Annotated in this window: 54 protein-coding genes (1 of these 54 cut by a window edge); 37 read left to right on the top strand and 17 right to left on the bottom strand. The window is 45.9% G+C overall.

The window, feature by feature from the left end:
• The first annotated feature begins 105 nt into the window (after window positions 1-105).
• Window positions 106-1266 carry a tryptophan synthase subunit beta gene (gene trpB / locus FHS16_RS20280; RefSeq protein ID WP_183566836.1) on the top strand — a complete coding sequence of 387 codons (1161 nt, stop codon included), beginning with the start codon at window positions 106-108 and terminating at the stop codon, window positions 1264-1266.
• Between the two features lie 229 nt (window positions 1267-1495).
• Here trpB and FHS16_RS20275 read toward each other — a convergent pair whose 3' ends face one another.
• The 3 genes from FHS16_RS20275 to FHS16_RS20265 are packed head-to-tail and all read right to left on the bottom strand — an operon-like array spanning window position 1496 to window position 2378.
• Entirely contained in the window at window positions 1496-1684 is a 189-nt protein-coding gene (locus FHS16_RS20275; protein WP_183566833.1) for a hypothetical protein, read from the bottom strand.
• Between the two features lie 59 nt (window positions 1685-1743).
• Entirely contained in the window at window positions 1744-2175 is a 432-nt protein-coding gene (locus tag FHS16_RS20270; RefSeq protein WP_183566830.1) for a hypothetical protein, read from the bottom strand.
• Window positions 2172-2378 (bottom strand): helix-turn-helix transcriptional regulator, encoded by a 207-nt coding sequence (locus FHS16_RS20265; protein WP_183566828.1) that lies wholly within the window; start codon window positions 2376-2378, stop codon window positions 2172-2174. Before FHS16_RS20265 ends, FHS16_RS20270 begins: the two co-directional genes overlap by 4 nt.
• 335 nt (window positions 2379-2713) lie before the next feature.
• Here FHS16_RS20265 and FHS16_RS20260 point away from each other — a divergent pair, with 335 nt between their 5' ends.
• The 17 genes from FHS16_RS20260 (at window position 2714) to FHS16_RS20180 (ending at window position 16803) form a co-directional block, all read left to right on the top strand.
• A complete protein-coding gene (locus tag FHS16_RS20260; protein WP_183566825.1) occupies window positions 2714-3217 on the top strand; it encodes a MerR family transcriptional regulator in 504 nt (167 codons plus the stop codon).
• On the top strand, window positions 3217-3657 hold the full coding sequence (locus tag FHS16_RS20255; protein WP_183566822.1) for an SRPBCC family protein: 441 nt from the start codon (window positions 3217-3219) through the stop codon (window positions 3655-3657). Before FHS16_RS20260 ends, FHS16_RS20255 begins: the two co-directional genes overlap by 1 nt.
• A gap of 4 nt (window positions 3658-3661) precedes the next feature.
• Complete coding sequence (locus FHS16_RS20250) at window positions 3662-4102, top strand: SRPBCC family protein (RefSeq protein ID WP_183566819.1); 441 nt, start codon at window positions 3662-3664, stop codon at window positions 4100-4102.
• A 502-nt stretch (window positions 4103-4604) separates the two neighbouring features.
• Window positions 4605-5114: a MarR family winged helix-turn-helix transcriptional regulator gene (locus FHS16_RS20245; RefSeq protein WP_246431861.1), complete on the top strand. Its 510-nt coding sequence runs from the start codon at window positions 4605-4607 to the stop codon at window positions 5112-5114.
• Between the two features lie 155 nt (window positions 5115-5269).
• Window positions 5270-5635 (top strand): VOC family protein, encoded by a 366-nt coding sequence (locus FHS16_RS20240; RefSeq protein ID WP_183566816.1) that lies wholly within the window; start codon window positions 5270-5272, stop codon window positions 5633-5635.
• 229 nt (window positions 5636-5864) lie between these two features.
• Entirely contained in the window at window positions 5865-6701 is an 837-nt protein-coding gene (locus FHS16_RS20235; protein WP_183566813.1) for a sulfurtransferase, read from the top strand.
• A 599-nt stretch (window positions 6702-7300) separates the two neighbouring features.
• Entirely contained in the window at window positions 7301-7525 is a 225-nt protein-coding gene (locus FHS16_RS20230; protein WP_183566810.1) for a helix-turn-helix transcriptional regulator, read from the top strand.
• Window positions 7526-7566: 41 nt separating this feature from the next.
• On the top strand, window positions 7567-7866 hold the full coding sequence (locus FHS16_RS20225) for a hypothetical protein (protein WP_183566807.1): 300 nt from the start codon (window positions 7567-7569) through the stop codon (window positions 7864-7866).
• A 448-nt stretch (window positions 7867-8314) separates the two neighbouring features.
• Window positions 8315-8824 (top strand): hypothetical protein, encoded by a 510-nt coding sequence (locus FHS16_RS20220; RefSeq protein ID WP_183566803.1) that lies wholly within the window; start codon window positions 8315-8317, stop codon window positions 8822-8824.
• Window positions 8814-10586, top strand: coding sequence for an ABC transporter ATP-binding protein (locus FHS16_RS20215; RefSeq protein ID WP_183566800.1), 1773 nt, complete (start codon window positions 8814-8816; stop codon window positions 10584-10586). Before FHS16_RS20220 ends, FHS16_RS20215 begins: the two co-directional genes overlap by 11 nt.
• A gap of 16 nt (window positions 10587-10602) precedes the next feature.
• Complete coding sequence (locus tag FHS16_RS20210; protein WP_183566797.1) at window positions 10603-11046, top strand: thioredoxin domain-containing protein; 444 nt, start codon at window positions 10603-10605, stop codon at window positions 11044-11046.
• Between the two features lie 2 nt (window positions 11047-11048).
• A complete protein-coding gene (locus FHS16_RS20205; RefSeq protein WP_183566794.1) occupies window positions 11049-12419 on the top strand; it encodes an ABC transporter substrate-binding protein in 1371 nt (456 codons plus the stop codon).
• 33 nt (window positions 12420-12452) lie between these two features.
• A complete protein-coding gene (locus FHS16_RS20200) occupies window positions 12453-12896 on the top strand; it encodes a DUF6941 family protein (protein WP_183566791.1) in 444 nt (147 codons plus the stop codon).
• Between the two features lie 160 nt (window positions 12897-13056).
• On the top strand, window positions 13057-14418 hold the full coding sequence (locus FHS16_RS20195) for an extracellular solute-binding protein (protein WP_183566788.1): 1362 nt from the start codon (window positions 13057-13059) through the stop codon (window positions 14416-14418).
• Between the two features lie 41 nt (window positions 14419-14459).
• Window positions 14460-14990 carry a MauE/DoxX family redox-associated membrane protein gene (locus tag FHS16_RS32690; protein ID WP_183566785.1) on the top strand — a complete coding sequence of 177 codons (531 nt, stop codon included), beginning with the start codon at window positions 14460-14462 and terminating at the stop codon, window positions 14988-14990.
• Complete coding sequence (locus FHS16_RS20185; protein WP_183566782.1) at window positions 14987-15424, top strand: thioredoxin domain-containing protein; 438 nt, start codon at window positions 14987-14989, stop codon at window positions 15422-15424. Before FHS16_RS32690 ends, FHS16_RS20185 begins: the two co-directional genes overlap by 4 nt.
• 44 nt (window positions 15425-15468) lie before the next feature.
• On the top strand, window positions 15469-16803 hold the full coding sequence (locus FHS16_RS20180) for an ABC transporter substrate-binding protein (RefSeq protein WP_183566779.1): 1335 nt from the start codon (window positions 15469-15471) through the stop codon (window positions 16801-16803).
• 146 nt (window positions 16804-16949) lie between these two features.
• Here FHS16_RS20180 and FHS16_RS20175 read toward each other — a convergent pair whose 3' ends face one another.
• Window positions 16950-18041, bottom strand: a complete 1092-nt coding sequence (locus tag FHS16_RS20175; protein WP_183566776.1) for a GntR family transcriptional regulator — start codon at window positions 18039-18041, stop codon at window positions 16950-16952.
• A gap of 414 nt (window positions 18042-18455) precedes the next feature.
• Between FHS16_RS20175 and FHS16_RS20170 the strand changes: the two genes are divergently transcribed.
• The 4 genes from FHS16_RS20170 (at window position 18456) to FHS16_RS20155 (ending at window position 24700) form a co-directional block, all read left to right on the top strand.
• Window positions 18456-20072: a xylulokinase gene (locus FHS16_RS20170; protein ID WP_183566773.1), complete on the top strand. Its 1617-nt coding sequence runs from the start codon at window positions 18456-18458 to the stop codon at window positions 20070-20072.
• A gap of 2 nt (window positions 20073-20074) precedes the next feature.
• The gene (locus FHS16_RS20165) at window positions 20075-20770 is read left to right on the top strand and encodes an L-ribulose-5-phosphate 4-epimerase (protein WP_183566770.1); all 696 of its coding nucleotides are present in this window, start codon (window positions 20075-20077) and stop codon (window positions 20768-20770) included.
• 42 nt (window positions 20771-20812) lie between these two features.
• Window positions 20813-22237, top strand: coding sequence for an L-arabinose isomerase (gene araA / locus FHS16_RS20160; RefSeq protein ID WP_183566766.1), 1425 nt, complete (start codon window positions 20813-20815; stop codon window positions 22235-22237).
• Window positions 22238-22615: 378 nt separating this feature from the next.
• A complete protein-coding gene (locus FHS16_RS20155) occupies window positions 22616-24700 on the top strand; it encodes a YDG domain-containing protein (protein WP_183566763.1) in 2085 nt (694 codons plus the stop codon).
• A gap of 81 nt (window positions 24701-24781) precedes the next feature.
• On the opposite strand, the gene FHS16_RS20150 is transcribed toward FHS16_RS20155, so the two are convergent.
• Together FHS16_RS20150 and FHS16_RS20145 are read right to left on the bottom strand one after the other, a co-directional pair.
• A complete protein-coding gene (locus tag FHS16_RS20150) occupies window positions 24782-25543 on the bottom strand; it encodes an SDR family oxidoreductase (RefSeq protein WP_183566760.1) in 762 nt (253 codons plus the stop codon).
• Window positions 25543-25959, bottom strand: coding sequence for a MerR family transcriptional regulator (locus FHS16_RS20145; protein WP_183566757.1), 417 nt, complete (start codon window positions 25957-25959; stop codon window positions 25543-25545). Before FHS16_RS20145 ends, FHS16_RS20150 begins: the two co-directional genes overlap by 1 nt.
• A 208-nt stretch (window positions 25960-26167) precedes the next feature.
• Here FHS16_RS20145 and FHS16_RS20140 point away from each other — a divergent pair, with 208 nt between their 5' ends.
• The 5 genes from FHS16_RS20140 (at window position 26168) to FHS16_RS20120 (ending at window position 28973) form a co-directional block, all read left to right on the top strand.
• The gene (locus FHS16_RS20140) at window positions 26168-26746 is read left to right on the top strand and encodes a TetR/AcrR family transcriptional regulator (protein WP_183566754.1); all 579 of its coding nucleotides are present in this window, start codon (window positions 26168-26170) and stop codon (window positions 26744-26746) included.
• Complete coding sequence (locus FHS16_RS20135; protein WP_183566751.1) at window positions 26746-26997, top strand: hypothetical protein; 252 nt, start codon at window positions 26746-26748, stop codon at window positions 26995-26997. Before FHS16_RS20140 ends, FHS16_RS20135 begins: the two co-directional genes overlap by 1 nt.
• Window positions 26998-27092: 95 nt before the next feature.
• The gene (locus tag FHS16_RS20130; RefSeq protein WP_183566748.1) at window positions 27093-27482 is read left to right on the top strand and encodes a hypothetical protein; all 390 of its coding nucleotides are present in this window, start codon (window positions 27093-27095) and stop codon (window positions 27480-27482) included.
• A gap of 90 nt (window positions 27483-27572) precedes the next feature.
• Window positions 27573-27992 carry a DUF1801 domain-containing protein gene (locus FHS16_RS20125; RefSeq protein ID WP_183566745.1) on the top strand — a complete coding sequence of 140 codons (420 nt, stop codon included), beginning with the start codon at window positions 27573-27575 and terminating at the stop codon, window positions 27990-27992.
• A 126-nt stretch (window positions 27993-28118) separates the two neighbouring features.
• Window positions 28119-28973, top strand: coding sequence for an alpha/beta fold hydrolase (locus tag FHS16_RS20120; RefSeq protein WP_246431860.1), 855 nt, complete (start codon window positions 28119-28121; stop codon window positions 28971-28973).
• A 78-nt stretch (window positions 28974-29051) separates the two neighbouring features.
• Here FHS16_RS20120 and FHS16_RS20115 read toward each other — a convergent pair whose 3' ends face one another.
• Window positions 29052-29771 carry a DUF8817 family protein gene (locus FHS16_RS20115; protein ID WP_183566730.1) on the bottom strand — a complete coding sequence of 240 codons (720 nt, stop codon included), beginning with the start codon at window positions 29769-29771 and terminating at the stop codon, window positions 29052-29054.
• A gap of 164 nt (window positions 29772-29935) precedes the next feature.
• Here FHS16_RS20115 and FHS16_RS20110 point away from each other — a divergent pair, with 164 nt between their 5' ends.
• The 3 genes from FHS16_RS20110 (at window position 29936) to FHS16_RS20100 (ending at window position 32879) form a co-directional block, all read left to right on the top strand.
• Entirely contained in the window at window positions 29936-30640 is a 705-nt protein-coding gene (locus tag FHS16_RS20110) for a MerR family transcriptional regulator (protein ID WP_183566727.1), read from the top strand.
• A 167-nt stretch (window positions 30641-30807) separates the two neighbouring features.
• On the top strand, window positions 30808-32067 hold the full coding sequence (locus FHS16_RS20105) for an MFS transporter (protein ID WP_183566908.1): 1260 nt from the start codon (window positions 30808-30810) through the stop codon (window positions 32065-32067).
• A gap of 35 nt (window positions 32068-32102) precedes the next feature.
• A complete protein-coding gene (locus FHS16_RS20100; RefSeq protein WP_183566724.1) occupies window positions 32103-32879 on the top strand; it encodes a GNAT family N-acetyltransferase in 777 nt (258 codons plus the stop codon).
• A gap of 417 nt (window positions 32880-33296) precedes the next feature.
• Here FHS16_RS20100 and FHS16_RS20095 read toward each other — a convergent pair whose 3' ends face one another.
• Window positions 33297-34349, bottom strand: coding sequence for a glycoside hydrolase family 43 protein (locus FHS16_RS20095; RefSeq protein WP_312890989.1), 1053 nt, complete (start codon window positions 34347-34349; stop codon window positions 33297-33299).
• Between the two features lie 538 nt (window positions 34350-34887).
• Between FHS16_RS20095 and FHS16_RS20090 the strand changes: the two genes are divergently transcribed.
• Window positions 34888-36705: a family 43 glycosylhydrolase gene (locus FHS16_RS20090; RefSeq protein WP_183566722.1), complete on the top strand. Its 1818-nt coding sequence runs from the start codon at window positions 34888-34890 to the stop codon at window positions 36703-36705.
• 1009 nt (window positions 36706-37714) lie between these two features.
• On the top strand, window positions 37715-38257 hold the full coding sequence (locus FHS16_RS20085; RefSeq protein ID WP_183566720.1) for a DoxX family protein: 543 nt from the start codon (window positions 37715-37717) through the stop codon (window positions 38255-38257).
• A gap of 290 nt (window positions 38258-38547) precedes the next feature.
• On the opposite strand, the gene FHS16_RS20080 is transcribed toward FHS16_RS20085, so the two are convergent.
• Window positions 38548-38988, bottom strand: a complete 441-nt coding sequence (locus tag FHS16_RS20080; protein WP_183566717.1) for a GNAT family N-acetyltransferase — start codon at window positions 38986-38988, stop codon at window positions 38548-38550.
• 37 nt (window positions 38989-39025) lie between these two features.
• A complete protein-coding gene (locus FHS16_RS20075; RefSeq protein WP_183566714.1) occupies window positions 39026-39910 on the bottom strand; it encodes a TetR/AcrR family transcriptional regulator in 885 nt (294 codons plus the stop codon).
• Window positions 39911-40041: 131 nt separating this feature from the next.
• On the opposite strand from FHS16_RS20075, the gene FHS16_RS20070 reads away from it, so the two are divergent.
• The gene (locus FHS16_RS20070) at window positions 40042-40830 is read left to right on the top strand and encodes an MBL fold metallo-hydrolase (RefSeq protein ID WP_246431859.1); all 789 of its coding nucleotides are present in this window, start codon (window positions 40042-40044) and stop codon (window positions 40828-40830) included.
• An 87-nt stretch (window positions 40831-40917) separates the two neighbouring features.
• On the opposite strand, the gene FHS16_RS20065 is transcribed toward FHS16_RS20070, so the two are convergent.
• From FHS16_RS20065 to FHS16_RS20055, 3 genes are all read right to left on the bottom strand, one after another.
• Entirely contained in the window at window positions 40918-41892 is a 975-nt protein-coding gene (locus FHS16_RS20065; protein WP_183566711.1) for an NAD(P)-dependent alcohol dehydrogenase, read from the bottom strand.
• A 70-nt stretch (window positions 41893-41962) separates the two neighbouring features.
• Window positions 41963-42196, bottom strand: a complete 234-nt coding sequence (locus FHS16_RS20060) for a helix-turn-helix transcriptional regulator (RefSeq protein WP_183566706.1) — start codon at window positions 42194-42196, stop codon at window positions 41963-41965.
• A 1-nt stretch (window position 42197) separates the two neighbouring features.
• Window positions 42198-42644 carry a hypothetical protein gene (locus FHS16_RS20055; protein WP_183566703.1) on the bottom strand — a complete coding sequence of 149 codons (447 nt, stop codon included), beginning with the start codon at window positions 42642-42644 and terminating at the stop codon, window positions 42198-42200.
• 528 nt (window positions 42645-43172) lie between these two features.
• Between FHS16_RS20055 and FHS16_RS20050 the strand changes: the two genes are divergently transcribed.
• Entirely contained in the window at window positions 43173-44678 is a 1506-nt protein-coding gene (locus FHS16_RS20050) for a malate:quinone oxidoreductase (RefSeq protein ID WP_183566700.1), read from the top strand.
• Between the two features lie 228 nt (window positions 44679-44906).
• Window positions 44907-45662: a YheC/YheD family protein gene (locus FHS16_RS20045; protein WP_183566697.1), complete on the top strand. Its 756-nt coding sequence runs from the start codon at window positions 44907-44909 to the stop codon at window positions 45660-45662.
• Window positions 45663-45990: 328 nt separating this feature from the next.
• Here the strand turns inward: FHS16_RS20045 and FHS16_RS20040 are convergent, their stop codons facing one another.
• The 4 genes from FHS16_RS20040 to FHS16_RS20025 all read right to left on the bottom strand — a co-directional run bounded on the left by FHS16_RS20040 (window position 45991) and on the right by FHS16_RS20025 (window position 53780).
• Entirely contained in the window at window positions 45991-46548 is a 558-nt protein-coding gene (locus FHS16_RS20040) for a DUF1697 domain-containing protein (protein WP_183566693.1), read from the bottom strand.
• Window positions 46549-46595: 47 nt separating this feature from the next.
• Complete coding sequence (locus tag FHS16_RS20035) at window positions 46596-47735, bottom strand: anti-sigma factor (protein WP_183566689.1); 1140 nt, start codon at window positions 47733-47735, stop codon at window positions 46596-46598.
• A gap of 375 nt (window positions 47736-48110) precedes the next feature.
• Complete coding sequence (locus FHS16_RS20030; protein ID WP_183566686.1) at window positions 48111-49655, bottom strand: right-handed parallel beta-helix repeat-containing protein; 1545 nt, start codon at window positions 49653-49655, stop codon at window positions 48111-48113.
• 246 nt (window positions 49656-49901) lie between these two features.
• Window positions 49902-53780: a discoidin domain-containing protein gene (locus FHS16_RS20025; RefSeq protein WP_183566683.1), complete on the bottom strand. Its 3879-nt coding sequence runs from the start codon at window positions 53778-53780 to the stop codon at window positions 49902-49904.
• 444 nt (window positions 53781-54224) lie between these two features.
• Here FHS16_RS20025 and FHS16_RS20020 point away from each other — a divergent pair, with 444 nt between their 5' ends.
• Both FHS16_RS20020 and FHS16_RS20015 read left to right on the top strand, forming a co-directional pair.
• Window positions 54225-56204 carry an AraC family transcriptional regulator gene (locus FHS16_RS20020; RefSeq protein WP_183566680.1) on the top strand — a complete coding sequence of 660 codons (1980 nt, stop codon included), beginning with the start codon at window positions 54225-54227 and terminating at the stop codon, window positions 56202-56204.
• Between the two features lie 276 nt (window positions 56205-56480).
• Window positions 56481-57671, top strand: partial view of an S-layer homology domain-containing protein gene (locus tag FHS16_RS20015; protein ID WP_183566677.1) — the beginning only. It continues 2109 nt past the right edge of the window; only the first 1191 of its 3300 coding nucleotides appear in the window; it begins with the start codon at window positions 56481-56483; its stop codon lies off the right edge, out of view.

The following is a 57671-nucleotide window of genomic DNA, read 5'->3' as shown; positions in this document are numbered from 1 at the left end:
GTAATCATTCTATCGGTTAGCAAAACTCGTATATAAAATATAGCTAGAATAATGGTAATATAGTTGTGAGAGATTACCATTTTATTATATGGAGGCGCTTACTTTATGGACCAACAGTTGCAGCAAGAGGGATACTTCGGGGAATTCGGAGGCAGCTTCGTTCCGCCGGAATTGCAAGAAGTGCTAAATTATTTGAGCGAGCAATTTTACAGGTTCAAAGAAGATCCGGAATTCCAGGAAGAGCTTAGCTATTACCTGCGTGAATATGTTGGCCGCAAGAGCCCGCTGACGTATGCGGAGCGGCTGTCCAAAGCATGGGGAGGGCCCAAAATTTATTTGAAGCGCGAAGATCTGAATCATACTGGGGCGCATAAGATCAACAACGCCATAGGTCAGATTCTGCTTGCCAAGCGGATGGGCGCGAAGCGGATCATTGCTGAAACGGGTGCTGGCCAGCACGGTGTCGCAACCGCAACGGCCTGCGCCATGTTTAATATGGAATGCGTCATCTATATGGGAGCCGAAGATATGCGCCGCCAGGCGCTTAATGTGTTCCGGATGGAGCTGCTCGGTGCTACCGTCGTAGCGGTTGATAAGGGTCAAGGTCGTCTGAAGGACGCCGTTGATGAAGCACTAGGTGATCTGGTTCGCAATTATAAAAACACATTTTATTTGCTCGGTTCCGCGGTTGGTCCGCATCCTTTTCCGACGATGGTCAAGCATTTTCAAGCGGTCATCAGCGAAGAGTCGAAGCAGCAGATTTTGGAGAAGGAAGGCCGTTTGCCTGATGCAGTGGTAGCTTGTGCGGGCGGAGGCAGCAATGCGATTGGTGCATTCGCTCATTACATCGACGAGCCAAGCGTTCGCCTGATTGGCGTTGAACCCGATCAAGCCCCGACCTTAACGGAAGGCGTTCCGGGCATGATTCACGGTTTCAAGTGCTTGGTACTGCTGGACGAGGAAGGCCAGCCGCGGAAGACGTATTCGATCGCGGCAGGGCTTGATTATCCGGGCATCGGGCCGGAGCATAGCCACTTGAAGGTGACGGGACGCGCCGAATACGCGACGGTTACCAATGATGAAGTGCTGGAAGCGTTCCAGGAGCTGTCACGTACGGAAGGAATTATCCCTGCGTTGGAGAGCGCGCACGCAATTGCCTACGCTAAGAAGCTGGCGCCGACGATGAATCAGGATCAAATCCTGATCGTTAACCTGTCCGGCCGCGGTGACAAAGACGTTGAGCAAGTATTTCAGATGATTAAATAAAAACAGTCGCAGGCTGCATCTATGCGAGATAAGGTGCAGGACGACGAGGACGGTCGCAATTCGCAATTGAAACGAATGGTTTAGAATTAGGAATAGCAGGCCGGGAGTCTTCCTAGTGGAGAGATTCCCGGCTTTTATTTTATAATTGGTTAGCTGAAACGCTCCATTGAAGTGGTTGAGCGCTTTGCGTACAAGCTGAAGCGGGAATCGGTTCCGCCTTGTTTTCTTATTATGAAACAACCTCAAATTTCAAGGAGCTTCGATTAACTATGATATATTGACCTGTTGATTTATTCATTACTTGAGACACTTCCTTAGTATGCATGATTTCGAACCAATCATTTTGTATATCAACCAATAATTTTATTTCCACATCATTTTCTCCATATTTTAAACCACTGTAAAATAATTTCGTCATTGTCACCATTCCTTTTGATTAACAGGGTTAAATATGACTTTTCAAAAAAAAGAAATTAATTACATCTCTTTCTGGTACTTGAATCGGTAATAAGAGTTATATCCAACGATAATCAGATAGGCAAAAACCAATAGCAATACCATGGTTAAATCTATATTCATCAAGGCAATTGCCGTAATTAAGGCTCCAAACATAAAAACCATCATGTCATATGCTTTCGCTTTTGCCCGATTTGCGATTGCCAAATTACGCTCATCTTTCTTGTCAATCTCTAGCTGCTTTGCGGCGGCGGGATTATTCTTCATAGCGCGTTGGACGATTACTTCTCCCATACCGTGACCGAAAATACCACAGCCAAGCCCAAAACAGATATAAGGCAACGCTCGCAGCACACCTTGTGTATCTTCAATTGTTTTGATGAAGTACACACCACCTACTAGTAGTCCTAAGCCTACAACGGTCAGAAAATAAGGTGAGATCGTTTTTTTCATACGTGTTCATCCTCCTCATAAATAAAGATTTCTTCGATACTCATACCGAAAAACCGAGCAATCTTGAACGCTAAAAGAATCGATGGGTTATATCGTCCGTTTTCCAGCGAACCAATCGTTTGCCTTGACACTTCAAGAGCCATCGCTAATTCTTCTTGCTTAATTCCGCGTTGCTTGCGGATTTCTTCTAAACGGTTGTTCAATGCGTTCACCCTCCATATGGAAAGCTAGCTTCCCATAAGGGGAGTATATCGCGCAACGCAAGAAATGTAAAGCGAACTTTCCATTTTGATAATAGCACCATTTCGCTAAGGAAAGCCCTAGAACTTGCCGTAACAAACAGCGCGGTGAACCGTGTCCTCATATTTAGAACCTTTGGGAATTAGTATTCGCTCCCAGACACAATAGCTTGCGGTCAAAATCAGTGGGGCAAAAAAAATTGGTAGAGCGGCACTTTTTTTGGTTGCACCTTACGTAACGTAATGTTTTACAATGGAGCTACCGGTATTTAGCTAGCGTCAAAGAGTGGGGATGGTTCATGAAGAGACATTGGAAGATCGGGGATATTGCCAAGCTAACGGGACTTACGGTTCGAACTTTGCGGTTTTATGATCAGATCGGATTGTTCTCACCGTCGGGACAAACGGAATCCGGCCACAGGCTGTACAATGAATTGGACTTGTCGCGTTTGCACCAGATATTATCGCTTAAGGAGCTGGGCTTATCTCTTGAAGAGATTAAGTCAGTGTTAAACGGCGGGCAGATCAGTCTGCTTGAGATCGTGGGCTTGCAAATAAACCAGATTCAAGAACAGATTAAGCTGCAGCAGAAACTGTTGGAGCAGCTCAGACATGTATCTAAGCTTATACAGGGCAAGGCTGAATTAACGGTTGAAGATTTCACGAGCCTTTTGCAAGCGATGAAGATGGAATTTGAGAAACCGGTCATTGATCGGCAAGCGAGTTGGGGGCGGCATTTGGACCTGCTGGGAGACTTTCTTGCCGAAGAGGACGGAGTTCCGAAACATAAGGAGGAAGATTAATGAACGAACGATTCGTTAAGCATGGAACCTTCGCCGTAGAACGGTTGTATGCCGCTTCGCCGGAGCGGGTATATCACGCATGGGCCGATCCGATTGCCAAAGCCAAGTGGTTTTCGAAGCCAGACATTTTTGATTTCCAGGTCGGAGGGCGCGAGTTCAGCAGCGGCGGGCCGCCGGAAGGACCGGTCTTTACGTTCGACGCCATTTACCAGGAGCTTGTTCCAGAGCAGCGCATTGTCTATACCTACTCTCTGGATGCAGACGGCATACGCATTTCCGTCTCGATCACAACGGTCGAGCTGATCAAGGTAGAGGGCGGCACAAAGCTGATTTTCACGGAGCAAGGTGCGTTCTTTGACGGACACGATACGCTGGAAGTACGGGAACACGGAACAAACGTCATGTTGGATTCGCTGGGTAAGGTAGTAGAAGGGAGTTAGGCTCATGACTATAGGCGAGAATGAGCTTATGGCTGCGCGCGAGTACGATGTCCCTCGGGAGCTTGTGTTTCGGGCCTGGACAACCCCTGATTTGTTAGCTAAGTGGTGGGGGCCGCAAGGCTTCACGAATACGTTTCATGAGTGCGATATGAGGCCGGGAGGCTCGTGGCGATACACCATGCACGGGCCGGATGGCGTAGATTATGCTAACCACAATGTCTTTGTTGAGATCGTGCCGCCGGAGCTGGTCGTGTTTGATCATCTATCCGGCCACGAATTTAAGGTAACGGCTACCTTTGAGGAGTTCGAAGGCCGTACCAAAGTCACCTTCCGTCAGCTTTTTAAGAAAAAAGAGGAGTTTGAACAAGCTAAGCCTTACTGCATGGAGGGCAATGAACAGAACCTTGACCGACTTGGCAAGGTACTGGCGGAATTGGCCTACTAGCATTGCAAAGCAATGCCTGCATTTACCCGAGAAAGGCTGTTATGTCTTGGCTCTAAAATGTCCGTCGTTCAAGATGCCTGGATGGGAGTTCAGGCTCTATAAACGAAGTAGCGGCAGGAAACGAGTAAGTGCTGAAAGGCGTTCAACCGTATATTAGATTTGAATACATCGCCACAGGGGCTATATGCCTTAGGCGATGTATTTTTTAAAATATAGGAAAGTATATCATTTCGCCAACTTTCACTATATTTCTACGCGAAACGTAAGCTTAGCCGCCAGAGGACGGCTTCAGCCGTTTACGCTTGTGCCCCGAGTCAACGCTCCGGTCTTGAATGTTGCTACTTAAAGCTCCAAACCAAGCATGTATTCATAAAAGCGGCGCCATAGGCTTAGATACCGCGAATGATTGAAGTTGATCGTTAGAATGGACAGCTAATGAGGGAGCATTAAAAAACGTATAAATTTTTACAGATAATAGTTGCAATAGCATTCTATATCTCATATGATGATATTAGTTGCAATAACATTCTATTTGGGGGCGAGTAAACTGAGTGAACAATGGAAACCTGCTGACAAGCATGAAACCGGATCTCACGGACAGTACATTTCTGCCATCTACCGTCATATGCAAGTCTTAATCTCTGCTGAGCTGGCTCCCTATCGAATCGGGAGCGGGCAGTATATTTTCCTAATGGCGATAGCCTTTCATCAGCCAATTACGCAAAAAGCATTAAGCGAAAAGCTGCTCATTGACAAGACGACTACCGCCAAGGCAATCGCTAAGCTAGAGGCGGAAGGATATGTGAGAAGGGAAGTGGATACTACCGACAAGCGCTATCAGCAGCTTTATTTGACAGAATCGGGACAGGATGTTGTGCCAAAAGTGCAGGAGGCGCTCGATCGGGTCAAGATTAGAACCAGGAAGGGTATTGCTGACGAGGAATATGATCGGTTAATAAATCTGTTGAACATCGTGCTTCACAATCTAAGCACACAAGATGAATCCGAATAGGATCGCAGAGTTGAAAAAGAGGAGACAAGGCGCAGTGTGTGTATTCTGATGCGGGCAAGGCGTCCGTATAAATGAATATCTAGCCAAATGTCACGCAAGTAATAGAAATTTTACCATTAATGGATGACCAAATGAACGTTAGGGGATGTAAAAAGATGATAGCGTGCCCGTTTATCGTAGTCGATAACTGTAAAGATGAAATGAAATATTATCAAAGCGTTTTTGGCGGCGAGATTGTGATTCTACGCAAGCAAGGGGAAGAGGTGCTGAATGCGGACCTGAATGTGGGGAATGCAGTCCTGAAGTTTGCTGATACCCAAGCAGCGAAACCTGCACTGAAAGGCGACTATGTGAGGATTTTTCTGAAAATAGAGTCGGAGGCAGAATTCCGGAATATTTACGGGGAATTTTCAGCCAGCGGAACAATAAATACGGAAATATACGAAGCTCCGTTTAACGGTCTGCTAGCAATCGTTACCGACAGGAATGGCGTGTGCTGGGTGTTGTCCTTTTACAGGTAATAGTGGCAGAGAAGCAAAGCGTGGAACTGCCTGAACATGACAGATGTGGTGGATCTATTCATTCTCGCATCCCGGAATTATCAACGCAAGTAGGCCGGCTCCTAATGAATATGGTGCTGGCCTGCTTTCTTGCAAGCCAAGGTCTTTGTATCTTATGGAGGGCGAGAAGTTATGGCTTGATTCAGGTATAATAGGAAGCATGAATAGATGCAGGAAGGCGGAATATTAAATGAATAATATGGTTTCTCCAAAATGGTTGCTAGCGCGCATGTACGAGTCGGACATCGTCATTGTCGATTGTCGGTTTTTAATGGGCAAGCCGGATGCCGGCCGTGAATTATATGAGGTATCGCATATACCCGGAGCAGTGTATCTGGATCTGGAGAAGGATCTGTCGGCACCAGTCGGCGAGCATGGCGGACGCCATCCGCTGCCGGATATCTTTGAATGTACTGTCGCGCTGAGCCGCGTAGGCATCCGCAACGAGACACGCGTCGTCGCTTACGACGATCAAGGCGGCGCGATGGCTTCACGTCTGTGGTGGCTGTTGAAGTATCTGGGCCATGAGCAGGTGTTCATGATGGATGAAGGCTTTACGGCTTGGGTAAATGCGGGATTCCCCGTTTCATCGGAGCAGAAGGTGCTTATCCCTGGCAAGTTCTTGGCGACGGTCCAGCATACGATGCTGGTAGAGATGGACGAAGTGAAAGTACTGCTAGGAGACGAAAAAGTAACGCTAATCGATTCACGCGAAGCGCCTCGTTATCGCGGTGAGGTCGAGCCGCTGGACAAGGTAGCTGGCCACATCCCCGGCGCAATCAACCGTTTTTGGAAAGATGGTCTCGCGGAATCTGGCGTTTGGAAGGATGCTGCAGCACAAGCAGAGCGCTTTGCTGACCTGAACCGCGACCATGAGTTCATCGTCTATTGCGGCTCTGGCGTGACCGCGACGCCGAATGTGATTGCTCTGCAGGAAGCAGGCTTTAATAAGGTAAGGCTTTATGCAGGGAGCTGGAGTGACTGGATCTCGTATAGCGAGAATCCGATAGCTACGGGGGATGAGTAAGAGCTGAGAGGTATAGCATACGTTAAAATTCGTATATATTACCACAAGGTTACACACATTGGGCGATCTAAAGTGCTGACATAGAGACCGAGTGCTGAGGGCACTCGGTCTTTGTCCAATTCCTACGGAATCAATGCTTGGTCAGGTCCCCCAACATGAATTAATTCGCTGTATAGGCTGAATTAACCCAGTGATCGGAGGATACATGATGACGCGATTTCTTAACAGCGGACTGTCCTAGGTGATTTAAATCCAGCCCATATTGTAATTGACCCGGAAACCAATTTGGCCGTAATCGAAGGTAAGCGTGAAACGGATTACGTATATAGATCAACAGAACGAACAGGAAGATTTAATCGTTGGCTTGATGAGCGCAGTGAAGGTGAAACTCCGATGTCTTTCCAGCATATCGCGTTATCACCGCTATCCTATATTTATGTGCGTCTATTATTTTGATAAGGAAGCATCCAGTTAAAAGGTCTGTTCCTGAATTTCAAAAAAATGTAATTTATGTTGGACTCTTGCTTTTGACGATGGTATAATTTTCGAAAGTATAAAAACGTTTACGTAAACGTTTTACTGGGAGGCGTAATGCTAATATGTCTACATTTTATGAGAAAATGGAGGAGAAACTAAAAGAACACCGTTTGTCGCTGCGTGAACAGCAAATATTACTGCTATGGATTCAGGACTATAATTATAAACAAATTGCATCTTGTTTAGAAGTCAGTCCGCATACGGTTCGAACGGTGATCAAACGAATTTATGTCAAAATGAAAGCGGATTCAAAAGTGACGCTAATCGCAATGATAATGGATAAGTAAACAACGAAACCAGTTCATGAATACCTGTAGGAGGTATTGCAATGAAAAAACCGGCAACATATCTCGTGGCGGTAATTTCCTTATTTTTATTTTTGCAGGCCTGTTCGAAACAACCTGTTCCTCCCGAACAGGTTACGCTGAAAGTGTGGGCCTGGGAAGGGGATTTTAATGGGTTCGCCAATGATTTCATGGCGAAGCATCCTAATATCCGCCTTGTCAGGGTTCAGCCCTATGAAGAAACGAACCCATATACATACTCAGAGGATTTTGATTTCGATACCTATAATAAACAGGAGATGAAGTCTTTTGATCCAGAAATTGTTTGCCGAGCTTATGAGTGACACTCTGACAGTAGAAGAAGCATTGCAGAAACTAGAGAATGAAGCTCAGGAAAAATTGAATTAATTGCTAAACGAGAATGGGTAAATGGAACGAAAGCGTGCATTGTGCGTTTTTGTACCTCACGTGAGGGATATTGCGAGTTGCGGAGAACCCGTACAATTAAAGACGAAACATACAATTGTTTCCAAAAATGAAGGAGGTGAATGAAATGGCGTGTTCTTGTGGAGGTTCTGTTATTAGTTCCGGTACTAGTTGGTATTGTTCCACTTGTCAAGGATCAAAACCAATCAAGATGTATTACGATTGGGCTTATTGTTCTGACTCTGGTTACACTACCTGTAATTACAGAGGTGATACTTGCGGCGTATGTTAATGATGGTTCTTGCTTAATGAGTTAGAAGGCCGCCTAATTAGGCGGCTTATTCAATCGGGAAAGGAATTGAAAAGATGAACATAGAGACGGTTGATAACGGACATCGTAAATTTTTGAAAGGAAGGGCATTTCTTCATAATGATTTGCTTGGGCAATTTTTCCCGTCTTCCTTGCAACTGAGGTCGGAAACCGATGCAACCGATTTTACTTTTCTAACAAAGAGAACCCAAGGAACTTTTTGCTTCATTATGAGTTCAACTTGCTCTTACTGCAATTATCACCCAATCGAATCGTTTGTTCGCCATTTTCCCGATTTCGATTATATGTTGCTGCTTGAAGGTCATCAGTCGTTCCTTGAAGAGGTAATAGATAAAAACAATTTTAGATTCCCGATTTATTCTTGCAACATTGTAACGATTAATCATTCATTAAGGGGTATTGGTGTCCCATGGGTGCTCGTGCTTAATGGCTGCGGGCAGATCATTGGAACCGGCGCGTTTAACACGACCATGCAAATCCAAATGATAGCTCAACCGCTGATAAGAACATTTTACGCCAGTCGGGAGATTCTCGATGATATCTGAAAAACAGCGGCTACCCCATATCGTCGTTGCCGTTTGGCAGAGGATATGGAAAAATCACCGTATGTATTTGGTATTTTCGATTGTTTTGAGTCTATTGCTGGGATATTTGAGCAGCACGACCGTATGGGTATCCAAGTCGGTCGTTGATTATTTGTCGAGTTCAGCGAGTTCTTATGTATGGGGTTCTTTGTTGATGCTTCTCGTGATTCAAATTTCGATTTACTCGTTACAATTCCTGCGCAGCTTCCAAGATCATAAATTTAATGATCTTTTTTTAATGCATACGGAATTAGATCTAATCGATTCTATCAAGAATAGAGAACTCATAGAGAAAGAGCATCCTGAATTTCAAGGTAAACTAAACGTCTGGCGGGAAGCGGCCAGTAACTATTTGAATCTATTTTCGACATCTTTATCATTATTGCAAAATTTGAGTACGATCGGTTTTAATTTGATATTTCTCATTTCAACAAACTGGATTGCAGCTGCGGTGGTTATCGTTTTTTCAGGCGCCAAAGCTGTTCTTGGTTTTCGAAACATTGAATCAAGATTTGAAACGATTCGAAAGATTCAGGAAAACAACAGGTTGATGGATTATTACTATTATTTATTGACTCATCCAGATCCGCAAAAAGAAGTGATATTATTCGGGGCATCGGGCCGTATCAGGCAATGGTGGATGGATCGAAGAAAAACGGATTATGAGTTTAAGACTAAACTGCAATTAATGACTATGAAACCTTTTTTTAGTGGACAAATTATATCCACGTTCAGTGTTGCTATTGCAACATGTATAATCTGTTACTATATATTGGAAAACAGGCTAACGATAGGCGATTATGTCGCCATTACGATTGCTGTAACACTTGCGGAAGTTACCATTACCTCAATGATTCAACAGATCGCCAAATTAATGGAGTACTCGAAAGTGATCGGATATTTCGAAGCAGATCAACAGAGATTTGAAAAGGAGAAGAGCAAGCAGTCGGCCAAACAGGATTATATATTCAATAGAGATTTAATGATCTCTTCCCTGAGCTTCTCTTATCCGAACCGTGAGGAGCCTGCTCTTAATGGAATCAACCTGACCATTCGAAAAGGAGAAAAGGTCGTTATTTTAGGTCACAACGCGGCTGGAAAGTCGACTCTGGTCAAACTAATTCTTGGACTGTACGAGGCTCCGAAGAATTCGATTTTTTATGACGGTGTTCCGCAAGAGAATATTGACCGGGCTTCCATTTGGCGTAATTCCACCGTACTATTTCAAAACTTTGTGCATTACATGCTTACTATAAAGGACAATGTATCGCTCGGGGTTTCAGATGGCGATGTGAGTGAGGAATCAATCGCAGAAAAGCTTCAATTTACGGGCCTCCCGCTTCATTTGTTTCCAAATGGAGCCGCAACATGGCTTGGTTATCAACAGGATACCTCCGTTAATCTGTCTGGCGGTCAATGGCAAAGGCTTGGTTTGGCGAGGGCCATGATTCGGGATTGTGAAATCGTTGTATTGGACGAGCCCACCTCAGCTTTGGATCCAAACAGTGAATTGGAATTGTTTGAAAGGATTATGGACTATTATCAAGCACAGACTGTGTTAATTATTTCCCATCGAGTCGGCATTGCTGCCAAAGCTGACAAAATTGTTGTCATGGATCAAGGCAAAGTGGTCGAATCCGGTACTCATGACGAATTAATCTTGCAAAAAGGGATTTATGAAGATATGTGGAACAAGCAACGATTATGGTATCAATTAGCTTAAAAAAATGAGGTGCTCTATGGTTAAAATAGGTGAGAAAACAACAAAAAATACAAGGGATACGGGTATTACAGTCGGTACACAGCTGCCTCAGCACGAATTAACCATACCTGTCTTCCAAACAGAAGGTAAAACGGCATTGTTGTTCATTTCTCTGCACTGTATGCATTGTGTCGATTTGCTGCCGTATATTAAAAAGATCCAAAACAACTATCCTTTCACATTTTTTCTTTACAGTAACGGTGATAAGGATGATCATGCTGAAATGGTAGAGTACTTTGGGTGGGATTTTTCGGTAATTACTGCCAGTGTAGAAAAAATGGAAACCATCTTTCATGTTGCGGCACTACCGTTCGGGATACTATGCGATGAAAATAAACGAGTAATAGAAAAATCAGTTGTATACAATGACGCCGGATTCGACTTCTTATTTCAATCAACGAGCCTACAGGACGGAGGATGAGGATGGGAATAAGAAAATTTGGTTGGTTCCTTATTATTTTTGTTTTACTTTTCACACAAGCCTGCACTCAGAAGGCCCCCCCCTCAAATGAGAAAATTACTCTGAATGTATGGGCATGGGATGGCAATTACAATAGATTTGCTGCCGACTTTATGGCGAAGAATCCTAACATTAGGCTTCAATGGATCGAACCGTTTGAGCAGTCCCATAAAGACATTCTACTCAATGAAAACATAGACTTCGAGAGCTACAGGAAGCAATACTTCGAGGCATTGGATAAGGCTCAGCCCGATGTCATTTTATTAACGGAGAGTAGCACTTATCATACACTAGCTTCCACTGGTAAACTTCTGTCACTTGAATCGTATATTGAGAAGGAGGAGTTTCAAAAGGAAACGTATTCTCAACACCTGATTGAAATGCTGCGTTCAACAGGCAATGGGACCTTATTCGCAGTGGCCGTTGGCTTTTACAATGAAGCTTTGTTTTATAACAAAACGTTGTTACAACAATACGGTGTCGAAGTTCCGGAAGCTGGACTTTCGTGGGAGGCTATGCTGGATATTACCAAGTTATTGCCGACCGGTCCGGAAAAAGACGATATTCACGGTTATTTTGTCGGAACGAGAGAGAAACCGAGCACCTCATGGTCTGTAATTAAGAATATTGGCCTGTCGCGCGGCCTTAAATATGCAGATCTGGAACAAAAGAAAGTGACCTTAAATACAGAAAGCTGGCAGAAAATATGGGAGATGGTGCTTGAGGGTTATAAGTCGGGAGCAATGTATGAGCATATTGAAAAAATGCCTATTAATCCGTTATCCGGCTATCCTGATATAATTCCTGAAATCGCCTATGGACCGTTCTTTTCCGGGAAATCGGCTTTTTCTATACGCAGTCCGTACTTTATAGAAGTATTAAAAAAGGGGAATGTTCCCTTCGAGTGGGGAATCGTTCCTGAGCCTATTGATTCCAAAATGGCTGAAGGCGTATCCATGAGCCCCTCTGAACTCTATGCGATTAATGTTGCCTCCGGTCACAAAGAAGAAGCATGGGAATTGCTCAATTATTTGGTTAGCGAGGAGAGAGCGAAACAGTTGGCATCCAGTGAAAATATTATGGATACACTGCCAGCACGCACGAACACTGTTAAATCAAATGATCCGCAATTTGCCCCGTTTTATGCTTTGCCGCCTTCTCAGAATGCATTCTATTTTGAGGGAACGATCCCCCCAAAATTCTCGGAAAAGGTTTCTAGTATCGCCCTAAAGCTGTTTGCTGAACTGATGGAAGATAAGTTGACCGTAGCGGAGGCGCTTGAAAAGCTCCAGAATGAAGCGCAGGTTGAGATGAATGCCTTAAGCGGGTCCTAACGATTAAAATCTCATGATACGTAGGAGGTTAACATGAGCAAGAATAACAATTCGCTTGATTCGGGTGATTCTCACCTGTTGAAAGCAAGCTTGCTGGCATGCGATAGTGTAGAGATTGTACATGAGAAGAAGTGTTATAAATTGGGACATGTCGTTAATGAAATAGAGGTTCCACTATTCCCATATGCTTGTAAAACAAGTTTTTTTATTAAATTTTCTTATTTGCCCAACGATCATACGATTGATTTTTCACTCGAAATCGTGGACCCCGCAGGTGTAATTATTGCCGCTATTCCACCTAACGCGATTCATAATGTAAGAAAGAAGGACCAGGTCGCAGGATGCGACACGGACCGGACCATCATTTATGTTGTTTCTATGCCGGGGATTTTTCAGGCTAGCTTGAAAGTCGACGGAACCTTGATGGACACCTATCCGATTACCATTCGTCAGTTCGACATTATTGCTGATATATGATCGTGATTTGAAGAGGGCGGTTAACAAGATGGGAGTCAAATTGCCCTCTGGGTATCGCATGTGATGAAAATAAACAGGTAATTGAAAAAACTATTGTATACAATGATGCCGGATTCGATTTCTTATTTTAATCAACAAGCGTACATACAGGAGGATGACGATGGGAAGAAAAAAATCAGGTTGGATCTTTATCATTTTTGTTTTACTTTTCACACAAGCCTGTACGCAAATGGAACCCCATTCAATTGAAAAGGTTTCGCTGAAAGTATGGGCATGGGATGGCGTTTACAATAGCTTTGCGGCCGATTTTATGGCGAAGAATCCTAACATTACGCTTCAATGGATCGAACCGTTTGAACAGACCAATCTATTCAATGAAATCGTAGACTTCGAGAGCTACAGGAAGCAGTACTTTGAGGCACTTGAAAAGGCTCAGCCTGATGTCATTTTATTATCGGATAGTAGCACTTATCATACACTAGCATCCTCTGGTAAACTTCTTTCACTTGAATCGTATATTGAGAATGAAGAATTTCATAAGGAAACGTATTCTTCCGACCTACTTGAAATGCTGCGTTTATCAGGCAATGGGACCTTATTCGCATTGGCCGTTGGTTTTTACAATGAAGCTTTGTTTTATAACAAAACGTTGTTACAACAATACGGTGTCGACGTCCCGAACGCTGGATTGTCATGGGAGGCCATGCTGGATATTACTAAGTTATTGCCGACCGGCTCGAAAAAAGACGATATTCACGGTTATTTTGTCAGAACGAGCCAGGAACCGTCTTACCTATGGGGTCTGATTCAGGAAATCGGCCTGTCGTACGGTCTTAAATACGCAGATTTGGAAAAAAAGAAAGCGACCCTGAATACGGAAAGCTGGCAGAAAATATGGAAGATGGTGCTGGAGGGTTATAAATCGGGAGCAATATATGAGCATATTGAAAAAATGCCTATTAATCCATTATCCGGCTATCCCGATATAATTCCCGAAATCTTCTATGGACCATTCTTTTCCGGAAAATCGGCTTTTTTTAAACGCGGTCCGGACTTTATAGAGGAATTAAAGAAGGGGAATGTTCCCTTCGAGTGGGGAATCATTCCTGAGCCTATTGATTCCAAAATTGGTGAAGGCGTTTCGATGCATCCCGCTGAATTCTATGCCATCAATGCTGCCTCCGGTCACAAAGAAGAAGCTTGGGAGTTGCTAAACTATTTGGTTAGCGAGGAGAGAGCAAATCAGCTGGCATCTATTGAAGATACTAGTAGTAAACTGCCGGCCCGCACGAACACCGCTAAATCAAGCGATCCGGAACTGGCCCCGTTTTATGCCTTGTCGCCTTCTCGGAATGGACGTTTTTTTGAGGGACCAATCCCTCCCAAACTTTCGGGAAAGGTTGCGACTACTGCTCAAAAACTGTTTGCCGAGCTGCTGGAAGATAAATTGACTGTAGAGGAGGCGCTTGAAAAACTCCAGAATGAAGCGCAGGTTGAGATGAATGCCTTAAGCGGGTCATAACGATTTTGCACTCAACGCGATGACGAAAGGCGGAGAACAAGATGGAAAACATATTGGCTCTAATAACGGTATTGCTTTCGTTCGTATTTTTGATTTCTTTTTGCGCGAAAGCATTCGCGTTTTTCTCATTTATCGATTCCATCACTCAGTTTGGCATCGTGCCCAAAAGATATGTCCGAGCAGTCGCTTGGTGCGTACTTATCGCTGAGGCTGTCCTTGCGGTCGGCCTGCTGTTTTCTTCTTCCCCACGTTACTTTTTTATGATGGCGGGTTTGATGCTATTCGCTTTAACCGGAGCTCTTGGGCATGCTTACGTAAACAAGAATTCGGTTCATTGCTCCTGTTTTGGTGAAAGCAATGAAAAAACGCATTTACCGTTTGCTATCCTACGGAATATGATTCTGATTACTCTGTGCCTATACGTGTTGCTTATGGATCAGGTGCAGATTCATTTCGAATTCGAAAGGATGCATCTATTTTTGGTGCTTGTCGAGTGTTCCTTAATCATACACTTTTTTTTGTTGTTTCGCCGGATGAGAAAGGGAAGCTATGAAAGGTTCGATATTGAATGAATCATTTGGTTTATGAATATTTTATATGGTCTGTAGGGATAGGGATGACGGTTGTTTCCCTTTTATTATTACGCGAAATCAGGGCGTTGAAGCTGGGAAGAACCGTTCAGCATATGATTTGGGAGCAGACCGGAGCTTGGGAGGGAGAAGGAGCGTCGGCGGCCTTCATTTGTCTTTTTCTGAATATGGGTCCGAACAATTCGGAAATCGTTCTGGCGTTAAAGAAAAAGTATGCGGATCGTCCGCTGACTGTCATCTTGAATGCCCCTGCATGGCAAGCGAATGTATTGAGAAAAAAAATAAATGGCCAAGCGATTATTCTATCGGATGAAACTGGAAAAATGGGCCGCCATTGGGGTCACCTTAGGAACCCGATTTATATCATTATTGACCAATACGGTAAAATAGTGAAGAAAGATCTTGTTATACACTAAAATAACATAATTAATGAGACGAAGCATAAACGGAGGCTAATGAAATGAAGATTCCCCGATATATCACAGTTTTATTCGTCTTCATGTCGGTTGTGATCGCACTTTCCGGGTGCCAAATCGGCGGCAAGACCCGAAATAACGAGACTGGAACGCTAGTTGTGCTCGATCAGAACGAGTCATTATTTAAATCGCACTATTTGCCGCATATCACGAATGCCTACCCGGAGCTGGAAGTCAAACTTGTGCCGTATGAAGCTTATATGAGCGAACAAATGAGCAAAGTTGGCATGGGCGCTCGGGAAGAAGCGCTGCACGAGCTGTTAGAACAATATAATCCGGACATCATCATTGCAAGGGATGATGAAACCTATCGGCAGTTAATTGAGGGTAACCGATTGAAGGTGCTGGATGGTCTCATTCAAGAAGGAAAGTTAGAGTTGGATCTCGCGGCGACGGAGTTGCTGGATCCGATCAAAGACAACGACGGGCTAAAGTACGCGCTGGCCTCTCATTTTTCAGGCTCAGTGCTCTATTACAACAAAAACGTATTCGAAAAGGTTGGTGTTCCGCTGCCTACGGAAGGAATGACGTGGGAACAGGTGTATCAGCTTGCGGCACAAATTCCAGCGAAAGACGAAGGGGAAGATTCGGTCTACGGTTTTGCAAACGCAATTGCCAGCAGTCCTTATTTCTCGATTCTGGGAATCGGAGCGAGCGAAGGGCTTTCCTATTTAGATGAGGCAAGCGAGAAAGTGACGGTCAATACGCCTGAATGGAGACGGATATGGGAGATGGTTCTGGTACCATTGCGCGAAGGTCATATATTCTCAACCCGACAAGGCGAATCGAACGGAAATCCTATGGCGTTGTTCAAGGAAGGGAAAATCGCCATGATGTACGCGAACGAAACGATTCTGTCACAGTTAATCAATGACAATCTTCCTTGGGACACTGTTGCGGCGCCGATAAACCCGAGGTATTCGGATCAAGGCAACGGTCTTCATTATCTCGCATATTTTGGCATTCATACGAAAGGAGGAAGGACCGAGCTCGCTTGGGAAATAATCAAACAACTGAACGGTGAAGAGATAGCCGGAGCGAACTGGGGCCAAGGAATCCCGCTCAGAAAGAAACTAGCGGACCAACAATTCAAAGGAACAGACTTGACGCCTTTTTACCGGCTTGCGGCTTACCCTGCTTCAAGCGGGGCTAAATTGCCGAAAAAAATAACTTCCGATTTCTTGATGAACTTCTTGATGGAAGGGGAAAGGAAGGCGATTGCCGTTATTTCTAGCGAACTGACCATCGATCAAGCTCTGAAGCAATTAGAGGAAATGGGACAGTTGTTGTTAGAACAAGATCGTGCGAAGGTGAAGTAACCGATTAGCTTATATGTCAATATAGCGCCGCTCACATTAAAAATCTCTCTTGGCGTTCTTCCTCTTCTTTGCTTGGCATGAGCCGGGGCCAGTGAGTATGATCACTTCTCTGATTCCGGCTTTTCCTTCGCATGTTTTCTCCGTGATTATTCCACTTCGATTGCTTTTACGGTTTCACCCTCAATTAAGACGGGCTGGTAGTAGGTGCTCACGGGCAGATCTTTTTTGCCTTGTAAATTTTTGATGACCCAGTCAGCTGCGTCTCGCCCCATTTGTTCTTGGGGGTGCGTCAGCGTCGTTAGCTTTATATTTGCGTTTTTGGCGATATAAGAATTGTCCTGTCCAATGATGGATAGGTCGTCCGGAATAGAGATTCCGAGTTCCCGGCATACATTCACAACCTCCAAGCCTACCTCGTCGTTGTAGCACACAAGCGCAGTCAATTCATCTCGATTGTCGTTCAGATACACTTCCAAGTTAGCGGACAGGTCCGACTTGGTCGATGTATCGAATGAAAGCACATGCTCTTGCTGGAACCGCAATTTGGCTTCGCCTAGCGCTTTAATAAATCCTTTCATTCTGAACTTCCCTTGCAGATCATCCATCTTGGCGATGATGCCGATCTGGGTATGCCCTTTGGCAATCAGCTCCCGGGTTGCAAGATAGCTGGACTGCACGTCATCCAGACAGAAGAAAGGAACCTCCAACTCTTCATAATAGGCATTGATCATCGTGAACGGAACATCCTGCTCCTTAAAAGACAGGTAGTAAGCGATATTGGGGTTATACACGTTGCTTCTAGTAGGTTCTATAATCAGGCCATCCACGCCGTAGGACAGCATCATTTCCAAAGCTTTTTTTTCCTGGGAGATATCATTATTGGTGCTGGCTAGCAGCAATGAATAGTTATCTTCATTTAATCGGCTTTCAATGCCGCGGATAATGGAGGGAAAGATGTAATCCGAGATATAGGTTGTGATGACGCCAATCGTTTTATTCATCGTTTTTGTACCCGTTCTTGACCGGTATTGGCTGCTGACGTACGTGCCGGATCCCCTCTCGCTTCGCAGGAACCCCTCGTTCGACAACTCCAGAATGGCCTTTCGAACTGTCTGACGGCTTACGTTGTAGCTCTCCTGCAAAGCAAGCTCCGAAGGGATTTTCTCACCTGTTTTGTACGTTCCCGAGAGGATATAGCTTTTGATATCATCAATAATGAGCTGGTACTTTGGCTTCACGCAATCCACTTCTTTCATCGTTGTTCGAAAAGTTGTACGTACACATTTTAGCATGAATTGCTTGAAATGCAAACGTAACGACATCATTTGTGGTTTTAACCGTACAAGTTCTTTGCTCATTTATATGTAAAGATACTATTGATACTATTGATGAGGAAAGTATGGTGGGGTAGTAACTTATGTTAGTATAACTATTGAAATATATTGACAAATGTACGTACAGAAAATATACTAAGGCTGTCAGAAAGAGAAAGCGCCTTCTTTCTATTGGCATTTTCGGTCGTTTCATGAAGTGACCGATCCGATGGGAAGCAGCTAGTATAGAAATCGATGGGGTTAAATCACGAAATTGGACGCGATATAAGCGATTTGATTTTCGTGCAAACTACGAGCAGAGAGGGGCTATATGTGATCATGAATCAAGTCGATTTGAAAGAAGCGATAACCAAGGGAGAAACCTCGCTGGGTATCGAATTTGGATCCACACGGATCAAAGCGGTGTTGATCGATCGTCGTTTCGAGACCATCGCATCGGGAAGCTTTGAGTGGGAAAATCAGTTGAAAGACGGATATTGGACTTACAATCAGGAAGATATTATAACAGGCCTCCAAACCGCTTATCGTGAAATGAAGCAGGAGGTAGAACGTAATTACGGAGTCGCCCTCCGGACCGTCGGTTCAATCGGATTCTCCGCTATGATGCACGGCTACATGGCATTCGATAGCACGGGCGACCTGCTAGTGCCGTTTCGGACTTGGCGCAATGCAACAACAGGCGCGGCAGCGAGGGAGCTAACGGACTTGTTCCAGTTTAATATTCCAGAACGCTGGAGTATTGCCCATCTGTACCAAGCCATATTAAACCAAGAGGACCATGTGCCTCGCATTGATTTCGTAACGACGTTGGCCGGATATATCCACTGGCTGATGACCGGCAATAAAGTGATCGGCATCGGAGATGCTTCAGGCATCTTCCCTATAGATGAGTCAATCCATAATTACCATCCAACGATGGTCAAGCAATTCAATGAATTAACCGCAGCCAAAGGCTATTCGTGGAAGCTAGGGGAGCTTCTACCTAAAGTGTATGTCGCAGGCGAGCAAGCAGGCGAGCTGACGGTGGCGGGAGCCGCGATTCTAGACCCTGCCGGCGATCTGCAGTCCGGCGTTCCGCTATGTCCTCCGGAAGGCGATGCCGGCACAGGCATGGTTGCGACGAATAGCGTAAAGAAGCGTACGGGCAACATCTCCGTAGGGACATCCGTTTTTGCAATGATTGTATTGGAGAAAGAGTTATCCAAGGTTTATCCGGAGATCGACATGGTCACGACGCCAGACGGCAGTCCGGTCGGCATGGTGCATGCGAACAACTGCTCCAGCGATCTTAACGCTTGGATGGGATTGTTCCGCGAGTTCTCCGAGGCTATGGGGTACGATGCGGATTCCGGCAAATTGTTCAGCGTGCTGTTGAATAAGGCATTGGAAGCCGACCCGGATGGCGGCGGTTTGCTTAGCTACGGTTATCTCTCTGGCGAGAATATTACAGGAATCGACAAGGGCAGGCCGTTGTTCGTCCGCTCGCCTGAAAGCAACTTTACGCTGGCTAATTTCATGAGAACGCACTTGTTCACAGCTTTCGGAGCGTTGAGGCTCGGAATGGACATTTTGACCGAAAACGAACAGGTGGCCATTGACAGCATCTTGGCTCATGGCGGCCTCTTCAAAACCCCTGTCGTTGGACAAAAAGCTTTGGCCGCTGCGCTGAACGTACCGATCTCGGTCATGTCGACAGCCGGCGAAGGCGGGGCATGGGGCATGGCGCTTCTGGCTTCTTACATGACGAACAAGGATCAAGAACTGAGCTTGGACGAGTTCCTCGAGCAGAAAGTGTTCAAGGATGCCGAAGGACAGGAGATTGCTCCGGATAGCTCGGATGTCGAAGGGTTCCAAGTATTCATCAAACGATACTATGCAGGGCTTGCCATCGAACAAGCTGCTGTAGACCATCTGCTAGAGAACGGGAGGAACTAACGTTGTTAGAACAACTGAAAGAAGAGGTATATCAAGCAAATCTGGATTTGCCGAAGCACGGACTTGTGAAATTCACTTGGGGCAATGCGAGCGCCATCGATCGGGAAAGCGGCCTGTTCGTGATCAAACCGAGCGGAGTCAGCTATGAGAAAATGAAACCGAGCGACATGGTTGTTGTGGATCTCGACGGCAATGTGGTCGAGGGAGAGATGAGACCTTCCTCTGATACGGCGACGCACGCCGTGTTGTACAAACACTATTCGCAAATTGGCGGCATCGTGCATACTCACTCGACCTGGGCAACCATCTGGGCGCAAGCGGGACTCGATGTACCTGTAATGGGAACGACGCATGCGGACACCTTTTATGGCGCCGTGCCTTGCGCACGGTTCTTGAACCAAGAGGAGGTTGACCGGGGATACGAAGCGGAGACAGGTCACGTTATTATCGAAACGTTCGAGAAACGTGGATTGGATGTTTTGGCGATCCCAGCTGTCCTGCTCCAGGGACATGCGCCTTTCACTTGGGGGAAAGACGTGAAGTCGGCGGTCGTGAACAGTGTCGTACTGGAGGAAGTGTGCAAAATGAATTTGTACGCGCGTCAATTAAACAACTTTGCCAAAGAGTTGCCTCAAGGCATTCTGGATAAGCACTATCTTCGGAAACACGGGAAAGATGCCTACTACGGGCAGAAATAATCGCTATACCTAATTTTAAATACAGAAAAGAGGATGATTAAAATGTCAGTAACAGCAGCTAAACAATTTTGGTTCGTCGTAGGTTCGCAGCATTTGTACGGGGAAGAAGCGCTCGCTGAAGTGAAGGCACATGCGCAGACGATGACCGATGCCTTGAATAATAGCGGTGTACTCCCTTACCCGCTTGTCTTGCAGGATCTGGCTGTCAGCGCCGATAAAATTACAAGCATCATGAAAGAGGTCAACTATCGCGATGATGTGGCAGGCGTCATCACATGGATGCATACGTTCTCGCCTGCGAAAATGTGGATTCGCGGCACGAAATTGCTGCAGAAGCCTCTGCTTCATTTGGCAACCCAGTTCAATGAAAGCATTCCTTGGGCAACGATCGATATGGACTTCATGAACTTGAACCAAGCCGCTCACGGCGACCGCGAATACGGCTTCATCAATGCCCGTCTGAAGAAACAAAATAAAATCGTCGTAGGCTACTGGGAACGTGCGGAAGTGCAGCAGCAAATTGCGGATTGGATGGACGTAGCGGTTGCTTATAACGAAAGCTTCAGCATCAAAGTAGCCCGTTTCGGTGACAACATGCGTAATGTTGGCGTAACGGAAGGGGACAAGGTCGAGGCGCAGATCCAATTCGGATGGACCGTGGACTATTACGGCATCGGCGACCTAGTGCAATACGTGAATGCCGTTACAGAGCAGGAAATCGATGATCTGATGGCCCAATATGCGGAGCTCTACACCTTCGATTACGGCACGAACAGCAAAGAAGCTTGGGAAGCGAGCGTGAGAATCCAAGCGAGTTATGAAATCGCCATTAAGCGTTTCTTGGACGAGAGAGGTTATAATGCTTTCACGACGAACTTCGAGGATTTGCATGGAATGAAGCAGCTTCCTGGCCTAGCGGTCCAACGTCTGATGGCGCAAGGCTACGGCTTTGCCGGCGAGGGCGACTGGAAGACTGCCGCGCTTGATCGCTTGCTGAAAGTGATGAGCCGCAATCAAAACACGGGCTTTATGGAGGATTACACGTACGAGATGGCAGCCGGCCAAGAAGCCATCCTGCAATCCCATATGCTTGAGGTAGATCCATCCTTGGCAAGCAACAAGCCTACAATTCTTGTTTCACCGCTCGGAATCGGCGATCGTGAGGATCCGGCGCGCCTTGTATTCGATGGGAAAGCGGGCGAAGGCGTCGTTGTATCGATGGCTGACTTCGGCACTCATTATAAATTGCTGATCAATGAGGTTTCCGCATTCGAACCGACGGTTCCGGCTCCTAACCTTCCTGTTGCTCGCGTCCTGTGGACGGTTAAGCCAAACTTCCAGGATGGCGTAAGAGCTTGGATCGAGAATGGCGGCGGCCACCATACCGTCGTTTCCTTGAACCTGACGACAGACCAAATCGTGACCTATGCGAAGCTGGTTAACTTGGAATACGTCGTTATTAAGTAATTCCTTATTAAGGTGAAGGAAAGCGGACTCGCAACCATTGCACGGCCGCTTTCATGAGCCAAATGTACAAAACCGTTTCTTTCGTGAATGGGTAATTCCATTTGCCAAGAAACGGTTTTTTATGTTTTCAGCGCAACCTCATAAGTGAGGCCGGATAAGTCTTGCACATGAGAATAGAGTTAAAAGGAAGCTGCATGAAATGTATCCCCCATTTGGGGGATATATCTTTTGCTAGAACTGTTTTATAGTAAAAAGAAGCGACAAAATTTGATAAAAATGATTATATTTTTACTGTATTTGTCAAATTGTGATATCGGATCATGTAGTTAAAAGTGTTCCAATCTATCATTTGCAATGAAAAGAGGAGGAATTCGATCAATGAATTATACGAAAAAGCTTGTATCCACCTTACTGATTACAGCTATGCTGCTTCCATCGGTTCCAGCAGCTTTTGGCGCCGCAGAAGCTTCGAAAACGGATATTCATGGGATATGGGCGGAAAGTCAGGTATCTGAATGGATCGACAAAGGATATGTTAAAGGTTATGAAGACGGCAGCTTCAAACCGAGTAACACGATTACAAGAGCGGAATTCATTACTTTGATTAACCGTTCCTATGGATTTACTGAAACAGCAACGGTATCCTTCAGCGATGTTTCTTCATCCAATTGGATATACGCCGAGGTTTCCAAAGCGATCAAAGCGGGCTACATTAAAGGCTATGCAAACGGGACGTTCGGTGCAAACAACCCAATCAGCAGGCAGGAAGCTGCCGTTATCGTCGATCGCCTTTTGAATCTTTCGGAAACGGGCAATGCTGGAACAACTTTTACAGACTCAAGCTCCATCGCCTGGTGGGCTAAGGCAGCGGTTGAAGCGGGAGCAGCGAACGGCATTTTAAAGGGTTATGCCAATGATACGAATTTCAAACCTAATCAACCTCTTACGCGAGCTGAAGCAGTGGTCGTGTTATACCGTTCAGTTACGGTAAAAGAAACCTTGGAAAACACACCGGATAACGGAGCGACGACTCCGACGCCAGCGCCAACGACTATTCCTTCAACGCCTGCGCCGACAATGCCTTCGACCGGTGGAAGTGATACAACGGCTCCGACTTTATCCGGGGTAACAATTGGGCAAATCTTATATGGCGATGACATCAATGGCAAAAGCAATGAGAAGGGGCATTTATTTCTTGTCCCTGCAACAACGGCTGCAACGCTGACAGCATTAAACCAAGCCGTTGATGCATTTGTAGGCAGAAAACAATCCGTGGAAGCAGCTGCTAGTGCCACGATTACGACAGCAGGCTTACAAGCAGGCAGTTATGTGGTGTACGCAGTGGATTCCTCCAACAATATATCGATAGCCTCAAATGAAATCGTAATGAATAAGAAGCAGCTGACTACTGCGGATCCAGCGACGCTGGCTTCGGTGAAAATGTACGATGGGACGACATCGGCGTCTGTAACGGCAAACTTATTAATCGGTGTCGTTGGTGATGATGCAGTAACCGTTAACGCAGTAGCTACCTACAATGACGCAGCAATCGGAACAGGCAAAACCATTACGGTAGTTTATACGTTAAGCGGGGCAGATGCAGGCAATTATATTGAGCCAGTAAGCTACTCGGTAAATACAGGTGTCATTTCTAAGGCTCCATTATCGATCGAAGAACCGGTATTGTCGCTTGTCGAATCGCTAGAGAGGAATTCAGTAATAGAAGTATCAGCAGGCGAATTGCTTGGAGTAGTTGCAGGCGAAGACGTGACAGTGAGCGTGGAAGCACTTTACCTTACAGATGATGACCTCGTTAATGCAAGGCCGCTAACGATTGTTTACACGCTGTCGGGAGCGGATAGCGGCAATTATATTGCGCCTACAGACAACACGAACTACTTGGCATATGTACAATTTCACCAAGATATGGGTATTATCATTGACCTGATAACCAATTTCAAAGTGTATGACGGTACCAAGGAATCAGTTGTGCTGGCGGGCTCTAGAGTTGGCTCTTGTGAAGGAGAGGGGATTTGTCCTGGAGACGATGCAACGGTATTTGGAGCAGGCACTTATAATGATAAGAACGTAGGAGTAAACAAGGAGATAACTGTATCGTACGTAATCCGGGGAGCTGATTTTAATAATTACTTGGCTCCAGAACCTATTACAGTAAATACAGGAGCAATCATTGCAAAACAACTCACAATTGCACCGCCGGTACTGCCAACCAAGGTTTATGACGGAACGGCAACAGCAGTCCTAACACCAGGCACATTAATTGGCGTTGTTGAAGGCGATGATGTCACTGTGCATGCGGCAGCCACTTACAATAATGCAGAAATAGGAACCAATAAACAGGTGAAAATCGTTTATACCCTTTCCGGGGATGATGCAGGCAATTATATTGTACCAGCAAGCATCACTGTAAATACGGGGAGAATCGTAGATGGTCCTCAATAGGTAGATAAACCAAATAGCGAGCCCAACAAGAGACTGTTCAAAAGCTAATCGCTTTTGAACAGTCTTTTTGCGCTTGGCAGGTTATTCAATTAAGCCTTTCGTGGCCGTATACATTTTTTCTACGTATTCGTCGACTTTATCTCGGGACATACGTAATCGATCCACTGAAGTGCCATATCCAATCTCCTGTTTTCCCTCTTCCAATCCTTTGAAAATGCCATCTGTGAAGGCATCTAACGGTTCACCTTGTGCATGCAACCCGGCTCCGCCTAAGCTCGTATTGACTGCCGGAGGCGCAACTTCAATGACTTCTACAGATGTTTCAGCAAGTTGATGTCTTAGGCTCATTGTAAATGAATGAAGCGCTGCTTTGGATGCGGAGTAAATCGGAGCAATCGCAAACGGCGTAAAAGCCAATCCTGATGTCACGTTTATCATAGCTGCCTTTTCTTTGGTGGCCAAAAAAGGAGCAAACAGCATCGAGAGATGAATGGGAGCTTCGATGTTGGTTGTGATTTCATGATTGAAATAACTCCAATCGTTCTTCGCATCTGATTTTAGGATATTAAAGCGTTGTTGGATTCCTGCATTGTTAATTAACACATTTACTTCCGGATAGTTTGATGTTACCCAATCAAATAGACGTATACGCTCAGATGTAATGTTCAAATCATTCACATAAGTTATAAGGCCCGGGAGTTTTTCCTTCGCCTCTTGAAGTACAGCTTCACGCCGCCCAGTAACAATGACGGTATTTCCAGCTTTTATAAAGCGTTCCGCGAAAGCTAATCCTATTCCTGAACTGCCGCCGGTTATGAGGATTGTATTTCCTAAAAGCTCCATTAGACTTCCTCTTCTCCATTTTTTATTAATTGATCTTTCATCTCATTATTCATGCTTATCATACGATTCTTATATCGCGTAATTTTCACGTCAATTGCCTTTAAGGCAACTTTCATTAGGGAAATTTCAGCTAGAACGGCTTGCTTGTGATTTTTCATCATTTCCAGTCGTCGTTCAGTAGTGCTGTCTCCCTCTACAACCCAATTAACATATTGTTGGATACCTTTTACTGGCATATGCGTGTTTTTTAAATAAATAATGATTTCAAGGAGTGTCATTTGATTTTCTGAAAATAATCGCCTTCCAGCCTCATCACGCTCTATTAGTGGCAGTAATCCTTTTTTTTCATAATAACGCAACGTTGATTCTGGAATATTGAATTTGGCTGATACTTCGCTAATGGAACAATACTTCATCTGGAGGCCTCCAAATTTTATATGTCATACCGACAGGAATAGCATACGACTTAAACCATGGTTTAAGTCAACCGCAAATTAAATGAGGTTATATTTTGAACATTTAGTATGATCGTTCTAAAAATGCTCGTTAATTTAGCTCGATCGTACTAAAATGAATGCGGGTGGATAACGATCATCCGCAGATCGAAAGAGAAGGTGAAAGCGCATGAAGGATACGCGAGAGAAAATACTGCTGGCCTCAGAGGAACTAATGGCTAAATACGGCTATGCTACATTTTCACTAGGCGCGATTGCAGAGCATCTGAAAATAAGCAAAGGGGTAGTAACGTATCATTTTTCCAAAAAAGATCTTATTCTATTTGAACTTGTAGAGTCCTATTTTCGCCATGCGGCGGAATATATGGCTATTCATATGACCATCGATAAAACGGCACCTGAAGCATTGGAGTCCTACATTAGCGCGAATATACGTTATGTGGCAGAAAATCGAATACGGACCTTGGCCATAATGAATATTATCGCTAACCATAGAGACAAGAACGGCCGTTTGACTTTCTCCGATAAGGATAACCTCATTTGCCAACCGCTCATCGAAATTTTTCAATATGGGCAAATGGAAGAAAAAAGCTTCAGGCCATTTTCTCCCGAAATGATGGCCATGTTCGTCAGAAGCGTTATCGATACATTAAGCGGACGGATCGCAATAAATGAAATCGAAGATTATGAAGGCGCCATTCAAGAGACGATCAGCGTATTTGCGATTGCGACAAGGAGAGATGAATAATGAAGAAGGTTCAAAATGATTGGCTGCACGTATTAGGAATTATCCTGAGTCTCGTCGGTCTTGCTGCGGTGCTGCAGCCGTTGATTCGAGCGATTTTCGGTAAACCGCTATCGTATCTATTCCTTGGCTTGCTGCCGGAAGGTTGGCCTTCCTTTGCTGCATGGGCCGTTATTTTGGCAATTGGACTTGTGCTCGTGTCCATAACGGAGCGGATTACGACTCATAAACCGGAATACATGTTATTCAAATAGATAGCTCATTCAAACGAGGATGTTCCACTATTTAGGGTTATAATAGTAGGGAGAAAGCTAAAGTCATAGAGTAGAGCAGTCAAGGAGGAAGAACGATGAATGAATCGGCGCACTTGAACTTTGCTGGCAGCAGCGACATGACTTACACCATTACGACTCAAGGGGTTACTTATCAGAATGATGCATTAGAGGCGTCGCTTATTATAGATATTATTCAAGGATTCGATACCGACCCCGATGATTTTATCGTCATGGATCCAAGCCTATCGATAGAGGGGAGCAGCTATATGCAGGCATTCCCGTTAAGGGATGCCGTGAACGGCATTAACGTCGAGCTGCGACTGGACAATCCGGACGGATCGTTCAAGCATTACAGCTATTCAACAACGGATATAGGCGCAGTCATTACGATGTTTCTCGAGTACTGGGGCTTGCAGAAACTGCCCGACTGGACAGGCTGGACAGACATAACGGATCAGTTCTGACTTTAGCCCCACCGTACGAACAATAAGGGAATGCGTTTCTACCCTTACAATTGTTGCTTTGTCGCTAGAATGAAGGAGAGGAATGAATGCATGGGTACGATTGAAAACATGAAGGTAGCAGCTGTGTTCGAACAATATCCCGCAAACATGCAGAAGAAATTGTTGTTTCTGCGCCAAATAATTTTGGAAACGGCATTAGAGATAAATGGTATTGGTCGTGTGGAAGAAACACTAAAGTGGGGCGAGCCTAGTTACGTCTCTAAAGGCGGAAGCACAATTAGAATAGATTGGAAAAGACGGAGACCGCAGCAGTATGCCATGTATTTTAACTGCAACACAAAGCTGGTTGACACATTCAAAGAGCTATTTAGAGAGAAATTCAACTATGAAGGCAATCGGGCGATTGTGTTCAATGATAACGATGAAATACCAGTAGATGAATTAAAACAATGCATCTTATTTTCTCTCACTTACCATTCCCGAAAACATCTGCCCATGCTGGGCTTATGATAGAGGCGTTCAGGAGGTATCCATTATTCCTGATCCATTATTCCTGATAAGTGGCAGGTGAAAAGAGAAGATTCTAGGCCAGGGAATACAAGTAGCAAGCAACTCATAATGGATGGGCGGGAAACCATGATGCTGGACACGAGTACTCATAGATTAGGAAATAGTCATTATATTCAGACCGCAGACGGGCGCAAGCTGCATTATATGGAGAAAGGCGCAGGCAAGCTGACCGTCGTATTCGAATCGGGCATGGGCTCGTCCCGCTGTGCTTGGGGACTTGTGCAGCCGCTTGTTGCCAAGCATGCGCGCGCCGACGTCTACGACCGGGCGGGTATCGGAAGGAGTGACCCGGACCGGGAGCCAAGGAGGCTAGCCAGAATGGCTGATGACTTGATTTTCTTATTGAACCAGCTTGGCAAAGGTCCGTTTGTCCTCGTCGGGCATAGCTGGGGCGGACCAATCATTCGCACGGCAGCAGCGATGGAGCCCGCGCGTATACGCGGGCTTGTTCTGGTTGATCAGACGGACGAGCATTGCGGACTGTATTTCGAGGAATCATCCGTTAGGCATTACGCAAGAATGAATAAGCTCATTCCGATACTCGCCAGAGTCGGCCTCTATCGGCTGATGGGAAGCAAGCCCGGCAAGGCGCTGCCTGCCGATGTCTATAAGGAGCATCACCGAGAGGATTTCACGCTGCAGGCGGCTAGAACGATGGTAGCGGAAGGAACACCTTTCCTTAAGGACTTAAGGGCGCTTCGCGAACATCCGTTGAAGCTTGCAGTCACTCAGGTGTCTGTCATCTCTGGTACCCATGTATCGCGAATGGAACAGAAATTTCGCCCGGCGCTTCACGAAGCCCATCGGCAGACGGCGACCGCACTAGCGGGCCGATTGGTAGAAGCTCCGAATTCCGGGCATATGGTCATGTACACCGAGCCAGGCTTGATCGTGGACGAGATTAAACGGATGATTGATTAGGCTGGGCTCAGCAGGCTCAGGCCAAGCGTACATCGCTCGTGAAGCGTTGTGCTCTTGGCCTGAATGGAAGTGTATTTTTTATTCAACGCTCATCATGTCGTTATATTGTTGCAAGACTCTGCTCCAATCGGGAGTTTCAGTGTCGTGAGAGCTTAATAGCTCTTTAAGTTTATCGTTGATGCTGTGGCTCCCTGTTTTATCTCGTTGGATATGGATATCCAAAGCAACCAGCAATATCTTCGCTAGATCCAAATCTCCAGCATGCATCGCATTTATATCGTCTGCAGGAAAGAATTTCCGCCACATAGTAAACGCTGCATGGATATCCTCTTTTGAATACATTAAATCGTATAGGGTTTCGAAATGATTGGCATACGCCACGCTCTCAATGGATCTATAAAAAGTAGGATCGGAGTAAGCGGTATTCGGTGTTCCGATATAAAACGTATTCCCGCCTAAATCTGTCATCATAAATCTTCGGTCCTCTGCCAGATGCTTTATCTTTGAAATTCGCGGTATGCCTGTACGAGGAATTTTCCCGGTATCCCGTTTCAGTCCGGTAGTAAAGGCCTCATGGATCTGGTTAACATCGTCAACCTCGATATAGCACATCTGGGGGTTTTCATGAGGCAATAAACGTTTGTTTACATAAAAATGCAGCTCTAGCGAGTCATAGCGAACAACTGCATATGGATGTGGTCGAGTATAAATCTGAATCGTTTTGAAACCCAAGCTCTCATAAAAGGAAACCTGTTCCTTTATGGATGGACATGGTAAAATCGGTTTGATTCTAAGCATAAGTAGCCACCTCGTCTTTCTTGAATATTAACTATGCATCAAGCGTAACACATTCATGCAAATGATAAGGTTTATTGACGCATATTCATATGTTAGAATGATGAAAAGGAACAAACCCGTCGTGTGTTTTAATGTTAAATGACAGGGTTAGACTAGGGGATCAGATGAAAGGCATTGAAATAGCAAAAAAATTAAATATAAGCACAAGCGCATTGAGGCATTATGAAGCTTGGGGGCTTGTTCCTCATGTCGAGAGAGCAGCAAATGGGTACCGCCTTTATACAAGAGAGCATGAGGCTTATTTCCAATGTATACGAGCGATGTATACCGGTTTTGGAATGGAATTGATTCGAGAGGTGATGCCGCGCATCATTCGTGGGGAAAAGCTGGATGCTTTATGGTTAATTAACAAGGCACAAGTCAGATTGAATGCGGAAAAAGAAATCGTGCAAAAAACAGTGGATATGCTCGATTTGAAAGAACTGAATGATCTTCCAAAGTACCGCAAAAACCACTCGTTTACGATTGGTGAGGTAGCTGAAGAAGCGAATGTATCTGCATCCACGATTCGGCATTGGGAGAAGGAAGGGTTAATTAAGCCCCAACGTCAGCATGAGAGCGGATTCCGGATCTATGGCCCTTCAGATATCCGCAAAGTGCTTATTATCCGGACGGTTCAAAGAGTCGTGTATTCCTTGGATACGGTTCGTGAAGTTGTAGCGGAGCTTGATAACCATAATGTTGCTCAGGCTAAGGAAATTGCTCTTAAATCTCTTCAATACATTGATTATGCATTGGTTGAGCAAGTGCGGGGGATCGCCAGTTTACAGCATTTATTGGACATCGTCTCAAATAAAGAAGAGCAGTAAGCATGCCATTTATCGGGGTGACGAAGAGAAGGCAATGGTTATGATCACACGGAACTAGAAAATAGTGCTGCAATTAGGATTAGACAAGTCGAGATTGGCAATTACTTAATAGAAGGATTCTAGCAATGCTAGATATGTATGGAGATGAAGGGAGTAAGATGAAGAAAATGACATCATCCGAAGAGCATAAAAACAAGCATTGGAAACGAGACATTATTATCTTTCTGAGCAGTCAAACCTTTTCGTTATTTGGCTCTGCATTAGTGCAATACGCGATTATGTGGTACGTAACGCTCACTACAAAATCGGGCATGATGATGACGTTATTCATTATTTGCGGATTTATTCCGACCTTTCTGCTATCGCCATTTGCAGGGGTGTGGGCGGATCGTTTCAACCGAAAAAATCTGATTATAATAGCAGATGCGATGATCGCCGTTGTTACACTGATTCTCGCGATTACATTTTTGCTGGGATATAAAGAGATTTGGCTGTTGTTTGCCATTGCCGCTGTTCGCGCACTCGGCGCCGGCATTCAAACGCCTGCGGTTGGGGCCATATTGCCCCAGATCGTACCAGAGGATAAGCTGACGAAGGTGAACGGCATAAACGGAAGCCTTCAGGCGCTCATGATGTTTGTTGCGCCTATCGTAAGCGCGACGCTGCTCACAATGGCAACAATCGAAGTCATCTTCTTTATCGATGTGGTTACAGCGGCGATAGCCATTTTTACGATCGCTTTCTTTTTGAAGATTCCTTTGCATAAAAAAGCGGCCGACGAGCAAACGACCAGCTATTTGGATGATTTTAAACAAGGCTTGAGCTACATTAAAAATCACAGCTTTCTCAAAACCTTTTTCATATTTTTTGCCTTTTTCTTTGTATTGATGGCACCGGCTGCCTTTTTAACACCGTTGCAAGTGACTCGCAGTTTCGGGGATGATTATTGGCGGCTGACAGCTATCGAAATCGCTTTCTCTATCGGCATGATGGCTGGCGGAGCGATTATCGCCTCATGGGGCGGCTTCCGAAATAAAGTGTATACGATGACCGTTGCCAACCTGATAATGGGCGTTTGCACGCTAGTTTTGGGTATCGTTCCTGTATTCTGGATTTACCTGGCTGTAATGGCCGTGTTCGGTGTTGCCATTCCCGTGTTTAACACACCGACCACCGTCATGCTGCAAGAGAAGGTTGACCCGAATTATTTGGGACGCATCTTTGGTGTATTCGGAATGATCTCGACTTCGATGATGCCAATCGGGATGCTCATATTTGGCCCGCTATCGGATATCGTTGAGATCGAATGGCTGCTGGTCGGAACGGGAGTGCTAATGCTCGTACTGTCCATTTTCTTCATTCGCAATAAAAGATTGGTTGAAGCGGGATTGCCGGTCATCAAGGAAGCGCCAGTGGAGCAGGATTAAGTGATATCCATTACGATTGCAAAGCGGGGAAACGGATGATTATAAAAGAATGCGCGTTAGCTGACATTCAGCATCTCGTGCAAGAGTATTTGGCAGGCTTGTCATCGCCCTTCGACTCCTTTCTGGAGGAGTATATTCTTTCATCGACCTTTTATTCGATACAAGACGACTTGGATGATGTCGGCTATTTGGCCGTACATAATAAAGAGCGGCTCACCCAGTTTTATATCCGCCGCGCTTATCAGATGCACGCGCAAACCTTATTCGTTGAAGCGCTGGAACGTCACGCGATCCGATGGATGTTCGTTCCGACCAGCGACGAATTATTGCTTAGCTTGGCTGTAGATCGAGATATGGTCATAACCAAACAAGCGTACTTTTTTCAGGATAGTTTAGTTGGCATGGCAGCAGAATTGGGAGATGGCGATGTATTTCGTCTTGCTGCGCAAGGCGATCTTGAGCAGATACAAGTGGTTTGCGGGGATTTTCTCGACGAGTATGACCAGTGGATTGCAAGAGGAGAGCTGTTTGTCTATTACAGAAATGCTGACTTGCTTGGCATCGGACTGATTGGAAAGTCCAAAATGTTCGATGGACTAGCGAGTATCGGCATGTTTACCCATGAAAGCTGCAGGAAGCAAGGGATAGGAAGAGCCATTATCATACAATTACGAAGCTGGTGCAGCCATAACGGTATCACGCCTATAAGCGGCTGCTGGTATTATAACGAAGCTTCAAAGCGAACGTTGGAAAGCGGAGGAATGGTTACGAGAACGAGGTTATTGAATATGGAGATTACAAAGCAGGGATAGGGCAGCATAATCAATCGACTTGTAGGCAGCTTGGATGGATTCCAGGCTGTTTTTTTATGCAATGACGATCCATGTGAGCCGCAAACAAAGAAGAAACGAGTGAAACGGAATGAAGCCTATCTAGCAACGGATGAGAACGGTAATGTCCAAATGGAAAAAGGAAATAGAGGGCAAAAGGAATTAGTAAAGCTAAAAGACTTTAATATAGAGAATATTTAATAGGGTTACCTAATGATATTAGAAATACACCTGATCAGAGCCAAGCGGCTCTCTTTGGGAGAGTGCCCGACTCATAAACCAATTGAAAGCAGCACTTATTACGACTTCCAGATTGTAAAAGAGAGCGGCGGGATAAAATCCTATTCGCTCTTTTTTTACAGGGAAAATGATTTTCCACATCATTAGCTTCTCACGATTCTATTCGACTGTAACGATGCAAGCGGCTTGGCGCGCATGGCAACCAGGATAGCCTAATTTCGGCGTACCATCCTCATTCCAATCCATACGCTGGATTCGTGCATGCCGGTTTGGATCATAGAGCGGCTCGCCCTCGATATTCTTATAAGAGCGCGCATGGTAGACGAGAATATCTGACTCGTCTGCTTCATCGCGCGTAAAGCTATTATGGCCCGGGCCGTACTCACAGGCTTCCGGATGGCTGCGGAATATGGGCTCCGGAGATTTGGTCCAGGATGCAGGGTCCAGCAAATTGCTGGATACGGGTGCTGTTAGAAAGCCCATACAGTACCGGTCATCGGTCGCGCTTGCCGAATAGGTCATGAATACGCGGCCGTTCCGTACAAGAACAGCAGGCCCTTCATTTACTTTATGGCCATGCCGTTCCCACTCCAGCACGGGGGAAGCGATACGGACTTGTTTTCCTTCAATTGTCCATGGATTGCTCATGCGCGCGATATAAAGATTGGACGCCTCATCGACCTGTGCCCATGCCAAGTAGCGAACGCCATTCGCTTCAAAGGTAGTGGCATCGAGCGTAAAGCTCTCGAAATTCATCGTGATTTTCCCTTTTTCGAGCCAGTCGCCTGTGCAGGGGTTGTCCGCTCCGCATTCCAGTACATACTGGCGTATGGCCCATTTGTCTTCCGCTGCTCCAGCTGCAAAGTAGATATACCATTTGTTATCTATAAAATGCAGCTCCGGAGCCCAAATGTGATTGCCCATTTCGCCGGCAGCATGCTTCGTCCAAATGACGGTTTCCGCCGCTGCAGCTAGCCCTGTAAGCGTTCTCGATCTGCGCAGCACGATACGGTCATATTCTGGCACGGAGCCTGTGAAATAGTAATAACCGTCTGTATGCTTGATTATATAAGGATCGGCCCGGTTCAAGATGAGCGGGTTCGGAAATTCGCCTCCGGCCATTGCTCCACGTACGATGAATGTCCCAGGCTTCCCATACTGCTCGGTCTGGAGGGGTTCCCAGTTAACGGCTGCATGAACGCCGTCTCCCACATCAATAGTTGCAGGAAGATCGGGATGATTGCCTTTGGCAGTGGACAGGTTTATTTCTACAGTTGAGGTGGTGGATAAGCTGCTTCATCTCCTTCGTGTATACAAGTTATGCCGTGTGAAACGGCTTTGCTCTATTATAAAATAAGCGAGTAAATCCTCCAACAGAATTGAAATTTGGGCAGCTACAACCGACAGCTTTATCTATTGCAAATTATACGAACAAGCTTCAAACAATCGTAAACAAGCTTTATGAAGCTTCGTGCTGCGTTTGCCACTTTGTTTCTGAAAACATCGCATACCTCTATTTTCCCATTAGGCTAAGAATGACAGGGAAAGTTTAATAATGCCTTACTACATACCGTGTTACAAATATTGTAAGCTATTAGTGATTCTTCTATTTAAAGCGTTTCCAATTTGAATATGAAGGGGTGATGGTAGGATTATTTTTGCTGTCTGGTTGCTAAGCAGATTAATGGAATGAAGCTGAAAGATTATGCCGGGATGCAACCCGAATTTACGGAATGAGGAGGTAACAATAATGAGAAAAAAGCTGTTAAGTCTGTTCTTATCAGGAACCATGCTGCTGTCCGTCTTTGTCGGATTCACGTCCTCGTCTGTAGCTGCCGATACCGTCACCCAGTCTGGAAATCCTATATTCACTAGCATTTTCACAGCCGATCCTTCTGCGCATGTCTGGAATGACGGACGTATTTATGTATACGCCTCACATGATATATTTCCTTCCAGGGGCAGCGATTTGATGGATAAATATCATGTCTTCTCGTCGGATAATATGGTGGACTGGGTGGACGAAGGAGAGATTCTGCGTGCCGATGATGTCCCGTGGGGTCGGCCGGAGGGCGGATTTATGTGGGCTCCTGACGCCGCGTACAAGGATGGAACCTATTACTTCTATTTCCCTCATCCCAGCGATTCGAATTGGAACAATTCCTGGAAAATCGGGGTTGCAACCAGCGATAAGCCTGCCGCGGACTTTTCTGTCCAAGGCTATATTGGCGGGCTTCCCGGCAGCAATTTAATTGATCCAAACGTGTTCCGCGATGACAATGGAGACTATTACCTTTATGCGGGCGGCGGAGGAAGCAGCTATGGGATGAAGCTCGCAGACGATATGGTATCGATAGATGGACCCGTCGAGCAGTTCACCGAGCTGGAGGATTTCCACGAAGCCACATGGGTCTTTAAGCGAGGAAGTGTCTATTACTTAACGTATTCCGATAATAATTCAGGCGGAAACCGGATGCGTTACGCCACCAGCAGCAGCCCGCTCGGACCTTGGGTAAACCGCGGCATTATTCTAGATCCGGTATTGAATAGTGAAACGTCGCATGGGTCCGTTGTGGAGTATAAGGGCAACTGGTATATGTTCTACCATAATGGCAAAATCTCTTCCAACGGTACGCTGCGTTCCGTGGCTGTAGACCGGTTGTATTTCAATACGGACGGGACTATTCAAAAGGTCATACAGACGACCGGAGGAGTTCCGGCAGTTGGGCCTCGTTCCCATGCTACGGAGATCAAATATGATGAGCTGATCAATGAAAGCTTTGATGAGTATACTCAAAAAACGGAATATGCCATGAACAGCAGCAATGTATCTATTGGCGGAGGGGCAACCCGGCCGGGTGCAAATGTTGAAAATATGCATACGGAAGGTTCCTACATCCAGCTGAATGGCATCAACGGCGGCACAGGCGGAAAGGCTCTGCTTACCGTGCTTTACGCATCAGGCGACAGCGGATCTGCCTTTAAGGTGGACGCTAGCGGTGACCCCGCAGGGGACGGTTATTTTCTATCCCTACCCGGCACGGGAGGCTGGGGCAGCTACACCGGCCGGACCAACCGCCTGATCGATTTGAATGCGGGCACGAATAACATAATCAGGCTCAGCGGAGGCATGGGAGGAGCCAATATATCTCGAGTCATCGTATCCATGGTCCCGGAATCTACTCAGGAAACGGAATATGCGGTGAACGGAAATAATGTGTCTTTTGGGGGAGGAGCGACCCGATCGGGCGAAAGTATAGAAAATCTGCATATCCCAGGCTCCTACTTTGAAGTTTCAGGAGTCAACGGAGGCACAGGCGGCCAGGCGCTTCTTACTGTTCTCTACGCTTCAGCGGAAGCCGCGGCAACCTTTACAGTTAACGCGAGCGGTGATCTTAGTGGAAGCGGATATTCTCTTTCGATGCCGGGTACAGGCGGTTGGAGCACTTACACGGGTCGAGTCAGCCGCCTAATCGATTTGAACCCAGGTACGAACAACGTGATTCGGATGAACGGCGGTATGGGAGGAGCCAACATAACCCGTCTCATCGTCTCGTCAGTCCAGTAAAGCTGGGCAGTGAACAGAGGACAACGTGATTGTACGGGCAGATACAGAAAGCCTATGACGTGTTGAAAGAAAACAAAGGATTAGACTGATCACAACTATAAAAACAGCGGCAGCCGTGGACGGGAAATCAAGTCCTAGACTGTCGCTGTTTTATTATCATCTAAATCAAAATACAAATACCGAGCTTCTACATGCAATATTCTAAAGTACAGAATTCAAACTTCTTTGCAGTTTTCACTAGTAATTGTATTTATTTTGCACACCAAAAAGGACGTATATTAAACATCCTTTTTGATTATTGTTTCTCTTCTTTTTTTTTCCTGAATAAATCCGCTAAGATAACCACGGCCGTTATTAGAACTGACTGTATTAACGATTTAACATAACCTGCTTCATCGTAGAGAAAGTAAGCGAGTATAAAGTTAGCTATGAAAGTTATAAGGTATCCCAAAATTTAATCATCTCATCTCGTCTAGGAACCAAGGTTTAATTATAAAAGACGTTCTAAAAAGGTGTACTATACTGCCTCTAGTATCATTCGAGATTTTTGTAACTCTAATTTCTTTTAGGTTAGCATAACTTCCTATGAAAGTCCCGTTCCCATCAAAAAAACCTGGTCACAGTTCAAAGGAGGAATTCCAGTCCTTTTTCAATCATGCTTGGGACGGGGGATTAGCTTAAAGCATGAAGATGTCTGGATCTGGCGACATTACAGCAATGTGCAGCCTCCTTTGGGGAATAGCCGCAAGGTAACGCGCGCATTCACAAAGTGTTCACCTTCTCAGACATACATTGTGATTTAAATCACAATGTATGCTTGATTATCATTTTATAATGAAGACATCAAATACAACAAGTATTGGCAGCAAGAAACTAAACGAGGATGGTGAACCCGATGAACAGAATACGATCTCAAATGTCGGTGAACTTGCAGTTAATCCAACAACGATGAGTCAATTTTAAAAGCTATAGCAGTCAAATCTAAAAATGAAAAATGGGAGTGAGCATCATGCTGAAATTTTGGAGAGAGCATAAAATCGCTGGTATACTAGTCACTATTATCCGTTTTGTAGCGGGGTATGCGTGGCTAACCGCTGGATGGCATAAGCTTACAGGAGCAAAGCCTTTCGACGCAACAGGTTTCCTCCAAGCAGCCGTTAACAACCCGGTGCTCGATAAAGCCACAGGCGAGGCGGTTTACCCAACGTATACGGCTTTTCTAGAACACTTTGCACTGCCGAATATTAAGATCATTAACCATGCCATTCCTTTGGGGGAATTTCTTGTAGGACTTGGACTTATCCTTGGTACGCTAACCGTCACTGCCGCTTTCTTTGGAGCCTTAATGAACTTCATGTTTATGTTCGCCGGTACTGTAAGCACGAATCCTTGGCTTCTGCTGCTTGGAATGGTTGTCATCTTTGCAGGTGCTAACGCAGGGCGCTTCGGACTAGACCGCTTTGTCCTTCCGCTAATACACAAAGGACTGGATCGTCTCCTGCACCGCAAGCCGAAAGATAGGACAACAGATGCGGGACTGTTAGTGAAATAACCTAGCGGGTTTGTCGAGATACGGTTAGGCGGCACCATAGCTCGCTGCATGCAGGATTTTCGGGAATGCAAGGGGATACGCAGTTATATGCAACAGGAATTGCTCATCCGTGCTCAAGGCAACGCTTCAAAGGTCGGAACCCCTTTATAAGGAGTTCCGGCTTTTTGATCATATAATAGCTGCTAACCATTAAACGTCGATGCTTTAACTAGCTATAGATAGGAGGTTTAAAATCAACATGCCCAAGGCTAAAAGAAGCCTGCCAGATGAAGCTATGGGTAAAATAAACGTTATAGGCCAAGGTGAAGCAAGGGAAAGGGCTTTCCTGAACTGTCCAGCTCCGATCTTCCAAGCTGTACAAATCCAAACCGTTTGTAGAACGCGCATGCGCCATCGTTTTGCTCATTAACATCAACAAGGAGAGAGTTTCCTTTTATCTTCTGAGCGTGTTCGATTAAACGACTGCCTATCCCCATGCCGTGGTATTCCGGATCAACGAACAACATTTCGATCTTGGTTCCGTCAAGCCCTATAAATCCTGTCGGTTTTTGATCTTCGTTTCTCTTCACCCAGATTTCAACCCCGCTTAAAGCTCCATTCTGAACCATTTGGCGGTAAAATTGGATATCTGAATCCGTTAAAAAGGTGTGTGTTAGGCATACGGCACGGTACCAAATATCGACTAATATATCATGTTCACTTTCCTGATAAGGAGTTATTTCATCCAACATCATTATCCCTCCAATTAACGATTACAAACCCTGTAAGCTAGGTCATCATCAGCTTGAGTTGGCGCAAATAGGAGCGCAGCTCCGGGACAGCCTCCAGATGAGACTTCAACACTCGGAGCAGAGTAAGGTTAGGCTGCTCTGCCTGCACTTCCTTGCGCAGCAGGGCAACAACCTCTATTAATTCCAAGCGAGAGGCAGAAGGCAAGGGGAGTGACTGTATCCTCTCCTCCATCGCTGCAAGAAATTCGCCAACCGTTACCTTCCGTGCTTCCTTATCTTTGTGGTTGGGCGGATCAAAGTGGGCAATCCATTCACCAATAATCGGCTTAGGTGCCGTCCGCATCAAATCTTGAACGATGGCTTCCATGCGATCGACGATGTAGTTCGCGAGCTCAGGGATCGGCAGCGAGATGACCTTCTGCAAAACGCCATTCGTATATTCGTGAAGAATGCCACGGAAGATCATGACTGCGTCCCATACATGCGGTTCGAGCTGCTCGCTGAATGCTTCGATCAGCATTTCCTTCTGCCAGTTAAGCAAAGCTATGTTTATTTTTTTCTGCGCTTCCACGAACGTCTCGTTTTCCTTAATAGGAGACACACCGAACTCGATCATAAACATATAATTCTCAATAACATAATATAAATAAAAATCGATTTTGCGGCTCAACTTCTCCTTGGCTGACAGGCCAGAAGCCATTCCGGTGCGTTCAAGCCCATTCGCCTGATCAAGCAGCAGCTGATGGCAAGTGACGAACGTCGCTGTGAACAAGTCCTCTTTGGATGCGAAAAATTTATATATGCTGGCTTTGGCCATCCCGCACGCTTCAGCGATGTCTTGCATGGACGCTGCACCATAGCCCTTTTTGCGAAATAAATCCATGGCCGTTTCGAGTATTGCGGCCTTCTTTAAATCCTTCATGTAGACTACCACCCCACCTTATATTGACATGTGTCGCAAGCGAGGTCAACGTTCTATCGTTGACAATAAAACTCATAAGTTCTATATTGAACTTATAAGTTTTATTATTTGCAAATAAAGGAGGTGTGCCGATGCTGGCCCCATGTGCGAGCTCGGCAACAAGGATGCGCATTGCGGAAGGTTTAGAGATGTTGGACTTAGAGATGAAGCTTGGCGACCGCACGATGACGATTCATCCAATCATTGTGTACGATCATGAATCTTGGACGTTAGTTGATACGGGGATGCCTGGCTCAGCAAGCAATATTCTTGCTCATGCCAAACAAATCGGAATTTCCTCCAATTCATTGCAAGCCATTATTTTGACGCATCAGGACATCGACCACATCGGCAGCTTGCCGGAGTTCATCGCGGATAGGGGCGCGGCAGCGTTCGAAGTATACGCTCGCGAAGAAGATAGGGATACGATCGATGGGAAAGCGCCGCTTCTGAAATTCCCCCAAGAGAGGTTGAACGCAGAGCTCGACTCTTTGCCTGCAGAGCTTCGGGCGCAGTTCGAGAGTATCTTCCTTCATCCGTCCAAGCCGAATGTAACCCGGCTTGTAGAAGACGGAGAGACGCTTCCTATAGGAGGCGGACTAACCGTCATTCATACGCCAGGCCATACGCCGGGCCACTTCAGCCTTTACCATCAAGCAAGCAAGACACTGATAGCCGGAGATGCTTTAGTTGTCCATAATGGCGAACTGCTGGGTTCCTCTCCGTACTCTACGGTTAACATGGAGCAAGCTATCCGCTCGGTGGAGAAATTCAAAGCGTTCGATATTGAAACGGTCGTTTGTTATCACGGCGGGCTGTTGAGTGGGGATATGAACAAGCGTATCGCAGATTTAATCGCACAGCTTGCGACCTTGGAATAAGCAGCAGCGAGTGGTGAAGGTTCGTCTGGAAGATTGAAATACATCGCCAAATGGGCTTTTGCCTGAGGCGATGTATTTCACATGCTCCTAGCCCAGCATACGTATGACGACATTGCCTTTTTTGTGGCCTAGATCGACATATTTATGCGCCTCAATCATCTGCTCCAGCGGAAAGCAGCGATCAATTACAGATTTAAGCTGGCCGGACTCAACGAGCTCTTTGATAAAAAGGAGCTCTTCTGTTCGTGGGACTGCCGTTCCGCCAATCACTTTCTTGTCTGTTGTCATTGAATGCCATAGTACTTTCATTTCTGAGCCAGCCATGCCCGTATGAAGATAAAATCCGTGTTTGTTGAGCGAGTGTCTGCATTGTGGGAATGTCGTCTTGCCTATCGTGTCAAAAATAATATCGTACGTCTGTCCATTAAGGGTGAAATCGACTTGGGTATAATCGATTGCCGTATCAGCCCCTAGAGATTTCACCATATCTATATTGGCAGTGCTGCATACCCCGCTTACTTCCGCCCCAAAGTATTTGGCAAGCTGAACGGCAAACGTGCCAACCGATCCAGAGGCGCCAATAATGAGCACTTTTTGTCCGGGCCTAATGTTTCCTCTTTTGAGAAAGAACAATGCGGTTGTTGCTCCAATAGATAGCGTGGCAGCCTCCTCATAGGTCATATTGTCCGGCTTACTTACGATTACTCCGTCTTCAGGAATACATTTATACTCGGCGTGTGCGCCAAAATGAACCCCAAAGGTCGATGCGAGGACTTGATCCCCCGCCTTGTACCTTTTCACATGCTTGCCGACTGCTTCCACTTCACCAGCGAGCTCCATGCCGAATATCGGATTTCGGGGTTTTCTGAAACCTAAAGCGATTCGGCCAGGGAGCCAGAATAGGGGAGGAACGGTAAAACTGCGCATTCTGCAATCTCCAACATTTACGGTCGTCGCATGTACTTTGACCAATATTTCATTGTGTTTGGGAATCGGTTTTTCGAGCTCTTTAAGCTGAAGAACCTCTGGTGATCCGTATTTGGCCGCTGAAACTACCCTCATTATTAGAATCCTCCTTATGAAAGAATGATGACCCTATGCCCGCCAGGAAACGAACGGCACAGCATCGTATTTACAGCACTTGCTTTCTTGGATCATCCTGATAAGAGAATACCGATTCCAAAGGCATGTTGAAGACGATCGCGATACGAAAGGCTAGCTCCAGAGAAGGGGAGTAATTATCTTTCTCCATCGCTACGATGGTTTGTCGTGTCACTCCCACTTTTTCAGCCAATTGCTGTTGAGTCATTTCATTATGATTGAATCGTAAGCTGCGAATGTTGTTGCTAATAAGAGATTTGCCCATCTTAGACTCCTTTCCGATATAGATAAAGCTGTGTGACGATTCCAGCTAGCTCTGCCACAAAGCCGGAGAAGAAAAGAATAATGAACATGGCGGAGGGCTGCATATTCATTACCAAAGACGCCATCGCGAGAACAAAACCTAGAAGAAAAACATAATGTGAAGTTTTTGTGGCTTTCAATTCAATTAATTTGTCTAGCTCATCAGAAAATGCTGGATCCTTTTCCTTCGTTGCAATGGTGTTGATGATGCTGAACATAATATGAATGATGATTTTGGCTACGATCGACACGGGAATTAAGATTAAGATAGCGCTCCCCCAGAATCGAAAGGTTTCTGTTTGGTTTAAGGCCACCTCTTGGTACCTTTGCAGCACATACACAAAATAGATGGTTGAAATCAGTACGGTGCTCATTAAGGATACGATATTCTTTTTTTCTTGATAAGACATCTTCATTCCTCCTGTATGATAATCTTTACCTAAAGTAAAGTATTTCAAACTTAATGTAATATATAGTATACATTGTGTCAATATTAATTTACATTTTTAGGCGCAATCCTCCCAGCTTTAATTGGTGGTCGGGTAAAGAATAGACCATCGTATACACCTTATGAAGGCTTATTTAATCAGCTTAACTAGCGAGGATATGACAAATCAGGAACGGATACCCCAATTCGCAACCCACGGATACAAACAGGCTAAAGCCAATGGTTTTTCATTTTCTTAAAGCTTTTTGGGCGATTTCTAATTGCTTGCATCGAGCTGCATATCCTCACTGAAATTTACCAGCTTTTAAATAGCATATAACTATCATATAATAGTAGGTAGTTATGTTTATTAATCATGGTGTTGCACGATGATCAGGATACGATTGATACAGAAAAGGTTTGTGACTAGGACGGAATGAGGCTTGTAGTGCAGCCTGAGCAGGAGCGCCTATATCTTTTCTTCAAATATTAGAGTGTTAGGAAGGTAAAAATGAGCGACAGACAAACCAAAACAGACGTTATCTTAATTGGTGCCGGAATCATGAGTGCGACTTTGGGGTCCATGCTGAAAGAGTTAGTACCTGACTGGAAAATTACAGTGTTTGAGAAGCTTGCAAGCGCAGGAGAAGAGAGCTCTAACGAATGGAACAATGCGGGAACGGGACATGCGGCACTATGCGAGCTGAACTACACGTCAGAAAAGCCGGACGGATCTGTAGATATTAGCAAAGCGATCAATGTGAATGAACAGTTCCAGGTTTCTATGCAGTTCTGGTCTTATCTAGTAAACAGCAACCTGATCCGCAATCCTCAGGACTTTATTATGCCATTGCCGCATATGAGCTTAGTGCAAGGGGCACAGAACGTAGCGTTTTTAAAAAGACGCTTTGATGCGATGACAAGCAATCCATTGTTTCAAGGGATGGAATTTTCCGATGACCCGAAGAAGCTGAAGGAATGGATTCCGCTAATTATGAATGAGCGTACTTCGAAAGAACCGATAGCGGCAACCAAAATCGACACGGGGACAGATGTCAATTTTGGTGCTTTGACGCGCATGCTGTTCGATCACCTAAAGACTAAAAACGTCGATATCCAATACAAAAAAAGCGTTAATGACATTAAGCGTGCAAGCGACGGCACATGGGAATTGAAAGTGAAGAATGTCGATACAGGAACCGTAGAACGCCATAATGCCAAGTTTGTTTTTATCGGCGGCGGTGGAGGAAGTTTGCATTTACTGCAGAAATTCGATATTCCTGAAGGAAAGCATATTGGAGGATTTCCAATAAGCGGGCTCTTTATGGTATGTAACAATCCGGATGTCGTTGCCCAGCATCATGCGAAGGTGTACGGTAAAGCTGCGGTAGGCGCTCCGCCGATGTCTGTTCCACATCTGGACACTAGATTTATCGACAACAAAAAATCTTTGCTATTCGGACCATTCGCCGGTTTCTCGCCCAAGTTTTTAAAAACGGGTTCTATGTTCGATTTGATTACTTCTGTAAAGCCTGATAATCTTTTAACGCTGCTTGCGTCTGGTGCCAAAAACGTCCCATTGACAACCTACCTGATCCAACAAGTCATGTTATCGAAAGAAAAGCGTATGGAAGAGCTCAGAGCGTTCGTGCCGAATGCCAAAAGCGAGGATTGGGACCTATTGGTAGCCGGGCAGCGTGTACAGGTGATTAAAGATACGCCTGCGGGCAAAGGCACCCTTCAATTTGGAACCGAGGTGGTCAGCGCTGCTGATGGCTCCGTAGCTGCTTTGCTTGGCGCTTCGCCAGGCGCTTCTACTGCCGTTCACGTAATGCTTGAGGTCATTAACAAATGCTTCCCGCAGCATGTTAAAGCGTGGGAACCGAAATTAAAAGAAATGATTCCTTCTTACGGCCTATCACTCATGAATAATCCTGAGCTGTTACATGAGGTTCATTCCTCAACAGCCCAATCACTTGGTCTGAGCAGCGTACCGCAACCCGTTACACAGGCTTAGTTCTACGTTTTTATAGCTAGCGTGCCCAGCCGTATTGGTTCCTATTCGCCATGGAGTGGATAGGAAGGCCACTGCGCTCAGCGGCACAATAACGAGTAGCGTCCATAAATACGGACGCTATTTTTTTGCGTGCAACGGCACACAGGTCTATTTCTATTTGAAGGCACTAGACAGGAGCACGATCAAACCTTCTCACCCCCCCATATGCTGAAGAAAAGGGGGGATATGATGAGTTATCACAGCACAACAATTAAGAGCAAATGGGTAAAAACGAAGTGGCTGCTTAAGAACGCAAGTATAAGAAAATATGTTCCTCGAACCTTGCTCTTTAACCGAAGCAATCTAAGCACTCTTCTTTCTCAGCATTCAACGGTATTTTTCAAGCCTACCGGCGGAACAGGCGGATTCAATATTGTACGCATTAAAAAACGGGACCATGGCTATCAGGTGCAGCATAATTCACAAAAAAACCATTGCGCCACGAAGGATTCCCTCTATCATCAATTGCAGAAACGAGCGAAAAACCGTTCTTATCTCCTGCAGAAAGGCATCAAGCTGGCTACTGTTAAGGGCAGACCATTTGATATCCGCGTCATGGTTCAGAAATCGAATGACGGCGTATGGAAGAGCACGGCGCTTTTCACGAAAGTAGGCATGCCGGGCAAAGTTGCGACAAACTACCATCAAGGCGGCGAGCTGGGTTATTTCCGGACAACGCTGTCTAGGGCAGGATTCAGCCAGTCAAGCATCGAACGCAAGGAAAAGGAACTTAAGAAGCTTGGCAAATCGGTCGGGAAATTATTTGACAAGCATAGCAGAGGGTTCCGGGAGCTGGGACTCGACATTGCCCTAGACAGTAAAGGAAACGTTTGGATTCTAGAGGTGAACACGAGACCTCAGTTCTATCCTTTGAAGCATCTGAATGATAAAACACTGTATCGTAACATTATGGCTTATGCCAAGCAGTATGGAAGAAAAAAATAAATGGATTACTTAGCTTCAGCCTAGAATGTCATGATAACTAAAATTTTATAAGTGTAACCCAAAAAGACTCCGCTCGCATATTGGGCAATTGTCTTTAATGACCATGCTGCAGGAGAAGGATTCGTCCATCTGAAGGACAAGGCGGGCGCCAACGCGAGAAAATAAAGTTGAACATTGGAAGCATCTGAATTCTTACTTGTAGAAATATTCGTATATAGAAAAAGAGCCAAGGGATGTATGTCTCCTTGGCTCTTTTTTGCGAGCAGCCATATGACTATACAAAGGCTGAGAGTGCTTTTTAAATCAATTTTGTTAGTTGGACGAGTATTTAATTTAATACCGATTGTTCCGCTGCTTTCATAAGCTCGTGAATTTTGCGCGCCGTATTGACGTTTCGCACAGTCACCCGCTGGTAGAGCTTTGTTCCGATAATTTTGTTCATACCGCTTTTACCCGCGTTTTCTCTATCATACGACCAAAGAATAGCGCCATTTACATAAATAACGCGGTCGACTTCGGGCTTGATAATTAACTTCTCGAGAACAGACTCTTCATTGACATCATCCCATAAATAAAGCACGTCGCTTTTCATGCTTGGGTTATTCGCCCATTCGATAGGCAATGCATCCATGATCGTTTTAATGTCCTCTAATGATCGAATCATCACTTTGATGGACAGGCTGAAGTCGCGAAGGATAGCCTCCTCAAGCAAGGCGGAGAGCTGCTCAGCGGTTCGAGTATTATCTGTGAAAATAATATTACCCGTATTGATGTAGGTGACGACCTTTTGCAAGCCGACTTCTTCAAATGTTCCCTTGAGGAGCTTCATGTCTATTTTATTGTTGCCGCCAACGTTGATGCCTCTCAATAATGCTACATAAACCATCTTCATTCCCCCATAACGATATTGAATCGCTGAAATATATGGAATAATTATACGGGGGAGAGGGGGGAGTAAACAACCAATCCTTGAAGATTGCCGAAGGAAGGAATGAACGTTGATACTTTTTTGATTCCTATGGGACAACAACAGTCTTGAGATTCTAATTTGAATTTTAAGCTTATTGTTTGTGTCTGCTGCTCAGTACCTGTCAATAGTCGCGCTAGTACTGCTGCTCTCACATATGGCTGTCCCTGCAAGCTCTTCAGCTTGTCAGCTGTTCCGGTTACAACGACGCCCAATAGACGGACGTCGCTTGTGTCCGGTTGCTCTTTGTTATTACGCATATAATCGTATATACGCTTGTATTCCTGCTTATATTTTCCGTTTGTGCGCAGACCAGATTCCACAGCTTCAAGAAAGTCTTTTTCCGAGATATCATTATAATCGTGCTGTACTCCGAAGCCGTATACTCTGCTCGCCGGATCGGGGAAAGGGTTCACAATGGACTCGTCCGGCATTTTGTGGGCAATGTATGGTTTCATATCCGAATAGGTATCAACCCAATACCACACGGGATGAACATCTGATGGAAGCATCGCCTTGATTTGCTCTAAAGTATAATTCCTATCGAAGGAGAGGGCCAATTCTACTAACTTCCGTTCATCCATGTCATTAAGTTGTGGAATCTCATTGAGATAGTTTTCGTATTTTACAGCGGGAAGGTAGAACATCATCTCACGCTCGCCGTTGTAGGGATTGAAGGGCCGATAATAATGAAATCCTTCCTCCTGCATGACCGGGTCCAATAGGGACAGGTCTGAGTAATGAGGGCGTGAAAAACTCCCCCAGGAGCTGAACTCGTAGGTTTCCTGATCCCAGATGACCGGAATCCCCGCTACAAGCTTGTAAGTTTGGTATTCAAGCGTTCCACGTAGAAAACCGTACTTAATCTTTGATCCTGATCTATAGAGATTGGGACCGCTTATTTTCTTAAACATTTCGATGTCGCGCAACGTATTATCGGAGCTTCTGTACTGTAATTGCAAATTGGTGAACCATCCTCCCCCAAGAATAAGCAAAGTAACCGCTAAAGAGATACCGGTGTTTCTCCAAATCGTTCTACGTCGGGCCTTCTTAATAAGGCCCGATAGGGTAGCTTCCTCGTCAAAGCTTGAAATTTTATCATTCATCGTATAGTCCTCCATATCTTTTCTGAAATTGCTTGCGTGCCCGGTATAAATATGTCTTCACCATCTCCTCGCGCATACCTACTAAGTTGGAGAATTCGCGATAGCTGAAATCAAGTGTTATATAACGTCCTAATGGACAATATGTATACTAGCCTTGCAACAAAAGATGTTAACCCGGTAGGAAATGAGGAAGATCGCTAGTGAGCGGGTTTTGCGAACTTAGCTTCTATAAAAAATAAGGAGCAGCTGCCGTGGCACGCTGCTCCTGTACATGGCCTTAAAGTTGTCCATTCGTTCAATAAACGCTGAAAAATCTACCTTTGCAGTTCGCAATCGAGCTTTAGAACTGAACTTGCACGTTCTTTCTACGTATCTTCACTCGAAAGCTCCTATATCAATCGTTGTGCCGTTTACTCGCGGTTTTTCGTCAAAGTCATACGTATGCTTCAACTCGCGATCATTATAGCCTCTATCTATGGCTGGAGAGCCAGGCTGGAGATGGAGATCAAAGCTTTCCGGATTTGAAAATTTCGGATCAGCAAACAGCGAGTGAGCATCCTGACCGGTACCAGATTGATAATCAGCCAACCCGCTATAGGTTTTATTTTTCCATACCCACGCAGCCTTTGTTCCCGCGTCGGGCGTGAAATACAAATTATAATCAACGACATTGCCAGTATTCTTCCTGTATTCATTGTAAATCATCATGTTCCCGGAGGCTGCTGCTATGATGTTGTTTTGTATGAGGTTGTTGCTTGTATCGTATTGGATGAACAGCTGCCCGCTGCCAGTGCCGGAGGTATCATTGTCGTAAATGGTGTTGTTGACAATACGGCTGTCAGTCGTAGAGCCGCGCTGCTTATCATAGCCGCCGATTGCGACTCCTGTCAGCCGGTTGCTATGAATGATATTGCTGCGAACGGTAATACCGCTCGTCGCTTTGCCTTTATGCTCGGAGGCGAGCTCAATTCCAATATCGTTGCGATAGCTGAGATTACGCTCTACGACAATATTTTTCCCGCCATCGATATATATGCCGCCTGCCGCATTGCTGTCATTTGGCAGCTTTGTTCCATAGGACGGATTGTGGTTCGATGAAATGTTATACACCGTATTCCCTTGTATCAGTCCATCTCGCGCTTGATCGAATGCGGGGCTCGGTGCGACGCCTTCAAAGCCGATGATATCGATTCCGATATTGTCATTATCATAAATACGGTTATTCAATAGGATGAATTGCTCGACGTTGCCGTTCAGCACAAGCGACTCACTGGACCCGAGCACCAGATTATGCAGCTCATTGTCTGCAATAGTCATGTGATGAAGAGACTTAGGAGCCTTTGTTCCGTAGAGGGCAATGCCATGGGCATCACGGCCAATCAATCCCTTGCCTGTAGGAGCAGCCGTATTCTGAATGCTGTGAATGTTATTGCTTATGAGCTGTATATAGCCCCCTGCGCCTTGAACGAGAATGCCAACGGGAGCAGCATCGCTCGAACGCGACTTGTAATTCCGAATTTCCAAGCCTTTCACTTGAATATAGCTAGCATCGTTGACGGTGATGATTCCTTCCAAGCCCTCTACTGTGAGGCCTGTTCCGTCGAGTACCGCCTTCTCGGATTCGTAATTGGAATACGTGATCGCCCCTTTGGCAGCAGAGCCGGATCGGGTAATGACGAGCTTCTGCTTATAGACACCGCTGCGCAGATATACCGTGCTGCCGGGTTCCGCAAGATCCGCAGCATGCTGTACCGTTTTCCATGGTGAGTCAATCGTCCCCGCATTAGAATCACTGCCATTGGGCGCAATGAAATAGGAAGCCTGCTCGGCGGGAATGAGTGGCGCTTGATTCTCCCTTATGAACAGTTCAGATAACGTTAAGCTAAGCAAAAAAAGCCGGATGAGTATCGTGATTAGCATCATTGTTCTCCTTAATGAATGGATAGATAGAGTTAGCTCTCCCTATATACTAACAAATTTCCGAGCACGGTAGTAATCAGCTGCGAACCTTACAAAGTTAATGCAACAAATTTTGAATAACGATTTCATTGCGAGCATGATCATTTAAGGTCTCTTAGCAGCAACGATTGTCCAAAAGAATACAGACGACAAAAAAACAGCTTACAAGGTTTCCCGAGTAAGCTGTTCTTCGTTATTTTGATTTAATTACCAGTTGTTTCCGGACACTCTTACGACAGTGAAATTCGGACTTTTGTCTTCGCCATAGATAGCCGCAACACCTGCGTTATTCACTTTCACATTGGTGAAGCTTGCTTGCCCGATAACAGGTCCTTGGCCTTGCTCTCCTCTGGCTACAAGCTTGATCCCGTAGCGGGTCGGGTTGTTGATATTGACGTTCTCTACGCGAACGTTCTGCATAGCGAGGTTTTCCGGCGACTTGGTCTGGAACATAAGGCCAAAGTAAACCGGGTTATTGATATCTACATTTTTTACCAAAATATTTTTGAACGTTCTGTCTCCGCCGAAGAACCAAATGGCGCCAAAGTTTTGATAATCATTGATCTTGTCATCCGCGCCGACACTGGTCCAGAAGTCTCCGCCCGTACGATCCAAAGTTACTCCGTCGATTACGGTATCCACATCGCCAAAGCCTAATGTGTTATAGCCGAAGCTTAAGCTGCTGATCGTGATGCCCGGATAAGTCAGCGTATCTGCTCCGTAAAGGTTCTGGTAGAGGTTATCCGAACCGCCGTATACGGCAAAAGCGGCTGCGCGCCTTACGCACGTAGCGGTGAGATTGATGTATCTGTTGCCAACGTTGTAGGAGCCGCCGGCATCTACCGCGCTGAATAAGGCGAAGGCATCGTCTCCGGCACCTCTGGAATAGTTGTTGTCGATGACGTTATAGGACGAGCCGTTTGTCATGTTGATGCCATCTGCAAATGTGTTTTTGATCCGATTGTCCTTGAACGTATTGTAGGAGGAGTTGACGCCCCAGTACAAGCAGATGAAATGCTCGACCCAAATGTTCTGAACGGTCACATTCTGCATGCCATTGCCATCGATGAACTTGCCAGGGCCGTCAGTCCGGTAAATATAATTGCCCCATGCCGACAAGTCTTTAATGGTTGAGCCATTAGCGGTAGCGCCGATATTGAAGCCGACATCCGTGTTGGATTGATCCTGCGGCGCAACTAATTTGGTATGCCATGGACCGGCGCCTACGATTTCAGTCGCGCGTCCGTAGAGGAAGATTTTACTGTTAATCGTCCATTGGCCGGCAGGAATAAAGACTCCTTTTTTCGTAGCATCCTGTCTGAATTCATTGAGCGCTTGCTCAATGGACTTGGAGCTGGAAACCTCGACGTACTTACTCGGATCAGGATTCGAAGCTGGAGGCGCTACGTTCTCTGTCTCGATCATGTCGACATAGATCCATGGCACATCCCCGGCATCCTTTTGAATTTTGATTTTTGTGCCTGCTGGATATACTTGGTCAAGCATAAGCTGAGCGTCTTCATAGAGCCAATAGGCGGTTAAGCCTGCTCCAGGCGCATTGTCATAGCCTAGTCGGCCAAGCGTGCTAGGTGTCGCATACAAGTAGGAGAACTTGGATGTAACGGTGAATTTGCCTTTACTCACGCCGTCAGCATAAATGCTGATAGTACCCGTCGTATTCTCGGCTACCGCATTGCGGAGAACAAACGCGTTAGCCGCAGAACCGAGCGTAAACTCTACATATTCGCCTGCGGCATCAAGGTGTACGGCGGAACGGCCTGAGGCTTCACCTGCAAAGTCGCCTGGCGTGAAGTTTGGAGCCAGCTTCGTGCCGTTTGTCGTGTTGGAGGATGACTCGGCTTCAACGATAGCAAAAGGCATATTCGCTCCGCGGCCCACATACAGGTTCGCAGTGCCCGTATTGTTGGCTTGCTTGATGTTGATTTCGTTTGCATCGACTGCAACCGTTGTCGTTAGCGTGTAGCTGCCATTCGCCGCTGTCCAGCTTCCCACATTCACGTTGGCTGATTGGCCGGCAGCCAGCGTCCCGCTGTAGGAGCCGGTTAAGGTTTGAACAGTCGTGCCGGCTGCATTTTTAAGAACGGCTGTAATCGCATGAGCGCCGCCGGCAGAGGCGATGTTTCCTTGGTTTTTAACATTGACCGTAAAAGCAACGGCATTGCCTGCGCTAGGATTGCTTGGGTTCCATGCAGCAGTTGCAACGAGGTCCGAGCTGGAAACTGGAGCAACGATCAGCGAAGCCGTGCTGCTGTAAGAATTATTGGCCTCGTTCTGCTCGACAACGGCGTTGCCCTCGTCAACCTTTGCGCTAACTGCATACGTGCCGGCGTTTTTCGTCCCCGCATTCAACGATACGGTAGCCGAAGCGCCAGCTGCCAGCGCACTGACAGGAGCAGATCCGGCAAGCACATTGCCCAAATAAAAGTTAACGGTTGACGCAGGCGAGCCTAGGCTTCCGTTATTTTTGACCGTTGCGTTCAACGTAATCGCACTCGTCTCAACAGGAGCCGATGGCGTCCATGACATACCTGTAATCGTCAAGTCTGGATTCGGTGCAGGCGTGCCATATATCTCAAACTCAGCCACTTGACCTGCAGACGAGCCGGTGTTGGCCGTAATGTTCAGCCTAACTTGCTTGGCGGTAGCCGAAACAGGAATGGTTACGGTGTTGCCGCTGGCAGGGTTGAACGTATAGGCTGCTGAGGAAACCAGGTTGGTGAATGCAGCGTTATCCTGATTGTTGGCCAGCACTTGAATGGTTTGGGTGCGAGCACCCCATTCACTGGATGGATTCAGCTTCACGACGATTGAAGTAATCGTATGATTGGAGCCAAGATCAACGGTCAGCTGACTCGGATTGCTTCCGCCTTCCCAGTATGTAGCCGTATTGCCGTCGTTTCCATTTGCAGCTACAAATGTGTGAACGGTAGAGGAGGAAGTGATCGATTTACCCAAAGCTAGGTTGCCGCCAGTAGGAGGCGTCGGTGTTATTGTCGGTGTAGGTGTAACAGTCGGAGTTGCTGTAGGTGTTGGCGTAGCTGTTGGTGTTGAAGTAGGGCTAGCAGTCGGAGCGACCGTAGGAGTAGGCGTAGGCACCGCAGTTGAAGGCGCTACTGCGATTTGGTCTAAGTTGACGTTGCCCGAATCGCTGGAGTCGTACTTGTATGCAATGGTATTGTTGCCGGCGTTAAGCGATAAAGTCTCGCTTTTTGTCCCCCAAGTATCCCAGTTCGCTAGGTTGCCAAGCGCAGTCTGGCGAATTTTTGAGCCATTGACATAAATGCTCAGCGTACGAGAGCTGCCTTGAGCGTTGCCGTATTTCAATGTCACATCGTAGTTGCCTGAGGCAGCTGCGTTGACGGTGAAGGTAGTCGTTGCGCCTTGGGTCCAGTAGCCGTCTACAAAGCCGGTGCCCGAGAAGCCGGTGTGATCGGTGTTCACTTTCGCGCCGGATACAAGTGCAGCATTCTCAGCTTGATAGGTGCCGGAGGGTGCTGGCGTAGGAGAAGTGGTAGGAGTAGGCGTAGGTGTTGTTGTGGTGCCATAGATTTCGAATTCGGAAATTTGTCCACCTTGCCAGCCTGTATTAGCCGTTATGTTCAATCGAACGTAGCGGGTGCTCGTTGCGGCAAAGCTGATTGTCACAGCGTTGTTGTTGATAGACGGATTGAAGGCATAGCTCGTCGAGCCAACAATATTGGTGAACGTTGAACCATTTGTACTGCCTTGAACAGCAAGCGTTTGTGTGCGCGTCTCCCAGCCAGCCGGAAGCTTCAGTATAATCTGATCGATGCTGGTGCTTGCGCCAAGATCGACTTGAATCCATTGCGGATACGCATTGTTCGTACTTTCCCAGTACGTGCCCTGGTTGTTGTCATTGACATGGCCTGCGACATACACATCGGCATGTCCGCTGGCTGTTACCGTCTTGCTCAGAGCAAGATTAGGCCCCCCGGCGGCAGAAGCGGCGGGAGGGTACAGCGTGAATTGCGACAGAAGTATGACAAAGGCGAGAAACAAGATAGCGATTGGGTTTTTACTTAGCATTTTGCTCATTGGATACATAAAGTGCCTCCTATTAAAATGATGTCCAACCCATAATTAATGCGCTTACATTTCTATGCAGCTTCGTCCCCCTTATGCAACCACCTCCCTTATAATCACGATTAAGAACGCAAAGAAAACCGATATTTATTAAATATTGGTTTTCTAAATCGTTAAATAACATGGAATTTCATGCAATTTTTGTATGATCTTATATCCTTAGCATAAATGAGTTGCACGGCTTGCTGAAGATGTATTCCTACGTATATCATGTGTAATCTTATGGTCTGGGCTGGACGGGCTAATGATGAAATGAGGTTCGATAGGTGAAGCTAGTTAAGGTGCTTGGAATGTCTTGGATTCCTTGTTTGATGCGGCTTCTATCGATCTTCACTCTTTACGCTGAGAATGAATATCAATATAATGGGAGTAAAGGAAGCAATGGATGGGGGCCAGTAAACGGCGATGAAGCTGAATGATCATATTGCATTTTGGAACCAGGCTTCCATTAAAGTATTGGATATTCGCTATGAGGTGCTGGAATCGGGGGAGGAGCTGCAAAGCTACCGTCTGCCGGCCAGTGCGTTTCTTTATGCACGAAGCGGACATGCCCAGGTAAGAATGGATGACGCGCTGCAAACAGCGGGACGAGACCATATCCTGCATGGCGGCCGCGGTGCAATCCTATCGTTGTTAGCGGAGGAAACCTTTGAATATTATTTGATTCTATATAAAGCCGTTTTGATGCTGCCAGCCTCTAGCAAACGAAGCCGTCAGATCGAGAGAGACAGCTTAATTCAATATCCCTATCGTTTCGTTCCTCTTTATCCATTGCCTTTGCTGGAGAAAATAGAGCGCATGCACGAAGATTGGATGATGAACAGTCCGCTCGATGCTTTTCACGCGAGGACGTTATTCTATCAATTTGTTCATGAGCTGTTCGGACAAATGCAAAGCCAAGGGATCAATCAGGTCCAGCCCGATTTGATGGCTCAAGTACTGCGTTACATACAGGATCACTATATGAAGCCGGTCACATTAGAGACGATAGCCGGGCAGTTTGGCTGCAGCGTCAGCTATTTGACGAAGCTGTTCAAGAATCGAATAAATGAGAGTCCAATTCGGTTGCTCAATCGTATTCGAATGGAGAAAGCCGCAGGTTATTTGATACGCTCCAGCCATTCGCTTCAGGCCATTGCCGAGCTGGTTGGCTACCCTGATGCGCATACATTCAGCCGTAGTTTTAAGAAAAGCTACGGCCTGCCTCCCGTACAATTCAGAGCGAGCTATCAGGATGTGGATTCGGTATCAGAATTGCCCATGCTTCATATGAAATCTGCCCTTGTTACTTTGGATTCTCGGTGCTATAGTGTCAAGGACTACGAGAATCATTATCATTTAGAGCTACGAGGGGGAATACATGTGAAGAAAGTAAACAAGTCGGCTTCAATAGCAACAGCAACCTTGCTGTTATGCCTTACCTTGCTGATTAGTGCTTGCTCCAATGCCACGAATGCCGTTAATACGAATGCAGGGACGAACGGGAATGCTGCTTCAAACGCCAGCCAGGAAGGTTCGGCCGAGACTGCGAATCCAAGCAGCGCTGCGGCGACCAAGATCTATGCGGACAGCAAAGGAGAGGTTACCATACCAGCGGAACCGAAACGTATTGTTGATCTGACGGGAAGCGCGATCGGCAATTTGCTTGCACTGGGCGTTACGCCTATTGCGGCAACGCAGGATGCGCTGCAAAGCCCCTATCACAAAGACAAGCTGACTGATGTCATTGATATTGGCGCAGAACCAAATATCGAGGCTATATTAGACTTGGATCCGGATCTAATCATTACCTTTGATTATATCGAAGATGCCCAATATGAGAATTTGGCGCAAATCGCGCCGGTGGTCAGACTCAAGTATGGAGCGGGAACGCCGCAGGAGCTGTTGGTGGAATTCGGTAAGATCACGGGCAAGAAAGAGCAAGCGCAGCAATGGATCGAACAGTGGAATGCCAAGATTGCCGAGGTTAAGCCGAAGATCGCGGAAGTTGTGGGAAACAAGACGGTGTCTATTCTGCAGCCGTTTGCCAAAGGCATTTATGCTTGGGGAAATAAAGGCGGTCGCGGCGGCGAAATCATTCATGGAGACCTAGGGCTTAAAGCTCCTGCCATTATTCAGGAAAAGCTGATTGACGGAGCGGAGTTCGGCGCGAGCTTAACGCTTGAGCTGCTGCCTGAATACGCAGGGGACTACATCTTTACAAGCAATTGGGGATGGGATGACGGCGATTCCAATGTCGTTTACGGAAGCGAATTATGGAAGACGCTGCCCGCTGTGAAGAACAATCAGGTTTATTTTATTGATGAAAAAGGCTCGTATTATAACGATCCGCTTTCATTAGACGCGCAATTGAAGTTTATAGTCGACAGCTTTCTAGGGAAGTAAGGCAAATGACCGTTTAATGCGGAGGAAAGCTGATTTTTTCAATGCAACCCTATTTCCGAAAATAGTTTTAATGCCTGAAGAAAACCGTGCAGCCTTGATGCTGCGCGGTTTTTTATGTTTTCCGGCAGCTGCTCTTTCACTATTCTTTTATTCACTGCTGTTAATATAAACACGGTGGGAGTCTAGCGGGCAAGACGGGGGAGAAGAGGACCTTCGTCGTGAAATGCGAGTCATGCTTCTAGAAAACGTCCTATTCAAGTAAGAGAGGAGACAAACATGAGAAAAATAGCTTTATGCCTATTAACGGCTATGGTGGCTTGCTGGGCTGCCTTATCACATGTTCCGCTCGTGTATGCAGACACGGAGGGGGATTTCACCTATTCGGTTGCCGATAATCTTGCGACCATCACAGATTACCCAAGAGGAGCTTCAACGGATGTCGCGATTCCGGACACATTGGGGGGATATCCAGTCGTAGCTATTGATGAAACGGCATTTTATATTACTGATCTTAACAGTGTCTCTTTCCCAAGCAGCTTGACGAGCATTGGCAACAACGCGTTCGGCTATAACTTCCTTACTAGCGTCGATCTCCCAGACAGCTTAACCTATATTGGAGAAAGGGCTTTTAAAAATAACTTGCTTACGAGCTTGGTTATGCCAGACAGCATAACAAGTATGGAGCAGGAGGCATTTTCCGGTAATGCTCTGACTCATGTAGACATTTCGCGAAATTTGACGAGCATTAGCGATTTTGCTTTTAGAGGCAATCAACTGACGAGTGTAGTCATTCCGGAAAGCGTAACAAGCATAGGCGGCTATTCTTTCCGTTACAACCAGCTCTCAAGCGTAACGGTGCTGAACGGCATGACCGTCATTGACCCTCTTTCCTTTAATAACAATCAAGCTATTCCGGCCGATTTGAAAATGTTCAGCTATGCAGGCTCAAGGGTACAATCGTATGCGGCAAGCAAGGGCTTCACCTTTGTAGATGGCACCATGTTGTTCGAAGCGATAAAAGCGGCAAGGCAACTCTTGCATGACCGTATGCCTGGTACGGCAGTTGGGCAGGTGCCGACCGCTGATTACAATGATTTGAAGCAGGCATTGTCAGATGCTGAAAGCTTTGTGAATGCCATTACCCAGTCTAATGTGGCTGCTGATTTGCAGAGTGAGGCTGCGGAATTAGTTGAAGCCATTCAAGCATTTAATGATGCGATCGTCACGCCGGACATGACGGAACTTCACAGTGTGCTGGATGAGGCGAATCAGGCGCTGATTGACCATGCTGAAGGCACGGAAGTAGGAGAGGCGTCAGTAGCCGATCGAACTGCGATGCAAGCCGCCATCGCGGAGGCACTGCTTGTATCTGATGATGCGGCGAACCGAACCCAGGCGCAGGTGGATGCTGCCGCTGACGATTTGATCGCAGCGTTGGATGTTTTCATGGATGCCGTTATACAAGCA

Source organism: Paenibacillus endophyticus, from assembly GCF_014192395.1.
Classification (GTDB): domain Bacteria; phylum Bacillota; class Bacilli; order Paenibacillales; family Paenibacillaceae; genus Pristimantibacillus; species Pristimantibacillus endophyticus.
The sequence above is the reverse complement of the archived record's forward strand: the minus strand, read 5'-3'. Positions and strand labels throughout refer to the sequence as shown.

Excerpts from the sequence above, each read along its gene's own strand:
- trpB (WP_183566836.1), top strand. The coding sequence starts at position 106 with ATGGACCAACAGTTGCAGCAAGAGGGATACTTCGGGGAATTCGGAGGC.
- FHS16_RS20275 (WP_183566833.1), bottom strand. The coding sequence starts at position 1,684 with ATGACGAAATTATTTTACAGTGGTTTAAAATATGGAGAAAATGATGTG.
- FHS16_RS20270 (WP_183566830.1), bottom strand. The coding sequence starts at position 2,175 with ATGAAAAAAACGATCTCACCTTATTTTCTGACCGTTGTAGGCTTAGGA.
- FHS16_RS20260 (WP_183566825.1), top strand. The coding sequence starts at position 2,714 with ATGAAGAGACATTGGAAGATCGGGGATATTGCCAAGCTAACGGGACTT.
- FHS16_RS20255 (WP_183566822.1), top strand. The coding sequence starts at position 3,217 with ATGAACGAACGATTCGTTAAGCATGGAACCTTCGCCGTAGAACGGTTG.
- FHS16_RS20250 (WP_183566819.1), top strand. The coding sequence starts at position 3,662 with ATGACTATAGGCGAGAATGAGCTTATGGCTGCGCGCGAGTACGATGTC.
- FHS16_RS20245 (WP_246431861.1), top strand. The coding sequence starts at position 4,605 with ATGATGATATTAGTTGCAATAACATTCTATTTGGGGGCGAGTAAACTG.
- FHS16_RS20240 (WP_183566816.1), top strand. The coding sequence starts at position 5,270 with ATGATAGCGTGCCCGTTTATCGTAGTCGATAACTGTAAAGATGAAATG.
- FHS16_RS20235 (WP_183566813.1), top strand. The coding sequence starts at position 5,865 with ATGAATAATATGGTTTCTCCAAAATGGTTGCTAGCGCGCATGTACGAG.
- FHS16_RS20230 (WP_183566810.1), top strand. The coding sequence starts at position 7,301 with ATGTCTACATTTTATGAGAAAATGGAGGAGAAACTAAAAGAACACCGT.
- FHS16_RS20225 (WP_183566807.1), top strand. The coding sequence starts at position 7,567 with ATGAAAAAACCGGCAACATATCTCGTGGCGGTAATTTCCTTATTTTTA.
- FHS16_RS20220 (WP_183566803.1), top strand. The coding sequence starts at position 8,315 with ATGAACATAGAGACGGTTGATAACGGACATCGTAAATTTTTGAAAGGA.
- FHS16_RS20215 (WP_183566800.1), top strand. The coding sequence starts at position 8,814 with ATGATATCTGAAAAACAGCGGCTACCCCATATCGTCGTTGCCGTTTGG.
- FHS16_RS20210 (WP_183566797.1), top strand. The coding sequence starts at position 10,603 with ATGGTTAAAATAGGTGAGAAAACAACAAAAAATACAAGGGATACGGGT.
- FHS16_RS20205 (WP_183566794.1), top strand. The coding sequence starts at position 11,049 with ATGGGAATAAGAAAATTTGGTTGGTTCCTTATTATTTTTGTTTTACTT.
- FHS16_RS20200 (WP_183566791.1), top strand. The coding sequence starts at position 12,453 with ATGAGCAAGAATAACAATTCGCTTGATTCGGGTGATTCTCACCTGTTG.
- FHS16_RS20195 (WP_183566788.1), top strand. The coding sequence starts at position 13,057 with ATGGGAAGAAAAAAATCAGGTTGGATCTTTATCATTTTTGTTTTACTT.
- FHS16_RS32690 (WP_183566785.1), top strand. The coding sequence starts at position 14,460 with ATGGAAAACATATTGGCTCTAATAACGGTATTGCTTTCGTTCGTATTT.
- FHS16_RS20185 (WP_183566782.1), top strand. The coding sequence starts at position 14,987 with ATGAATCATTTGGTTTATGAATATTTTATATGGTCTGTAGGGATAGGG.
- FHS16_RS20180 (WP_183566779.1), top strand. The coding sequence starts at position 15,469 with ATGAAGATTCCCCGATATATCACAGTTTTATTCGTCTTCATGTCGGTT.
- FHS16_RS20170 (WP_183566773.1), top strand. The coding sequence starts at position 18,456 with ATGAATCAAGTCGATTTGAAAGAAGCGATAACCAAGGGAGAAACCTCG.
- araA (WP_183566766.1), top strand. The coding sequence starts at position 20,813 with ATGTCAGTAACAGCAGCTAAACAATTTTGGTTCGTCGTAGGTTCGCAG.
- FHS16_RS20155 (WP_183566763.1), top strand. The coding sequence starts at position 22,616 with ATGAATTATACGAAAAAGCTTGTATCCACCTTACTGATTACAGCTATG.
- FHS16_RS20150 (WP_183566760.1), bottom strand. The coding sequence starts at position 25,543 with ATGGAGCTTTTAGGAAATACAATCCTCATAACCGGCGGCAGTTCAGGA.
- FHS16_RS20145 (WP_183566757.1), bottom strand. The coding sequence starts at position 25,959 with ATGAAGTATTGTTCCATTAGCGAAGTATCAGCCAAATTCAATATTCCA.
- FHS16_RS20140 (WP_183566754.1), top strand. The coding sequence starts at position 26,168 with ATGAAGGATACGCGAGAGAAAATACTGCTGGCCTCAGAGGAACTAATG.
- FHS16_RS20135 (WP_183566751.1), top strand. The coding sequence starts at position 26,746 with ATGAAGAAGGTTCAAAATGATTGGCTGCACGTATTAGGAATTATCCTG.
- FHS16_RS20130 (WP_183566748.1), top strand. The coding sequence starts at position 27,093 with ATGAATGAATCGGCGCACTTGAACTTTGCTGGCAGCAGCGACATGACT.
- FHS16_RS20125 (WP_183566745.1), top strand. The coding sequence starts at position 27,573 with ATGGGTACGATTGAAAACATGAAGGTAGCAGCTGTGTTCGAACAATAT.
- FHS16_RS20120 (WP_246431860.1), top strand. The coding sequence starts at position 28,119 with ATGATGCTGGACACGAGTACTCATAGATTAGGAAATAGTCATTATATT.
- FHS16_RS20115 (WP_183566730.1), bottom strand. The coding sequence starts at position 29,771 with ATGCTTAGAATCAAACCGATTTTACCATGTCCATCCATAAAGGAACAG.
- FHS16_RS20110 (WP_183566727.1), top strand. The coding sequence starts at position 29,936 with ATGAAAGGCATTGAAATAGCAAAAAAATTAAATATAAGCACAAGCGCA.
- FHS16_RS20105 (WP_183566908.1), top strand. The coding sequence starts at position 30,808 with ATGACATCATCCGAAGAGCATAAAAACAAGCATTGGAAACGAGACATT.
- FHS16_RS20100 (WP_183566724.1), top strand. The coding sequence starts at position 32,103 with ATGATTATAAAAGAATGCGCGTTAGCTGACATTCAGCATCTCGTGCAA.
- FHS16_RS20090 (WP_183566722.1), top strand. The coding sequence starts at position 34,888 with ATGAGAAAAAAGCTGTTAAGTCTGTTCTTATCAGGAACCATGCTGCTG.
- FHS16_RS20085 (WP_183566720.1), top strand. The coding sequence starts at position 37,715 with ATGCTGAAATTTTGGAGAGAGCATAAAATCGCTGGTATACTAGTCACT.
- FHS16_RS20080 (WP_183566717.1), bottom strand. The coding sequence starts at position 38,988 with ATGTTGGATGAAATAACTCCTTATCAGGAAAGTGAACATGATATATTA.
- FHS16_RS20075 (WP_183566714.1), bottom strand. The coding sequence starts at position 39,910 with ATGAAGGATTTAAAGAAGGCCGCAATACTCGAAACGGCCATGGATTTA.
- FHS16_RS20070 (WP_246431859.1), top strand. The coding sequence starts at position 40,042 with ATGCTGGCCCCATGTGCGAGCTCGGCAACAAGGATGCGCATTGCGGAA.
- FHS16_RS20065 (WP_183566711.1), bottom strand. The coding sequence starts at position 41,892 with ATGAGGGTAGTTTCAGCGGCCAAATACGGATCACCAGAGGTTCTTCAG.
- FHS16_RS20060 (WP_183566706.1), bottom strand. The coding sequence starts at position 42,196 with ATGGGCAAATCTCTTATTAGCAACAACATTCGCAGCTTACGATTCAAT.
- FHS16_RS20055 (WP_183566703.1), bottom strand. The coding sequence starts at position 42,644 with ATGTCTTATCAAGAAAAAAAGAATATCGTATCCTTAATGAGCACCGTA.
- FHS16_RS20050 (WP_183566700.1), top strand. The coding sequence starts at position 43,173 with ATGAGCGACAGACAAACCAAAACAGACGTTATCTTAATTGGTGCCGGA.
- FHS16_RS20045 (WP_183566697.1), top strand. The coding sequence starts at position 44,907 with ATGAGTTATCACAGCACAACAATTAAGAGCAAATGGGTAAAAACGAAG.
- FHS16_RS20040 (WP_183566693.1), bottom strand. The coding sequence starts at position 46,548 with ATGGTTTATGTAGCATTATTGAGAGGCATCAACGTTGGCGGCAACAAT.
- FHS16_RS20035 (WP_183566689.1), bottom strand. The coding sequence starts at position 47,735 with ATGAATGATAAAATTTCAAGCTTTGACGAGGAAGCTACCCTATCGGGC.
- FHS16_RS20030 (WP_183566686.1), bottom strand. The coding sequence starts at position 49,655 with ATGCTAATCACGATACTCATCCGGCTTTTTTTGCTTAGCTTAACGTTA.
- FHS16_RS20025 (WP_183566683.1), bottom strand. The coding sequence starts at position 53,780 with ATGTATCCAATGAGCAAAATGCTAAGTAAAAACCCAATCGCTATCTTG.
- FHS16_RS20020 (WP_183566680.1), top strand. The coding sequence starts at position 54,225 with ATGAAGCTGAATGATCATATTGCATTTTGGAACCAGGCTTCCATTAAA.